At 57.4% G+C, this 55,919-nt stretch carries 54 protein-coding genes and 9 pseudogenes (1 of these 63 running past the window's edge); 27 read left to right on the top strand and 36 right to left on the bottom strand.

Annotation, left to right across the window (positions count from 1 at the left end):
* From ASD03_RS12810 to ASD03_RS12800, 3 genes are all read left to right on the top strand, one after another.
* A protein-coding gene (locus tag ASD03_RS12810; RefSeq protein WP_057214031.1) for an NERD domain-containing protein crosses the window boundary here: on the top strand, positions 1 to 1,404 show its final stretch. The gene continues 1,854 nt to the left of window position 1, outside the view; the window shows 1,404 of its 3,258 coding nt (coding positions 1,855–3,258); its start codon lies beyond the left edge, outside the window; it ends in the stop codon at positions 1,402 to 1,404.
* A 588-nt stretch (positions 1,405 to 1,992) separates the two neighbouring features.
* Positions 1,993 to 2,775, top strand: a complete 783-nt coding sequence (locus ASD03_RS12805; RefSeq protein ID WP_156407960.1) for a hypothetical protein — start codon at positions 1,993 to 1,995, stop codon at positions 2,773 to 2,775.
* 243 nt (positions 2,776 to 3,018) lie between these two features.
* A complete protein-coding gene (locus ASD03_RS12800) occupies positions 3,019 to 6,399 on the top strand; it encodes a VPA1262 family protein (protein ID WP_057214025.1) in 3,381 nt (1,126 codons plus the stop codon).
* A gap of 162 nt (positions 6,400 to 6,561) precedes the next feature.
* On the opposite strand, the gene ASD03_RS12795 is transcribed toward ASD03_RS12800, so the two are convergent.
* The 3 genes from ASD03_RS12795 to ASD03_RS12785 all read right to left on the bottom strand — a co-directional run bounded on the left by ASD03_RS12795 (position 6,562) and on the right by ASD03_RS12785 (position 8,677).
* Positions 6,562 to 7,701, bottom strand: coding sequence for an RHE_PE00001 family protein (locus ASD03_RS12795; protein WP_057214022.1), 1,140 nt, complete (start codon positions 7,699 to 7,701; stop codon positions 6,562 to 6,564).
* A gap of 410 nt (positions 7,702 to 8,111) precedes the next feature.
* Positions 8,112 to 8,429 (bottom strand): type II toxin-antitoxin system RelE/ParE family toxin, encoded by a 318-nt coding sequence (locus ASD03_RS12790; protein ID WP_057214019.1) that lies wholly within the window; start codon positions 8,427 to 8,429, stop codon positions 8,112 to 8,114.
* A 2-nt stretch (positions 8,430 to 8,431) separates the two neighbouring features.
* Positions 8,432 to 8,677, bottom strand: a complete 246-nt coding sequence (locus ASD03_RS12785) for a type II toxin-antitoxin system ParD family antitoxin (protein WP_057214015.1) — start codon at positions 8,675 to 8,677, stop codon at positions 8,432 to 8,434.
* 105 nt (positions 8,678 to 8,782) lie between these two features.
* Here ASD03_RS12785 and ASD03_RS12780 point away from each other — a divergent pair.
* A pseudogene (locus ASD03_RS12780) lies at positions 8,783 to 9,103 on the top strand (recombinase family protein); the annotation flags it as partial.
* Between the two features lie 90 nt (positions 9,104 to 9,193).
* Here the strand turns inward: ASD03_RS12780 and ASD03_RS12775 are convergent.
* The 6 genes and pseudogenes from ASD03_RS12775 to ASD03_RS37685 form a co-directional block, all read right to left on the bottom strand.
* A complete protein-coding gene (locus ASD03_RS12775; RefSeq protein ID WP_057214012.1) occupies positions 9,194 to 9,766 on the bottom strand; it encodes a hypothetical protein in 573 nt (190 codons plus the stop codon).
* A 1-nt stretch (position 9,767) separates the two neighbouring features.
* Positions 9,768 to 10,115 (bottom strand): hypothetical protein, encoded by a 348-nt coding sequence (locus tag ASD03_RS40500; protein WP_244445510.1) that lies wholly within the window; start codon positions 10,113 to 10,115, stop codon positions 9,768 to 9,770.
* A 343-nt stretch (positions 10,116 to 10,458) separates the two neighbouring features.
* On the bottom strand, positions 10,459 to 10,854 hold the full coding sequence (locus ASD03_RS12765) for a hypothetical protein (RefSeq protein WP_057214010.1): 396 nt from the start codon (positions 10,852 to 10,854) through the stop codon (positions 10,459 to 10,461).
* 170 nt (positions 10,855 to 11,024) lie between these two features.
* Positions 11,025 to 11,275 (bottom strand): annotated as a pseudogene (locus tag ASD03_RS37690) (VapC toxin family PIN domain ribonuclease); the annotation flags it as partial.
* A pseudogene (locus ASD03_RS40495) lies at positions 11,272 to 11,376 on the bottom strand (plasmid stabilization protein); the annotation flags it as partial. The pseudogenes ASD03_RS37690 and ASD03_RS40495, both read right to left, overlap by 4 nt.
* Positions 11,377 to 11,389: 13 nt before the next feature.
* Positions 11,390 to 11,620, bottom strand: coding sequence for a helix-turn-helix transcriptional regulator (locus ASD03_RS37685; RefSeq protein ID WP_082557312.1), 231 nt, complete (start codon positions 11,618 to 11,620; stop codon positions 11,390 to 11,392).
* Positions 11,621 to 11,755: 135 nt separating this feature from the next.
* Between ASD03_RS37685 and ASD03_RS40490 the strand changes: the two genes are divergently transcribed.
* The 6 genes and pseudogenes from ASD03_RS40490 to ASD03_RS12750 all read left to right on the top strand — a co-directional run.
* A complete protein-coding gene (locus ASD03_RS40490; protein ID WP_244494636.1) occupies positions 11,756 to 12,379 on the top strand; it encodes a hypothetical protein in 624 nt (207 codons plus the stop codon).
* Between the two features lie 179 nt (positions 12,380 to 12,558).
* Positions 12,559 to 12,717: a hypothetical protein gene (locus tag ASD03_RS39965; protein ID WP_200957329.1), complete on the top strand. Its 159-nt coding sequence runs from the start codon at positions 12,559 to 12,561 to the stop codon at positions 12,715 to 12,717.
* Positions 12,708 to 13,031, top strand: coding sequence for an ABC transporter substrate-binding protein (locus ASD03_RS40485; protein ID WP_244494640.1), 324 nt, complete (start codon positions 12,708 to 12,710; stop codon positions 13,029 to 13,031). Before ASD03_RS39965 ends, ASD03_RS40485 begins: the two co-directional genes overlap by 10 nt.
* Positions 13,032 to 13,219: 188 nt before the next feature.
* Positions 13,220 to 13,642 carry an ABC transporter substrate-binding protein gene (locus ASD03_RS39960; protein WP_200957327.1) on the top strand — a complete coding sequence of 141 codons (423 nt, stop codon included), beginning with the start codon at positions 13,220 to 13,222 and terminating at the stop codon, positions 13,640 to 13,642.
* 284 nt (positions 13,643 to 13,926) lie between these two features.
* Positions 13,927 to 14,082, top strand: a pseudogene (locus tag ASD03_RS37675) (ABC transporter permease subunit); the annotation flags it as partial.
* Positions 14,083 to 14,095: 13 nt separating this feature from the next.
* Positions 14,096 to 14,566 (top strand): annotated as a pseudogene (locus ASD03_RS12750) (ATP-binding cassette domain-containing protein); the annotation flags it as partial.
* A gap of 216 nt (positions 14,567 to 14,782) precedes the next feature.
* Here the strand turns inward: ASD03_RS12750 and repC are convergent.
* From repC to repA (ASD03_RS12735), 3 genes are all read right to left on the bottom strand, one after another.
* The gene (gene repC, locus ASD03_RS12745; RefSeq protein ID WP_057214004.1) at positions 14,783 to 16,015 is read right to left on the bottom strand and encodes a plasmid replication protein RepC; all 1,233 of its coding nucleotides are present in this window, start codon (positions 16,013 to 16,015) and stop codon (positions 14,783 to 14,785) included.
* A gap of 196 nt (positions 16,016 to 16,211) precedes the next feature.
* The gene (gene repB, locus ASD03_RS12740) at positions 16,212 to 17,237 is read right to left on the bottom strand and encodes a plasmid partitioning protein RepB (RefSeq protein WP_057214000.1); all 1,026 of its coding nucleotides are present in this window, start codon (positions 17,235 to 17,237) and stop codon (positions 16,212 to 16,214) included.
* The gene (gene repA / locus ASD03_RS12735) at positions 17,234 to 18,457 is read right to left on the bottom strand and encodes a plasmid partitioning protein RepA (protein ID WP_057213995.1); all 1,224 of its coding nucleotides are present in this window, start codon (positions 18,455 to 18,457) and stop codon (positions 17,234 to 17,236) included. Before repA (ASD03_RS12735) ends, repB (ASD03_RS12740) begins: the two co-directional genes overlap by 4 nt.
* A gap of 324 nt (positions 18,458 to 18,781) precedes the next feature.
* On the opposite strand from repA (ASD03_RS12735), the gene ASD03_RS38910 reads away from it, so the two are divergent.
* Positions 18,782 to 18,955, top strand: coding sequence for a hypothetical protein (locus ASD03_RS38910; protein ID WP_156407959.1), 174 nt, complete (start codon positions 18,782 to 18,784; stop codon positions 18,953 to 18,955).
* 127 nt (positions 18,956 to 19,082) lie between these two features.
* On the opposite strand, the gene ASD03_RS12730 is transcribed toward ASD03_RS38910, so the two are convergent.
* On the bottom strand, positions 19,083 to 19,481 hold the full coding sequence (locus ASD03_RS12730) for a single-stranded DNA-binding protein (RefSeq protein ID WP_057213992.1): 399 nt from the start codon (positions 19,479 to 19,481) through the stop codon (positions 19,083 to 19,085).
* An 818-nt stretch (positions 19,482 to 20,299) separates the two neighbouring features.
* Positions 20,300 to 20,485, bottom strand: a pseudogene (locus ASD03_RS12725) (hypothetical protein); the annotation flags it as partial.
* Between the two features lie 75 nt (positions 20,486 to 20,560).
* Between ASD03_RS12725 and ASD03_RS12720 the strand changes: the two are divergent.
* Entirely contained in the window at positions 20,561 to 21,052 is a 492-nt protein-coding gene (locus tag ASD03_RS12720; protein WP_057213985.1) for a hypothetical protein, read from the top strand.
* A 342-nt stretch (positions 21,053 to 21,394) separates the two neighbouring features.
* On the opposite strand, the gene ASD03_RS12715 is transcribed toward ASD03_RS12720, so the two are convergent.
* Positions 21,395 to 21,625, bottom strand: a complete 231-nt coding sequence (locus ASD03_RS12715; RefSeq protein ID WP_057213982.1) for a hypothetical protein — start codon at positions 21,623 to 21,625, stop codon at positions 21,395 to 21,397.
* Between the two features lie 380 nt (positions 21,626 to 22,005).
* Here ASD03_RS12715 and ASD03_RS38905 point away from each other — a divergent pair, with 380 nt between their 5' ends.
* Positions 22,006 to 22,476, top strand: coding sequence for a hypothetical protein (locus ASD03_RS38905; protein WP_156407958.1), 471 nt, complete (start codon positions 22,006 to 22,008; stop codon positions 22,474 to 22,476).
* A 15-nt stretch (positions 22,477 to 22,491) separates the two neighbouring features.
* On the opposite strand, the gene ASD03_RS12705 is transcribed toward ASD03_RS38905, so the two are convergent.
* The 3 genes from ASD03_RS12705 to ASD03_RS37665 form a co-directional block, all read right to left on the bottom strand.
* Positions 22,492 to 22,812 (bottom strand): DUF1515 family protein, encoded by a 321-nt coding sequence (locus ASD03_RS12705; RefSeq protein WP_244494635.1) that lies wholly within the window; start codon positions 22,810 to 22,812, stop codon positions 22,492 to 22,494.
* Between the two features lie 483 nt (positions 22,813 to 23,295).
* On the bottom strand, positions 23,296 to 24,594 hold the full coding sequence (blh, locus tag ASD03_RS12700; protein WP_057213976.1) for a bifunctional sulfur transferase/dioxygenase Blh: 1,299 nt from the start codon (positions 24,592 to 24,594) through the stop codon (positions 23,296 to 23,298).
* A 181-nt stretch (positions 24,595 to 24,775) separates the two neighbouring features.
* Positions 24,776 to 25,342 carry a CGNR zinc finger domain-containing protein gene (locus ASD03_RS37665; protein ID WP_210177766.1) on the bottom strand — a complete coding sequence of 189 codons (567 nt, stop codon included), beginning with the start codon at positions 25,340 to 25,342 and terminating at the stop codon, positions 24,776 to 24,778.
* A gap of 131 nt (positions 25,343 to 25,473) precedes the next feature.
* On the opposite strand from ASD03_RS37665, the gene ASD03_RS12690 reads away from it, so the two are divergent.
* Positions 25,474 to 26,295: a DMT family transporter gene (locus ASD03_RS12690; protein WP_057213969.1), complete on the top strand. Its 822-nt coding sequence runs from the start codon at positions 25,474 to 25,476 to the stop codon at positions 26,293 to 26,295.
* Between the two features lie 293 nt (positions 26,296 to 26,588).
* On the opposite strand, the gene ASD03_RS12685 is transcribed toward ASD03_RS12690, so the two are convergent.
* The 3 genes from ASD03_RS12685 to ASD03_RS12680 form a co-directional block, all read right to left on the bottom strand.
* Positions 26,589 to 26,855 (bottom strand): hypothetical protein, encoded by a 267-nt coding sequence (locus ASD03_RS12685; protein ID WP_156407957.1) that lies wholly within the window; start codon positions 26,853 to 26,855, stop codon positions 26,589 to 26,591.
* Between the two features lie 536 nt (positions 26,856 to 27,391).
* Entirely contained in the window at positions 27,392 to 27,700 is a 309-nt protein-coding gene (locus tag ASD03_RS37660; protein ID WP_082557310.1) for a DUF982 domain-containing protein, read from the bottom strand.
* 532 nt (positions 27,701 to 28,232) lie between these two features.
* Positions 28,233 to 28,391 carry a hypothetical protein gene (locus tag ASD03_RS12680; protein ID WP_156407956.1) on the bottom strand — a complete coding sequence of 53 codons (159 nt, stop codon included), beginning with the start codon at positions 28,389 to 28,391 and terminating at the stop codon, positions 28,233 to 28,235.
* Positions 28,392 to 29,732: 1,341 nt separating this feature from the next.
* Between ASD03_RS12680 and repA (ASD03_RS12675) the strand changes: the two genes are divergently transcribed.
* Together repA (ASD03_RS12675) and repB (ASD03_RS12670) are read left to right on the top strand one after the other, a co-directional pair.
* Positions 29,733 to 30,929, top strand: coding sequence for a plasmid partitioning protein RepA (repA, locus tag ASD03_RS12675; RefSeq protein WP_057213959.1), 1,197 nt, complete (start codon positions 29,733 to 29,735; stop codon positions 30,927 to 30,929).
* A gap of 3 nt (positions 30,930 to 30,932) precedes the next feature.
* Entirely contained in the window at positions 30,933 to 31,955 is a 1,023-nt protein-coding gene (gene repB, locus ASD03_RS12670; protein ID WP_057213956.1) for a plasmid partitioning protein RepB, read from the top strand.
* 257 nt (positions 31,956 to 32,212) lie between these two features.
* On the opposite strand, the gene ASD03_RS12665 is transcribed toward repB (ASD03_RS12670), so the two are convergent.
* The 3 genes from ASD03_RS12665 to ASD03_RS40480 form a co-directional block, all read right to left on the bottom strand.
* Positions 32,213 to 32,602 (bottom strand): hypothetical protein, encoded by a 390-nt coding sequence (locus tag ASD03_RS12665; protein WP_057214144.1) that lies wholly within the window; start codon positions 32,600 to 32,602, stop codon positions 32,213 to 32,215.
* A gap of 483 nt (positions 32,603 to 33,085) precedes the next feature.
* Positions 33,086 to 33,694 (bottom strand): transposase, encoded by a 609-nt coding sequence (locus ASD03_RS12660; RefSeq protein ID WP_244494634.1) that lies wholly within the window; start codon positions 33,692 to 33,694, stop codon positions 33,086 to 33,088.
* A gap of 19 nt (positions 33,695 to 33,713) precedes the next feature.
* Complete coding sequence (locus tag ASD03_RS40480; RefSeq protein ID WP_063997083.1) at positions 33,714 to 34,001, bottom strand: hypothetical protein; 288 nt, start codon at positions 33,999 to 34,001, stop codon at positions 33,714 to 33,716.
* Positions 34,002 to 34,404: 403 nt separating this feature from the next.
* Between ASD03_RS40480 and ltrA the strand changes: the two genes are divergently transcribed.
* The 5 genes and pseudogenes from ltrA (at position 34,405) to ASD03_RS12640 (ending at position 38,771) form a co-directional block, all read left to right on the top strand.
* On the top strand, positions 34,405 to 35,883 hold the full coding sequence (gene ltrA, locus ASD03_RS12655; protein WP_348523270.1) for a group II intron reverse transcriptase/maturase: 1,479 nt from the start codon (positions 34,405 to 34,407) through the stop codon (positions 35,881 to 35,883).
* Positions 35,884 to 36,039: 156 nt separating this feature from the next.
* On the top strand, positions 36,040 to 36,381 hold the full coding sequence (locus tag ASD03_RS38895) for a hypothetical protein (RefSeq protein WP_162250503.1): 342 nt from the start codon (positions 36,040 to 36,042) through the stop codon (positions 36,379 to 36,381).
* Entirely contained in the window at positions 36,378 to 37,658 is a 1,281-nt protein-coding gene (locus ASD03_RS12650) for a lipoprotein-releasing ABC transporter permease subunit (protein ID WP_057213952.1), read from the top strand. Before ASD03_RS38895 ends, ASD03_RS12650 begins: the two co-directional genes overlap by 4 nt.
* A 505-nt stretch (positions 37,659 to 38,163) precedes the next feature.
* Positions 38,164 to 38,439 carry a type II toxin-antitoxin system ParD family antitoxin gene (locus ASD03_RS12645; RefSeq protein WP_057213948.1) on the top strand — a complete coding sequence of 92 codons (276 nt, stop codon included), beginning with the start codon at positions 38,164 to 38,166 and terminating at the stop codon, positions 38,437 to 38,439.
* Positions 38,420 to 38,771: pseudogene (locus tag ASD03_RS12640) on the top strand (type II toxin-antitoxin system RelE/ParE family toxin). The gene ASD03_RS12645 and the pseudogene ASD03_RS12640 overlap by 20 nt, the downstream one beginning before the upstream one ends.
* An 8-nt stretch (positions 38,772 to 38,779) precedes the next feature.
* Here ASD03_RS12640 and ASD03_RS40475 read toward each other — a convergent pair.
* Together ASD03_RS40475 and ASD03_RS12630 are read right to left on the bottom strand one after the other, a co-directional pair.
* Positions 38,780 to 39,077, bottom strand: a pseudogene (locus ASD03_RS40475) (integrase); the annotation flags it as partial.
* A 115-nt stretch (positions 39,078 to 39,192) separates the two neighbouring features.
* On the bottom strand, positions 39,193 to 39,798 hold the full coding sequence (locus tag ASD03_RS12630) for a chloramphenicol phosphotransferase (RefSeq protein ID WP_057214137.1): 606 nt from the start codon (positions 39,796 to 39,798) through the stop codon (positions 39,193 to 39,195).
* Between the two features lie 564 nt (positions 39,799 to 40,362).
* On the opposite strand from ASD03_RS12630, the gene ASD03_RS12620 reads away from it, so the two are divergent.
* Positions 40,363 to 40,725: a low affinity iron permease family protein gene (locus tag ASD03_RS12620; RefSeq protein ID WP_082557309.1), complete on the top strand. Its 363-nt coding sequence runs from the start codon at positions 40,363 to 40,365 to the stop codon at positions 40,723 to 40,725.
* A 706-nt stretch (positions 40,726 to 41,431) separates the two neighbouring features.
* Here ASD03_RS12620 and ASD03_RS12615 read toward each other — a convergent pair.
* The gene (locus ASD03_RS12615; protein WP_057213939.1) at positions 41,432 to 41,629 is read right to left on the bottom strand and encodes a hypothetical protein; all 198 of its coding nucleotides are present in this window, start codon (positions 41,627 to 41,629) and stop codon (positions 41,432 to 41,434) included.
* Positions 41,630 to 42,659: 1,030 nt separating this feature from the next.
* Here ASD03_RS12615 and ASD03_RS12610 point away from each other — a divergent pair.
* Complete coding sequence (locus ASD03_RS12610) at positions 42,660 to 43,586, top strand: adenylate/guanylate cyclase domain-containing protein (RefSeq protein WP_057213936.1); 927 nt, start codon at positions 42,660 to 42,662, stop codon at positions 43,584 to 43,586.
* Positions 43,587 to 44,027: 441 nt separating this feature from the next.
* On the opposite strand, the gene ASD03_RS37170 is transcribed toward ASD03_RS12610, so the two are convergent.
* From ASD03_RS37170 to ASD03_RS12595, 3 genes are all read right to left on the bottom strand, one after another.
* The gene (locus ASD03_RS37170; protein ID WP_199197009.1) at positions 44,028 to 44,366 is read right to left on the bottom strand and encodes a helix-turn-helix transcriptional regulator; all 339 of its coding nucleotides are present in this window, start codon (positions 44,364 to 44,366) and stop codon (positions 44,028 to 44,030) included.
* Positions 44,367 to 44,732: 366 nt separating this feature from the next.
* Complete coding sequence (locus ASD03_RS12600) at positions 44,733 to 45,005, bottom strand: hypothetical protein (protein WP_057213933.1); 273 nt, start codon at positions 45,003 to 45,005, stop codon at positions 44,733 to 44,735.
* A gap of 122 nt (positions 45,006 to 45,127) precedes the next feature.
* Positions 45,128 to 45,331, bottom strand: coding sequence for a CsbD family protein (locus ASD03_RS12595; protein WP_057205291.1), 204 nt, complete (start codon positions 45,329 to 45,331; stop codon positions 45,128 to 45,130).
* 382 nt (positions 45,332 to 45,713) lie between these two features.
* Here ASD03_RS12595 and ASD03_RS12590 point away from each other — a divergent pair, with 382 nt between their 5' ends.
* Complete coding sequence (locus ASD03_RS12590; protein WP_057213930.1) at positions 45,714 to 46,589, top strand: DUF72 domain-containing protein; 876 nt, start codon at positions 45,714 to 45,716, stop codon at positions 46,587 to 46,589.
* A gap of 141 nt (positions 46,590 to 46,730) precedes the next feature.
* Here the strand turns inward: ASD03_RS12590 and ASD03_RS12585 are convergent, their stop codons facing one another.
* Positions 46,731 to 47,045, bottom strand: a complete 315-nt coding sequence (locus tag ASD03_RS12585; protein WP_057213927.1) for a hypothetical protein — start codon at positions 47,043 to 47,045, stop codon at positions 46,731 to 46,733.
* Positions 47,046 to 47,984: 939 nt separating this feature from the next.
* Positions 47,985 to 48,521 (bottom strand): hypothetical protein, encoded by a 537-nt coding sequence (locus tag ASD03_RS12580; RefSeq protein ID WP_156407954.1) that lies wholly within the window; start codon positions 48,519 to 48,521, stop codon positions 47,985 to 47,987.
* Between the two features lie 546 nt (positions 48,522 to 49,067).
* Here ASD03_RS12580 and ASD03_RS12575 point away from each other — a divergent pair.
* A complete protein-coding gene (locus ASD03_RS12575) occupies positions 49,068 to 49,859 on the top strand; it encodes an IS1595 family transposase (protein WP_057213922.1) in 792 nt (263 codons plus the stop codon).
* Between the two features lie 456 nt (positions 49,860 to 50,315).
* Here the strand turns inward: ASD03_RS12575 and ASD03_RS12565 are convergent, their stop codons facing one another.
* The 4 genes and pseudogenes from ASD03_RS12565 to ASD03_RS12545 form a co-directional block, all read right to left on the bottom strand.
* A complete protein-coding gene (locus ASD03_RS12565; protein WP_057213916.1) occupies positions 50,316 to 50,678 on the bottom strand; it encodes a hypothetical protein in 363 nt (120 codons plus the stop codon).
* Positions 50,679 to 51,091: 413 nt separating this feature from the next.
* Positions 51,092 to 51,277, bottom strand: a complete 186-nt coding sequence (locus tag ASD03_RS12560; RefSeq protein ID WP_057213913.1) for a cold-shock protein — start codon at positions 51,275 to 51,277, stop codon at positions 51,092 to 51,094.
* A gap of 738 nt (positions 51,278 to 52,015) precedes the next feature.
* Positions 52,016 to 52,216 carry a hypothetical protein gene (locus ASD03_RS12550; protein WP_146160888.1) on the bottom strand — a complete coding sequence of 67 codons (201 nt, stop codon included), beginning with the start codon at positions 52,214 to 52,216 and terminating at the stop codon, positions 52,016 to 52,018.
* 475 nt (positions 52,217 to 52,691) lie between these two features.
* Positions 52,692 to 52,979, bottom strand: a pseudogene (locus ASD03_RS12545) (IS110 family transposase); the annotation flags it as partial.
* A 461-nt stretch (positions 52,980 to 53,440) separates the two neighbouring features.
* On the opposite strand from ASD03_RS12545, the gene ASD03_RS12540 reads away from it, so the two are divergent.
* Both ASD03_RS12540 and ASD03_RS12535 read left to right on the top strand, forming a co-directional pair.
* Positions 53,441 to 54,349, top strand: coding sequence for a tyrosine-type recombinase/integrase (locus ASD03_RS12540; RefSeq protein WP_057211165.1), 909 nt, complete (start codon positions 53,441 to 53,443; stop codon positions 54,347 to 54,349).
* A 10-nt stretch (positions 54,350 to 54,359) separates the two neighbouring features.
* Complete coding sequence (locus ASD03_RS12535) at positions 54,360 to 55,568, top strand: IS91 family transposase (protein WP_057211164.1); 1,209 nt, start codon at positions 54,360 to 54,362, stop codon at positions 55,566 to 55,568.
* Positions 55,569 to 55,919: the final 351 nt, after the last annotated feature.

The raw sequence follows: 55,919 nt of genomic DNA, 5'->3' as shown, positions 1-55,919 counted from the left end.
GCGAAATACGGCGCTACGGTCGAGGAGTACCTGAAGCTATGCCGCGTTATGGATGGTCGGCTTCTCTTGGAGCGCAAACGGCTGGACGATGATGCCCGACGATACAATGTTGGGCTTCGAAGCGCGAGCTTCGGACTTGCATATCTCGGCCTATACTCCGGTTGGAAATCGAGTTTCCGGCTGATGGTTGGCGGCGCCCAATCGTTCTGGGAAGACATTGGACAAAGCGATGTAATGCGCTCCAAACACTTGATGGATTTGACATCAGGCGAACTGCATTTCGTCGTAGAGCATCGGCATTCCCTGTATGCTGGAGATGAGTCGTCGTTCTGCGAGCAGCTCGCCGAGGTGATTACGGCGAGGTTCCGGCGCGAGCCATATCATGTGCAGCTCGCCATCCTCCACGCGGCAGGGTTTGTGCGCCGCGCCTCGGACGCGGCGCTTGCCAGACTGACCGAAGCGCTCCAGCAACTCGAGCCGAATGATTTTCACTTATTTATAAGCACCAGCATCATTGAGGCGCTGAAGCTTTTGGGCGCTCTTGACGAGGAGGCGGAGGAGGCGCGGGAAGGGATAGGAGACCAGCTTCGCGCCGCGCTGAACGGCGAAGACGATGAAGATACCTTCGAGCAGGCGTTGTCGATCTACGTTGCCCAGTTCGACCACCCCTTCGACGGCATATATTGCGAGGAGGTCAACGGCCTTTCGGATATCGAGAAGAAGCGGTTGGTCACCCGTGCTTTTCGGGCTGATAGCGTTCGTCACTCCCTGTCGCTCAAATGGCTGGCGACCGCGGTGGCAGATGAAGATGACCCTTCGGATGCGCCACTGTTCGTTCGCTATGCGCGCTATCCGGAAATAAATCCGCACTGGCAGGACGAAATCGCGGTTTTTGTTCTAGCGACGAGGTTTCTAGCGAGACACGGAGTCGAATTGCCTGAAACGCCCACGGATGACGATCGCCAGCAATGTTTCGTACGCCTCCGTGACATCGTAAGGTATGCTGAAATTCGTTCGGAGGCTGCCTTATCTGCTGCAGCTGCTGCCTGGGAAGCGTTGCTGCTTATACCTGCTCCGATCGTTATTAGTTGTCTGCATGACGTCATTCTGGAGGGACTTGAGCAGCGCTCGCCGATGTCTGAGTCAAGAAGCTATGGATCGGTAGAAATTTCTCGTCTTTTTCAGGCGCAATTAGTGAAAATCGCACGGCAGTTCCTGCCTCTGGGCACTCCTGCATTAGACAGTCACGGGGGCAAAGATGAGCGCGCCACAACATGGGCAGTCAGCCTCGTCGGGGAGCTGGGCGACAGGAGCGATTTGGGAATGCTGCGAATTCTTCTCAATCAACCAGACTTCGCGCGATCGGCGACTGCTGCCATTCGCCAGATCGAAATGCGCTGCTAGGTTTCTGACCTTACCACTAGTCGCTATCCCCACACGGCCGAGGTCGTGCAACAATACGATGGGCGGTTTCCTACCGCCGGTTAGGACGCCACTGGCTGCGCGGACACTTGACCAAACTTTGAACGGGCCCGCAGGCCGAAAGCCGCTTTTCTCCGACGCGACAAGCGGCTTGCCGCGCCCGTCCCTTGATCCGAACGGATGGCGATGTCATGGGGCGAGAACAGACAGAAGCGGCCCGGAACGGGCTTCATAATCGGGTGCGTGGGCGCCCGTAGGACAAGCGATCGTAACCGGTATCGGCGGAGACGGCCGAATGGTCGGCTCCGTGCCATCGGCATAAAGCGTGTGAAGGTGATCCGGCGGCCTGGTCCTATTTACAGTCTTGACACCCATCGATCACTTCGGACCAAATCGGTCTACAAAGACACCGAGGCCCAGCGAGAATTAGTGAATAAAACTGGTGAAATTCTTGTCGCAAACCGACCGGTTTGCCTGAAACCTCAATGTTCGCCCACCCAGCTTAACCGCAGTTCAACCCACAACGCATAGCTTGCGCCGACATAGTCGTATTGATTTATCGAGGTTGCAGTGTCTGACAAAGCACAGGGACAATTCCGAAAGAAGATGGCGCACGTCGCCGACTTCATGATCAGTCTGATCGGGCCATCGGTCATTCCATTGCTGCGGGTAGACGATTATCACGCATATCTGGTGGGTACCGGGACGCTACTTACCATCGATCAAAGACTTCACATTATAACGTGTAAACACGTCGCTGATGACGGTGGAGCTGTGTTTGGGTTCCAAAATACCGAAAAGCTCTACAGGTCAGCTTACGACTACATAGAAGCAGACGGCGCATTGGATTGCGCGGTTTTGCCAGTTCAGCAAGAGGCTTGGCTTGATACCATTCATGGGTCTGAGCCAATCGAGTTCGAAACGTTATTTGCGGAGAAACACGACCCTGTGCGGGGAGAAGTGTTTTTCTTGCAGGGGTACAGCCAAGAAAATTCTGCGGCATGGGATGGTATTATCGATACGAAGCCGACCGGATTTTGTACGCAAATCAACGAGAAGTTCATCTCGGAAGACAACTTCTTCTATTTGAACTTTGAAATGAGTGACAGCCATTTTACACCTGGGACGCCGCGGGAAACAAGGGCGAACACCAGGAAGGAGCAAGCCTATGGTCTGAGCGGATCGCTCGTCTGGGACACCGGCATGGTGCGCGCCGAAATGACCGGAAGGGAATGGGATCCCTCCTACGCCCGCGTGACGGGCCTAGCGGAGCGATGGGACATGCCAAATCATCAACTGGTCATCAGACGGATTGAGTTCGTGCGCCGATGGATATGGGATGTCGCAAAATAACAGGATGAGCAAAGGGCGACCGCCCGTTTCCAACTTCCTGCAATCGAAGAAATCAGCATAGCGCCGACCGCTGGCCAGGATTTCGGGAATTCGCCCGCGCGAGGGACGGAAGACGGGCAGCCTCAGGAGCTTCACGGCATGCATATTTCGTGCTGTTCTTAACAACCCAATTCATATCTGGTCGTGTCAGAGGCTTCTATCCGAAGATCGAAAAAATCTCGACCTCGTACTGGTGAAATGAGAATGAGAAAACACGCAAAACTAGAACAAGCGGCTCCAACACTTGACGATCTTGTCAATGACGATCGCTTGGGTCGTTTATTCTCGTCGAGCGAACGCGACTGCGCTTTGCAGCTTTGGGTCATGCGGATAGAGTCCGCGGACACAATCGAGAGCCGGATCATTTACGGGCGTCTTGTCCCTTATACCTTCTCGAACGATTCTTGGTCGGCCAGCGACAATAACGACTCTCACCGAATTGGAGATGCGGACGTAAAGATTGAGAAACTCAGTCTTTACGTCCCGAGCGCTCGATGTTCCGAGCTGCTGCAACACTTCAGTGCCAGCCGGACCATCTCCGAAATCAGCGATGACTTAAAGCTGACCTTCCAGAAAGGAAAATTAAAAGCGCGGTTCGGAACGGCATCGTTGACCGCTGGTCCGCTGGTCTATCGCCCCGTATCTTATCTGATCAACCGAGATGCATATGAGCGATCCGCTCCGTCTAGCCCGCACGGCGGCGCCGGGGCTTACAGCGCGTCCATCGTCCAAACCGACAAGGTAGCACTCTTTCGTCTCGACGGAGAATACAGCGTTCGTCTAGCCAAACTATTGGTTCGCCGCTTGAACGCAGACACTGGCCTGGATTTCGGCGGCGTGGACAGGTCACGTCTCGGCGACATCGAGCTCATGGTGTTTCCGACGCTGGACGATCGCGAGCGTCCATTGTTGGATGTCAGTTGGACCGAAAGCCGGCTGGCACTCACAGCGCAATTTGATCCGCAGCAAGTGCCACTCTACACCAGTTTCCAGTTCCGCCTTGTTATCGAGAATGGTGGCCAAATTGCCTATTCCGCAATCGCTTTTGCGGAGCGGACAAATTCGGAAATTTTTGAGTGCAAATTCGATCTACCCGATCAGTTCCGCAGCAGAATCGACAGCACGGAACTTGAGATTTATGGGTTCAATGACAACCATCTTCGCCAAGGCATACTGTGTTGCCGTTGGCGGATCAGCTATATTCGGGAGATAAGCTTCAGTGGTCACGCGGTAGGCCACAGCCGTACTCCGGTCAAGTTCGACTGGCTCGAAAAAACTACCCGTCCGGCAGCATCGGCCCGAGTGACGGGTGCGCTGACAATTGATCGTAGCAGCCCTGCATTCGAAAGCAGCGTGGGCGGACGCGCGGCGGATCCTTGGGTTCCGGCCAATCGCAATCTCGGGTCGCTTTTTACGCGTCTCCATCCTTCGAAGTCAGATGGACGCTTCTTTTTGCGCTGGAGCGAAGGCGATGGAGACGGGCGTCTTCAATTCGTCGAGTGGTTCAAGCAGCTGCTAAACAAGTATCGACAGCATCAGATTGTGATTTTCGATCCGTATTTCGAAGATGTGGGCCTAAGCCTTCTCGCGCTCGGAGCCTCACCGCAAGGGGACTATATAGTATTCACATCGCTACCAAAGGTAAGGCAAAAAGCGGATGATCCCATAGCAGATGAACCCGAGAGCCCCACGCCGACCCGCATCAGCAACCTGATCGCAATCTGCGAAAACAATCGCAACAGACTAGAACATTTGAAGTTGCGGATATACGGCTTGAAAGAAGGTCGGTTGCATGATCGCTACATCCTCTTCATGGCTCCGGACGGGCTGCCGGCCGCGGGCTTTCATTTTTCGAATTCGCTTCAAAAGGCAGCTGAAAACTATCCGCTACTGATTACCCCGATTCCTGCAGACACCCTGCTCGCAGTGGAGGATTACAAATCAACTCTAATTCAGGAGACAAAAGCCACCCAATCGAATGAAGAGGCCGACAACCCTCCTATGCGCCTTCTCTTCGAAACAAAGACTTCGCGCCCGATGCGGATGAACTATGAGCCGCTGCAGTTCCTGGAGAAGATTCGGGCCGGCGATGTGCTGAGCGCGTGGACCGGCGAAATTTCGCTGGAAGGCCTCAACGGAGCTGAGTTGAAAAAGCAGATGACAGACGTCGGTCTGCTGAAGGGCGAAACGCTGGCATTGCCTGAAACGCCCGGCTTGCGCAATTGCGTTACGAAACACGCAGAGAATTTCGATGAATTCGAAGCTTGGTGGGGCGTGATAGGTGACATTCTTGCACATTCCCACATCGCCGACCGCGTTTATCGTGAGCTTCAATCCGAACACGGCATTCTGCGGCTCCTTGCCCAAGTTATCGAAAGGTCCTTTAGTCGCGTTCATGACGCCGAGGATAAAGAATGGACTATATCGGACTCTAGGCTCTTTCAAAAATCGCTCGATGAGCTCCTGCACAGCCCATATCGTCTCGATCACCTGAACCATATGACAAAATTTACCGGCTTGGCCTGGTCAGAGTTCTTTGCAATCAAGCTTCTATGGTTGCATACCCCGGAAGTGCTTCTTCAGATAGCCGAGGCACAAATGGCCTCTCTTCCTGAAGAGCCAAATGTCGAAGAGGCACTGCGACTATCGCTTTTGAGCCAGATTGCCAGCGAGATCGCGCTGTCTGCCGATTTTAACATCAACCAGATGCAACGGAACTCTCTTATTCACAGCCAAAACAGCCTCATGCATTGGATGGGTCTAAACGTGATCGAGCGGGAGCTTGGAAAACCCGAGGGGCCTTCAGAAGCACTAAGACTAATTGCAGCCTTTCCATACCCGGAACAAATCGACACCCTAGGTTGGTTGATTAGCCGTGCAGCAAAGAATCCTGAAAAATCTGACGTCTACGATGCTTTGCTGGCAGCATTGCGAGAAGCGCTCCCTTCACCAATTCCGGTAGAGGATCTTACACGGCTGGTTGGTTCGATGCGTGGCCATATGCGCGAGTTGGCCTGGGCGGAACCATGGCTTTCAAGAGATGTGATTTTTCCTTTGCTGGAGAGTGAGCGCGCTAGTATTGACGACGCCTGCGGTATTTGGTTCGAGGAACTGAATATATTGCTAGGACCGACGCAAAAAGATTCGAGGCTCTTTGAAAGCTCTCGTGAAGGCCAAACGACCAATATTGCTGCGACCCTGTTTGCCTATAGCAGTAGTGAACAACAAGCGAGCAGCTTGAAGATTGTGAAAGCGATACTGAGGGGTCAGAGGCACTCTATCCAGCAACCACTTGCCAGCACATCCAACTGGTCTCGCTGGAATGACGCTTTGTTGGTTGCTATGTGGATATTCGCCTTTACGAGGTGGGCATTGTACTACGTTCAACGTTGCGGAAAGGATAGCGCAGCTCTTGAGGAGCTTTCGCGAGAAGCTGAATTGCTTGCCACGGCTAGGCCATTGGGGGAATGGCGAGCACAAGGCGCCGGCAATAACAGCGGAATCGCTGCCTTTCTTGACCAAGCAGAGGAGCTTTTAGCTTCAATTGGGAAGGCGGAAGGTGCAAATGACTCACGAGCGAAATGATGCCTTCAATTTGAAGGCAAACGTAAACTAGGTTTTTCCGACAAATCAAGCTGGAATTTTGAGCGTGACTTCTCGCGATCCGCAGCAGCTTCATCTGGGGCAGTGACATTGAAGATGAGGTGGCATCTAAAGAGAAGGGCGGTGAAGTTGGCCGACCTTGTCCTAGAGAATTCCCCACGCCCGAAACCTCCCCCTTCCCGTCATCTCCCTGAGGCCGAGTTCCAAAACGATCCGCCGCGCCGCCTGCGGCGTGACCTCAAGCGTCTTCACGACCATGCCGGCCGAGACGAGCGGTCTCGCCATCACCAGTTCGATCAGCTCCGGCAATCTTGACGAGGTACGCCGTCCGTTGAGCTTTCGCTCCATCATCTGCCGCGCCAGCGCCAGCCTGTCGTGTTCTTTCAGGCCGAGCTCAGCGACCGCGGCAAGGCCTTGGACGATGGCCAGCAACCGTGTTTCGCGGTCGCGATGCCGGCGGCGATCGACGGGGATGGTTTTCTGGCCGAAATTGACGGCGGCGAGATGCGCCGCGGTGGTGAGACCCGCCTGGCGCAGGATCGACGCCGCCAGAAGCCGGCCGAGCCAGGGCGCGTGCTGCAGGACGGCGAGCTCGTTCCAGGCATCCAAGGCAATCATCGTCTGCAGGACCGGGGGCAGATCGCCGGTCAGGGCGAGCACACCGCGCCATTCCTCAAAGCGCGCGTCCTCATCCCAATCGAGATCATAGACCAGCGAATCCCTTTCCCGCCCTTCGGCACGGCCGGGCGTCTTCGCCGCCTCGATCACCGCGTCCGATCGGGCGAGCAGCGCATCGATGGTGGCCAGCTCGGCATCGAAGGGATCGGGCTCGGCAGAGGCCGGCGCCCCCTCCCCCCTTTCGAACGCATGCTCGTCGCCCTCGGCGCTGGCGCTCGCCTTGGCAACTTTGGTCTCCTGTGTTGCTGCGGGCCCCCCCTGCCGTAGGCTGCGCAAGCCGTCGGGGCTCAGCGCCCAGCCGGGCGGCTGCGATGCGATGCGGCGGCGGCTGCGCAGCACGTCGCGGGCAATCGTCAATTCGTGGGTGGGCGTGCGGATGTCATGGCCGGCGTCGTGCAGCACCAGGTCCTCGAGGTGGACGAGCTCGCCGTCGATCCATAGCGAGGCGCAGGCGTCGGCGAAGTGCATGCGTTCTATCCAGCCTTCACCGACCGGCGACCGCGCGATGCGCTCGTCGAGACGGGCGAGCGCGATGCCGGCGTCGAAAGCCGACCGCATCAGGGGTGTCATGCTGATTTTCGTGAGATCGTAAGTCATTGAAATCATGGTAAATGATTTATTAAAAGAACGCTATGTGAAAGTTATAGTTCCTCACTGGGTATGATTGCCAGTTGAGTTATAACCATCGATAGGTTTCAAGTATCGATAGTGAACCATCTGAAGACGTTCTCTTGGCATTTCAGTCGTCATGGCTCACTGAAAATGCCTGGTTTTCCGGGATTCTGGGGCGATTTCGCCCAAGATGGCCGGACTCCCAACACAGACTCTCGAGATCAACTGACCAGACTTTATATCCAAATTTTGGTCAGTAAGTGGATCGTTTCGCCCAGCGTTTCCAGTTGTGCGGAGCCTTGCCCCATTGTCGCAATGGTGAGCCGCAAAGGCGCCGGTGTCTGGTTGCCGAGGGCGATTCACCCCGCAGAGCGCGAGGATATTGGTAGCTGGGTCTCGGGGTGTTACTCGTCCGTGTCGGCCGAGGAAAACAGCTCGTCGATGTCACGGTGTCCCTCGATGATGTTGACCACCTCGAAACGTTCGTCGACATAGCGGAAGAAGATAACATATCCCTTAAACGCCGAGCTGCGGATATCGGCACGTAATTCTGGCCGTGATCGGCCGAGCGTGCCGGGGAGGTCGGCCAGTGTCCGACATTTTTGTCGGAGTTCCCCGATAAAGCGACGGCCCACGACCAAGCTGCCGCTTTGTCGGGTGATGTATTCGAGAATATTGAGCAGGTCAGTGAGTGCCGAAGGCAGCATGCGAAGCTGCGGCACGCTTAGAAGCCTTCCTTGGTCAGCTGGGCGGCCTTTGCCTCCAGCGCAGCATCAATTTCTGCATCCGACGCTTCACCGCCATCGGAAATCGACTTATTGAGCAGGGTAGTCAAAGCCCTCAGCTTCTGTTCCCGTTCCTCGACCAGGCGCAGACCTTCGCGCACAACTTCGCTGGCGGAACCGTAACGACCGTCCTTCACGATGGTGGATACAAAGGCTTCCCAGCGGTCACCAATAGATACGTTCATGTCGCACCTCCTATTGCCTGGTAGGATGCCACAATAACGATCTTTGCGCAATTACTGACATTGCGGCAATACCTCCGATGCAAATGATCAAACCTAGATGCGGGTGACGTGACGGTTAATCTCGTTCATGAGCTTGACGAAAAGGGTGCGTCACTCCGTGTTCTTGAGCCCGAAGTCACGACAGCCGGAAGCATGGGTCGAATGGTCATCACCATCCTCGGCATGGTCGCCGACATGGAACTCAAGTTCATCAAGGACCGGAAAAGAGCTGGTATCGACGCGGCGAAAGCTGGCGGCGTCTACAAGGGGCGGAAGAAGAACGTTGACGATGACGAAATCCGCAAACGGATAGCTGCTGGCGCGAGCAAGACGGCGGTCGCTCGTGATCTGAAGGTTTCCAGGATGACTGTCTACCGAGCCTTGGAAGGTCAAGCCTCGCCGTCAGACTCTATGTGATCACGAGTTCGCTATCTGTTCTTTGAGTTGGCCAAAATCGCAGCTTCGGGCCGCCTGGGCCTAATTGGTGGCTGAACGGTAGAACAGGACCCGGCCATTCGGCATCAGTTGCAGCAGGTAATCGAAATCGCTCACATTGGCCGTCAGAACGGTAAGACCAAGCTTTTGCGCCTGCAGGAACAGGACGCAGTCGTGAAGAGCGCGCAGCCGAGCATCGCGGTGGTAGCCCTGCCGACGACACAGCATGCCGGACAGTAAAGCGGCCCGCCCCAGAACATCGACATCGGGTGCAAACACACGATGGGCCGGCATCGCCTTAACTGTAGTCCTGATTTGTTGAATGGCTGTTTTCGTGCCTTTGTGCACCGGATCGAGCACGCCGACGGTGTGCATCAACTCCTGGATGGCGACGGTGGAGTGATTGCTGTGGCGGATATCAAGCAAGCTCGCCACAACTTCTGGCGCTCGCCCTTGCAAGCCATCGATGTAGACACACGTGTCGAGTAGCAGTTCCAGGCCGGCTTCGGCCGGCTCCTCGAGGAAAGGCAGCTCTCTGTCTTGGCGCCTTGAAAGGGTCCGGCCAGGATCAAATCTTGCCCAGCGAAAGGCGGCATCGAAATCAAAATCGGACAAGTCAGAATCCGAGTTTCAAGTCAGGGTCAACCGTGCCGCGAGTCTTGCGAAAAACAGATCCGAAATCGTCGTCAAGTGCTACCGCCGCCAATGCGAACTCGATCAGATCAGTGTCGGTTTCGATGCCGGTGTGCCTCTTTGCCTGTTCGATGAGAGCGGGACTGATCCTCCCGCCGATCCTTTTGCTCTTTTCGCCCAGGAGACCGGAATGTTCAGCCGCTTTCATGACCGCATCAACACGCGCCTTGCTGCTAGCAGCGAACCTGCCGGCCTTCACTTTGCCCACGACCTTTTCCAGCACCGCCTTTTTTTCCGCCGCCCGCTCTTCGGCACTGCTATGTTTTCCCATGACGAAGCCTCGTGTCTGACAAAATCAAATTTCGTCTAACATAATGCTGTTCATCCTCGATTTCAAGCCGGAGCGGGCCAGCCTTGGGGCGAGCAACTCTGACGGAAACGCGCGGCCACGTGCGACGACATGTTGATAAACAGCAATTCTATCGAACGCATCGGTCCAATATGTGGGTGATTTCTTCGTCGCTGTCTGCGGCAGGAGCTAAATCCGCTTCCCCTCATTCGCCGCGAGGAAGCTTGTAGCCCATATCTCAATCACCTGGGCCGCCCTCGTCGCTTTCCGCTCAAGTTCCCCCATGAACTCAACGAAGGCAGACGCGCTATTCGCAGCTCCATGTTCATCCTACAGGATCGTGGATACTGCGCGATTTTTTCGTCAGCGTTTGCAGAGAATCTCTAATGCCGTCCACGTTTTTTCGTAAGTCTCCCGGAACGGTTTCCTGAAGCCTCTTTACGGCCAATAGGTCGTCTCGAATGGCGTCCAAGCGTAACTCGAAATGGCGCCGCTCTTGGACTTCGTCACTGATGCGCATCTCGCGAAGGGTCCAGTATGCCGCCCCGATCGCGAGCAAACCCGTCAGCAGAGTTTGAAAGTCGAATACAAAATTTCGAAGAAAATCTCCGCCGGAGCCATCAGCGTTTCGAGGTTCACCGAACATCGCCGGCAGCAAAAGCAGCAAAAGGGCGAGCAGTATGAATAGCTTTTCGAGCTTTTTAGTGTGATCGATAGACATGGGATTCTCCCTTCCCGCAGATCTATTTGCCTAAGCTCTCACACGTCCAATTTTCCTTCAAGGCTTCACGACTGTCACCGAGTTTACTACCTCGCATTCAACCAGCTTTCGATGAAATACCCCCCTGGGAGCGCATCAACGCCATCAGCACTGGTCCGAGCGAAAACTTAGATGGGGCGTCCAGCCTTGCGTCGCGCTGGCGAGCGTCGCATAGGCGGCAGCTGCGTCGCTGTCGAAGGGTAGAATTCGGCCGGCCAGGTCTTCGCTGAATATCGGCATGATCGCGGCTTCCAGGCTCTGTTCGGTAACGGCAGTCGTGAAGACAGAAGTCGGCGGTTGGTCGCCTAACCAAGCTTCAACAGCAGGCGAGGGCACGGGGGGCCAGGAGCTCCGACAAAACATTGGTGTCAAGAATAATCACGCACCAAAATCCGGAGCGTCACGAATCGGGTCGCGTGCAGGTACCTTGAGCTCTACGCCCCCGAGGGGTTCGATACGGGCGCGAATGGCACGCGCCAGATTAAGAGCAGTCTTCTTATAGAATCGGCTTTTTGAAACGAATGCCGGGACCACCACCATTTTCTGGAATAAATTCTATTCCCGCCTCTTCAAGCACGCGCTGAACGCGTTCCAGCGTTGCAGGACGAAGCTGATCGCCCCGCTCAAGTCGTGTGATCGTCTGTGTTGAAACACTGGCTGCTTCTGCAAGTTCGAGGACTCCCCAACCCAATGCAACGCGGGCTAATTTGCACTGAATTCCCTTCATATCACCATACCATGGTGATTTTGGTTGCACATGTTGAGATTGCCCTGTATAGGAGTGATGGTCTATCGGCTGTACCCGGTGTTGCGAGCACCTGGCACAGCCTGACCACAACCTAAGCTGTAGGGAGCTCGGATCATGGCTGATTCCGACAATAGCAGAACTTTATCTGCGGTCACGATGGAAGACTTCCCTTCCCTCGGATCGACGGCCCCTTTACCCACATATCAAGAGCTTTCCGCGACCAAGACCCCGACCTTAGGACCGTTCGATGACGATCCCGTACTCGCGGTTTGGCATCAATGGCGCATTGCGTGGCAGCGTCTGGACGAATCACAGTTGCGTCAGCAGCGACTCGAAACGTCACTCCTCTCAGTTGCCTCGGCAATCCGGGACGAATCCCGATCCGCGCCAACTGCAGCTTCGCGGGCTTACGACGAGGCCCTCGAAGCAGAGGACCGTGCGTCTATTGCAGAGGACCGAGCAGCGGAGGACTTGTGGAATACTCCGGCGCAATCTGTTGCCGGTGCAACGGCCAAGCTCCAAGCCGTTGTCACCAGGTCGCAACCATCCGCTACAAGCCAAGAAGATCCATGGCCACAAATCCGCTCCGTCATCGCCGATCTCCTGAAGATCAATAGCGCTTCGGCCGGGAGACCGGCGCATTCAGCTGTTGTCGTCCCAGCGCCTGTCGATGTTTCAGGGCGGCCGAACAGTGATGTCCCAAGTGCGCGTGTGATCCCCGGTTCGCCGTCAGTCTGACCGCGCGACTACGCCTTGCATGCATTTCGCGCTGGAAGCCACGCGTTGGGGAGTACTCCAACGCGGCGTTCCGACTCTATCAAGATCCAAAACAAGGAACCGCACATGAAACTGGGAAGCCCTATTCGCCAACGCCTATTTTCGACACTTGTGATCTCGATCATGCTCGGAAGTGCTCCTTGACGCCGGTCCAGGCACAAGACCTCGGAGAGCTGCGGATCGCCACGTCCTACAAGCTGATGACGCTCGATCCGCAATACGCCAATCTCAACGAGAACACCTCGCTGCTGTCGAACATCTACGAGCGGCTCGTCTATCAGGAGAGAAGCTGGAGCTGAAGCCTGGCCTTGCTAGGCGACCACTGTCTGGCACCCAGTGGGAGTTCAAGCTCCGCGACGACGTCCGCTTTCATGACGGCTCAACCTTCACTTCGGACGATGTCGTCTACACGATCGAGCGCATCCGGGACTTTCTCAAACCGCTAAGCGGCGGCTTTCTCTCCTATGTGAGCGCCATCAAGTCGGTCTCGGCACCGGACCCTCTCACCGTCATCATCGAGACCAATGGCGCCGTTCCCAACCTACCCCTCGTTTTCTCCTCCATGTTCGTGATCAACCGGCCTCCGAGGGTTTTCAGACGACGGAAGACTTGAACGCAGGTCGTAGCCCTGTTGGCACAGGACCGTACAGCTTCGAAAGCTGGGCTCGGGCGAAACGTTGCAACTCATGCGAATCGACAGCTACTGGGGCGGCAAGCCTGACTGGGCGAAGGTAGCGTGGCGGCGCTCAGCACTGGTGAAGTCGATGTAGCCGATCCCATCCGGCTCGCGATGTTGCTTCCGTGAAACAGCGCAACGCGAAGGTTGCGAGTGTGGAAGCTGCCCGCGTCAACTTCGTGCAGTTCGATGTCGCACGAGAGGTGCTTCTCGGTGTGACCCCTAAGTCGGGCGAGCAGATCCCCAATCCATTCAAGAACCCCTTGGTCCGGCCGGCGCTTGCGCTGGCTGTCGACCGGGGCATTCTGATCGACAAGATCCTGGCGGGCTATGGTACGGCGGCAGCACAAGTGTTCCCACAGGCCTGCCGGGCACGTCGGCGAAACTGCAGCCGCAGGAGCCGAACTACGACGAGGCAAGGGCCGCTTCTGGCCAAGGCCGGCTTCCCTGATGGCTCAATCTTATCCTCGCCGGACCCGCCGGCCGCTATCCCGGCGACGCCGAAAGCCTTCAGGCTGTCGCACAAAGCTGGGCCGGGATTGGCGTGATCGCCCAGCCGGCAGCAGCACCCTTCTCGGTGTTCAACACGAAACGGGCGCCCGGCGACTATGCCGCCTGATACGACGGCACCTCCCGCGAGGCGGCCGACTTCATTCTGCACGCGCTTCTGGCGTCGCCGAGTCCGACGAGCGGGACCGGTGCCTTGAACTTCGGAAAGTATCGCAACGACACTTTCGACCTGATGCTCGCAAAGGCGGAGGGCATTGAGGTGGGGCCGGAGCGAAACGCGGCGCGGAGCAACCGAACTGGTGATGGCCGACCAGGTGAGACGAACAAGTCCTACATGGATGCGGCCAGATTGCTGCGGCTACCGACCTTCCGGATCATCTTCCGGCATTTGCTGCCCAACAGCATCGCGCCGCCGGTCACCCTGATCCCGATCGAGGTCGGTCACGCTGTAGCGCTTGAGGCAACGCTCTCCTTCCTTCGATGGAATCGAGTTTGATGTATCGAAGAGCGGCCGCCGCGGCCGCCTGTTTGGTCGCGTGCAGATGATCTTCCAGGATCCCTCCGTATCCTTGAACCCCAGGATGAGCATCGACGAGACGCTTGGCGAGAGAATTCGGTTCGGCGCAAGGAAAGGCCCCAGGGGAGCGCTCCCCAACCTTTTGACCATGGTGGATCGGCTGGGTCTTGCCGAAGCCTGCTCAACCGCCATCCGCATCAGCTCTCCGGCGGACAAAAGCAGCGCGTTTGTATCGCCCGTTCCTGGCTACCTCAGATCATTGTCGCGGATGAGCGACATCAGCGCTCGATGTGTCCGTTCGGGCCGAATTCGTCGCGCTTCGAAAGACACGATCGCCGAGCGGGACATGACGATGATCGTCATCTCCCATCATCTGGCGGTCGTCCAGGAGGTCTGCAGCACCGTCTACATCTTCAAGGATGGTCGGGTGGAAGACTTCGGGCCCGCCGCGAAAAGTCTCTGGGTGTCGCCTTTGAGGTTTGGTCTACTAGCAGCGGCCAACCCACCGCCCCCTGGCGACAGGGGCAGGTTCTCGACACCGCTGGCGCCGGCCCCCCTTGCTTGCTGACACTAAATGCTCGCCGGTTCGACAGCTCTGGCGGGGCGGGTCAGAGATCCCATGCTCTAGAAACCCTGACAGCTGTCAGGGTTTTCTGTGAGGTCATGGCAACGCTCCGTGATCATGAACGCTGCGAGCGCTAATACCTTTCGCCCTCAACAACGACATCAAAACTGGCCCCAGCGAAAATTGCCCTCGTTTTGATTTCGAAGTTAGAGCCCGCATGTATCCGCCTGCCGAGTTTATGTGCCCTGCCCGCTCGAGGATGCAGGCGATCATGACAGCCGCATTTTGCGGTCCGATCGCATCGCACGCTTCCTGATAAGCCGATGGAGTAACACCAAGCATCGACCTGACGATGACGGATGCCGACGTCAGATCCCGCCAGTTGGTTACCCGCCCATTCGGGCCGTATGCAACGATTTCAGGGCATGCCCGCAACACCATGTCCAACGGAAACACCTTCAGCGCTACGTTAGCCGGTTCCCTGTTTTGGCAAGGCATAGCTCGCTCTTCGACATCAGAGCCCGGTTCAAGTTCATAGAGGGATTCGGTATTTGAACTCTGTTTGTGGTGCTCATTCTGATCATCATTGGCGCTCAAAAATTTCGCGTTTTGCTTTATTTCCAATGCGTTGAGGACTTCTTCATGCAACATCTCCATTTCCTCGAGAAGGCCATGAAGATCGGACAAGAGGGGTGCACGTGGGATTCGGCGCACGAGATCGAGGTAAACGGCCTCCAGCTTCTGCCAGTGGCCGTCGGCCCCCTCTCCGATTGCGGCGGAGATGAGCTTGCGGACGTCACGCCGGCATATCGTGAGATCTTCCTTGGCCCTGCGGTATGCGATCCTGTCCGCGCAAACCCGCTGTGCCATCTGGGCGAGCTCCTCCGCGCGCATAAGCAGCGGCGATAGATCGAATCCAAAGGCACTCTCGACCGAGCCGCTCTTGTTTTTGCGTGCATAGCGCTTGCCGTTGGCACTGTCCTTTCGAACAATCAGTCCAGCTTCGACGAGCAGCGCTAAGTGCCGACGAAGCGTCGCGCCCGCAATACCGTGGGCTCTGAGGGTCAGTTGAGCGTTCGATGGAAAAACGACAAGTTGGGAACCCTGCCTTAATTCACTCTCGGGATAGAAACTGAGGAGCGCTTCCAGGACCGCCAAGCTGCGATCCTGGACGCCGAGGAATTTCCGCGCCTCGGATGCATCCCGGAAGACCTTCCACTTGTCTGTCGTTTTGTCGGATCTGATTTCTTTCGCTGCTATCTGCCGGCTCACCAAGGCAAGCGTTATCGGCCGCCGCCCAAAGGGCGTCGTCACATGTCTGCTCTCCATTTTCTTTCACCTTTCAAGAGGCAAAAGAAATCCGCTCACCAAATTAACGGTGCCAAGACTCTTGACTGGGATTCGGGGAAATGCGATTCTCGAGTTGTCACACTTTGAGAGAGGCTTCCACGACGGCAACGTTTAGGGGGCCTTTTTCTTTTGCAGCGCTTCCTTTCCTGTTACGTCTCGAAAACCCTGACAGGTGTCAGGGTTTCTCCTGTTCATGTTCACTGGCAAAGCGCTCAGCAAGGCTGGGCAACTCCGCCTGTAGAAACTTCAGAAACTCAGTCCCTACCGATCCCTCGGCTGCAATTCGGACCTCTTTTGGAGAGGCCACCAAAGTGGCAAGCAGCCTACCGCGTTTATCCGATATCACCGGCGCAACCCTCCTTGGAGGGACGGGCTTGACGGTGTTCAGAAGACGCTGGAAACGCTGATCGGAGGTTTCAGTCGCGTCTAATTTCTCCACCAGCGCAGCCCGGAGTGTTTCGATGGCCGTCGGGACGTCGCTAACCGTCTTGGCAAGTTCGAGCCAACGTGGCCGTCCGATCTTTGGAGCACGGCCGATAGCCTCGATGATATCGGCAGGAACGACCCTGTATACGTTCCGCATTCGCGCCAATTCGGCATCTTCTATAGCCAGAGCAGCGTAGATATAGCGCGGTTTGATCCCTGCCTGGTCCATCCGCGATGCAAACAACGCCCGCTCGATCCAGGTGAGATCCTGGCGGTTCGCATTTTCGATGCCTTGTGCGAGGAAAAGGTCGAGATCCGAAATTTCGACTTCGAGGGCCAGCAGGGGCCTGCCAAGCTGTCGAGCAGCAAGCCAACGGCGATGGCCGTAGACAATCTGAAAACGATCGGGACTGGAGGGATGCTTGCGGACCTGAACCGGAACCTTCTGTCCCTCTGTTTCGATCGAGCGCTTAAATGCCTCGAAGGTCGCCCCATCATCATCAGGCAGTCTGTCCGGGTAAGGGGAGGGATCAACGAGTGAGGGATCCAAGTGCCGAACAGCGGCTGCACCCGACTCAATGAGGGCTCTCAGCCGATCTCGTTCTGATCGGATGTCGTCGATTGCACGGTGCGCGGCGGCGACGACACCGGCTCCGACACGATTGCCGCCTGACGGCACCGGGGTAGCCGGCTTTTGCTCGACCAATTCGGTTTCCAGCTCCGATGATAGCAGCCCAAAACTGGCGACGATTGATTTGCGAGGAGATTTGCTCATGTCCGTCCCCAGCTGTCATTGATCAAGCGAACGATTGCCTCATTAACTGCGTCAACAGCTTCGCGGGCACGCTTTTGCGTATCGCGTCCAATCTGTCCCATCTCGAGCTCATAGAGGGAGCGCTTTGCAAGCCCGGCGGCCTCGACCGCAGTACTCTCAATGGCAGTCGGCAACAGTACGTCGGAGCCGAACAGGTGCCTCAGCATCGCGACGACCTGGGATTGCGGGGCGTCATTGGGGTCGTGCCGTGTTATCAGGTATCGAATGAAATCCTGATCCAGCTGGGCTCCGCTCTCGTTCAGAACGCTGATGAGATCGCCCATCATTAGGAGGAACTGGTTCATCGATGCGACATCGAGCATTGCTGGATGGACAGTTATGATCATGCTGGTCGCGGCGTATATCGCGCTCAGCGTGAGAAACCCGAGCGACGGCGGCGTATCCAGAATAACGACGTCGTAATCGGCCTCGACCTCGGAGAGTGCAAGCTTCAATCGCTCGAAGAAGATAGCGCCAGAACCCGATTTGTTTGCCAGAACACGGGGTGTCTCATGCTCATACTCCATGACTTCCAGATTTCCCGGAATCAGGTCGATGCCATCGAAGTATGACTTGCGGATAATATCGCGGATAGGTCGACGTTCCGCCTCATCATAGCGAAGCGCGGCGTAAATTGTTTCGTTTGGCCCAACATCGACCTCCGGCTGCGCGCCAAACATGGCGGACAGGGACGCCTGAGGGTCCAAGTCGAGCGCGAGGACGCGATAGCCGTGGAGAGCGAGATAATGACATAGGTGGACGCAGGTCGTCGTCTTTGCGCTGCCGCCTTTGAAGTTGGCAATCGCAACAACTTGGAGATGCTCCCCGGCACGGCGGCGTGGGAGGAACCGCAAGGCCTCTGCGGGTTTCTGCTTGGCGAACAATTCCCGCAGCTCATTGATCTGGGACAGAGTGTAGACGCGATGATTGTTCTCGAGCCGATTGGGCACGGGTCCACGTCCTTCGGTGGACAGGAGCTTGAGGGTGGAATCCGGTATGGATGTCAGTTTCGACACTTCATTGGTCAGGAACGAACGCAGGGCCTTTTCCGACTTTGGCGGATACATGCGAGTTCTGAGCTGCTGCAATTGCCCAGACAGAATCCCGGCATGCCGCATGATTTTGTCGCCGGCATCTTCCTTGGTGCTCACGACGGGTTCTACTCGGTTTGCTATCGCCATTTTTACCTCTTGGCGGCCTTCGGTCGGTTTGAAGGCCGTTACCCGCCAAGGATAGACATGTTTCTCCGAGGCGGTCCAGAAGTTTAGGGTTAACAAAAGGTTAACGACACCGGCCTTCTGGCACAGGACTGCAGGTGGACTTTCTGGTCTTTTCCTAATCTTTTCCGTTTGTTAGCGCGAATACGCTGCCAATTGTTCTACTGTGAATCATGCACGAGCGAAGGTCATCATCGAGCAGCGACAGAGATCTCTTCGCACCGCATTGGGACCCGAACACCTGTTTGGAGCCTGTATAATCCAACCACAGCGCAGCGATTCTATTTCGTGCTCATCTCCACCGCGATTTCCGTAGTCCAGAAAGGCATGCGGGTCATCGCGATTTCGGAAGAGCAGGGCACCAACAACTCCTCGACCCCATCAGCGGACATGATCAACAGCATCGGGGAGAACCGGTTCCATTCACCGGCCAGCGGCGATCGGCACGCCGTCTTTCGCTGAAGGAACTTCAGCAGAGCACGGAGCTAGCGAGGGAAGTCTATGGAGGCCGCAAGCTTGATCTTTCCATAGCCTTGGGCTGACAAAGAGAGTACCCGGCGGTTTTGGTCACCGAGTTCTCAGCTGCGGCTCAGAAGGGAATGCCATCGCCGTCAATGGAGCGGTCGTGGCTTTCGTACTTGTCGGCACGGCTGAGGAAGTCCACCGTCTCTGCGATAATCTCGCAGCCATAGCGCTCGTTGCCCTGCTGGTCGGTCCATTTGGTGTAGTGGATGCGGCCGCGAACCAGGACCTTCATGCCCTTCTCGCAGTATTTCTGGATTGTCTTGCCGAGGCCGTTGAAGGCGGTGATGCGATGCCATTCGGTATCCTGAACCCGATAGCCGTTCTCGTCTCTGACGGCCTGCCCTTCAATGTGGCGGAAGCGCGAGGTGGCAAGCGTGAAGTGGGTGATGCTGTTGCCGCCTTGGCTGGTGCGGGTTTCGGGCTCCTGACCGATGTTGCCGGCGAGAATGACGATATTCTGCATTTGATGTCTCCGTTGCTTCTGTCCGAGGGACCGTCCCTCCGACGAGACCCGACCAAGTCCCGTCGGATGGCGCCTGCACCGACGCAGTAGTTAGCGGAGGCCGACCCCCAGGAGCCCGGAGTGGTGCGGGCAGGCGCTTGCGCCAACTCGGTCCGAAGCCTGGGGGTTGCGGGCGGAAGCCGAACGGGCTTAGGGGATCAGTCAGGTTGGAGGGATTGTCCTTCGGCAGAGTCAATCCGGACGTTCAGCGGAATCTTCGTTCTTGCCGGCATCCGCCGCGACATGCTGGAAAAGGCTCACCCTACCGCAGCGGAGATCACTGCCCTTACGATCCGCGCTCCGGTTCTTGCTAAAGGCGGAGTGATGTGGGGTGAAGCTTTCAGGGTAGTCAGAGCCATTTCTATCGGGCGACGGAATTGGACGCGGGCCTTTCTCGCGAAGCGATATTGCAGAATGCGCCAAATAGTCGAGGCAACCGAATTGCTGGTGTCAGCCGACTTTGAGGATGAATTTAGATCAGATCCGGCTTCCGCGCCTTGACGATTTCCCAAGCGTCAGACGTTGGTCTCGTCGGCGGCTCGAAGCCGGTCGAGTCAGGCCCACGAATGCGCATTGAGGCAACAGTTGCTGCGGATTTCTGCAGGCCACGTGCGCAATGGCAACCTGGTGGTGGTCGGGCGCGTTGTCAGCGCGAAACTATGATTGGTTGCGACGGGGCGGGGAGGGCGGCGCGCAAGTGCCGGTAGAACCGTTTGTCAGCTCGCCCGGCCGAAGTCGAAGCAGGCCGAGCCGAGGCAAATTGAAACTTCGTCTCAGCCGCCGCGCTTTGCATAGGGCGTCGGCCTATCGAACACCCGATCCATCTCGCGCTGCACTTCGAGCCGACCACCCTTGGCCGTTTCGTTCAGCGTCAGCATGATGGCATAAGGCAACTGCTTGCGCTCGATATCGCGCAACGACCGCTCAAAGCGGGAGAGATCGAACTGGATTTGACCTTCGATCACAGGTAGTCCCAACGGGCGAATTGCAAAAGTTTTCAACCCAGAGAATGCTGAGCTTCACTCTCAGGAGGCAAGCTGGTGGGTTGGACAGGCTTTATCACATCGATTTGCGTCATCGCCGTGCTGTGGGCCAGCCTGCTTACAACGACGTCCATCTCTCGAAACGACCAATTTTTGCTGGGAACCGCTTTGTTGGTCGCCACGTGGGTGTGGGTCTATTGGCACCGCAAGTTCAGCTTTCCCTTTTTTCGATGGGTCAGCGGAGGCACCTGTTTAGCTGCAATGGCGGTCGGCGCTTTCGCGCTCCTGTATAAAGACGGCGACCTCGGCTGGATTGCTGGTTACTTGTTCATCGTAAGCTTGGTATCAGCGGTCATCACCAAGGTCGCTGACGACACACCCTCCCCACCAAAAGAAGATAAAGCCGGTGGTGCGCCCCAGCCCAGGACGCGCGTGCAGAGGCAAGTATTGGTCACTTGCACCACCTGTGCGGGCAGTGTTCTTTACGGTGACTGCCCTACCTGCAACAATGTCCGGTGGTGGTACGAACTCCGCTACGTGGACGAATAGCGCAGCGCCGGGATTCGAAGACAAGTGCGATAGACGCTCACATGAAACGGATACCGCCGCGCATGCAGCGTCAAAGCCATTGCGCGGAACCAATCGCGAATTGCACGGCTTGCACGTGCAAAAATCCGTGCAGTACGTCCGCTTTGTTCTCATTTTTCAGAGTGGGAAGGCCCCCTTTCGCCCGCGTCGTTCGCAGCCGGAAAGGCGCCATTCTCCCATGCCGAAGCGCCGGAAGCGCTATGGGACAAGGTAGTAGATGCCGGGATGGCTCAGGCGCTAGGCACTCGCCCCGATTGAGTGCGCCTCCATCGTCGTCGATACCCGGTGTCGCCTGAGCAGCCGCTATTCAGGGCTAGATGCCATCAGCTCGGCCACCTGAATATCGCGCGCCAAAGACATAGAATCCCGCTCTCCATTGCAGTTTCTCCGGCTCACGTTCTCCTTTGCAAAATTTTCCATCTCCTCGATTGCGAGTTTCATCAGTTGCGTGTGGCCTTTGACGCGATCCACAAAGAGCTGGCGCGATCCGGCATGCGATCCGCCGTTGGCCCAGGAGGCGGTTTCTTTCTCCATGTTTTGGCCATTCCGCACTAGCGCATGAAAGGCGGAAAACGTCTAAGCTGCAAAGGTCCCAAGCTGAGCGCCCTAAGGAACCAATTTCCTCACTCAAGGTTATTTAACCAATACCTAATTTAGTGAGGTCGAAATGAATGTGGTACGTGAACTTCTAATAACCACCGGTCTGGCCGTGGTGTCGGCAGGTTTCTTAGCAATAGCCGTCCCGGCGCAAGGGCAAATCACTGAGCGCTCTATTTTCCCGGGTCAGTGTAGCCCGCGTGGAGCGGCCAACATCATCAATGATGGCGGAGGAGAAAAATGTCAGCCGATCCCGGCGATAAACGCAATCGCAACAGGTAACACGGGTCGGACCCGCACCAGTCGGGGCGGCGGCGGTGGCGGCGATCCTGGTAGTGGCGGCGGTGGTTCCGGCTCCGGCGGCGGCGGCGATGATGGCAATGGCGGCGGTGATTCCGGCTTCGGCGGTGGCGGCGATCCTGGTACTCGCGGCGGTGATTCCGGCCACGGCGGTGGTGGAGATCCTGGTACTCGCGGCGGTGATTCCGGCCACGGCGGCGGTGGAGATCCTGGTACTCGCGGCGGTGATTCCGGCCACGGCGGCGGTGGAGATCCTGGTACCCGCGGCGGCGATTCCGGCTTCGGCGGTGGCGGCGATCATGGCAGTGGCGGCGGTGATTCCGGCTTCGGCGGCGGTGGCGATCCTGGGTACTGGCGGCGGTGATTCCGGCTTCGGCGGCGCCGGCGATCCTGGCAATGGACGGGTGAACCCGCGCCGCGGGCGACGGGTTGGTCCGCTGAAGGCGCATCCCTTACCTATCACTAAACTACAAAAAGAATGCGCCTGATTGCCTCGGCGAAACTCACGCCGAGAGCCATCGCCGCAATACCTGTGATCCTGGGCGCACCGACCCCATCAGCTTCCAACGCTTCACGTCATCGGTGACCGGTTTCATCTCCGCCGCGTCGGCAACAATTGTTGCGCTTGACGTTTCGAGATGACCAACGCGACCGACAAGCTCATCCATGCGGCGATGCACGCCTGCGCGACTTTCGGCCGCCTTATTCTCCGCGCGGTCGGCGCCCTCTTCGATCCGGCGCAATGTGTCCTGCAAGGCGCGCATTCCTGCCGTCGGTTCGCGAAGGTGGCGACCGACCGTCGCTGCTGTTTCTGTGGCTGCCATCTACTGCCCTTCCCGTGCCTTACACATCCGGCATTCGCCCAGACGCCGCCGGCGCAAAGGCCGACCCATTCGAGAGGGCAGGCCGAACCTTGCCCGAAGCCGAGAAATGCTCGCCAGCGCGAAATGTGCTGAAAAAACGGCCTCTTCAAAAAGATGAAAAGGCCAGTTTTCAGAAGCATGATGGAGTGCCACTAAACCACTGAACATGTCCGATGTTCCGAAGACGCACCATTTGGGTTGGGGAGAGACCTCCAATTGAGCGGCGCTACGGCGCCATCGCAAGCGCAACTAACCATGCGGCCAGAGCCACCAGGAGCCAAAGCCTTGCCTGTCTGAATCGCCGGCGGCGCGCACCTTCCCAATCGTAGGACATGATGTTCTCCTGTAACGCGGCGGGAGAATGCCTCAATCTAAACGAGAAAAAAAGATCAGAAGCCATGCTGCGTGTGGATTGTTGTCTCGTTAAACGTAAAAGACGCTTTCTTATCGCCAGGCCGCTTTGTCGAAAGCGCCAATTGGGATTTTCAGATGCGGCCTGCCGTCGCTTCCTGGCTCGGGAAGGCGGCCCGCGCGAAGATTGACCTGAAGGGCGTGAAGGATGAGCTTCGGCAAAGGTAGCTGGGCGTCCTTTTCGACGCGAAGTTTAACGAAGTCTTCAAGCGAAAGACCTTCGAGATGAATGTTGGTCTGTTTTTGCTCCGCCACCGTGCTTTCCCACCGGGGAGCGCGGCCGTGGGCCTGGTAATCGTGCCCGGTAAACACCCGCGTAGTGTCTGGAAGAGCTAGGATTCTTTGGATCGACTGCCAAAGCGAGCTCGCATCTCCACCTGGAAAATCGGTGCGAGCCGTGCCGCTATCGGGCATCAGAATGGTGTCGTGAACAAAAACGGCATCACCAATGATATAGGTGACGGAGGCTGGGGTGTGACCTGGCGAATAAAGGACCCTCGCATCGATCGAGCCGACATTGAAGGTGTCGCCGTCCGCAAACAACCGGTTCCAATGCGCTCCGTCGGCAGACAGGTCCGGCCAATCGTAAATAGTTCTCCAGATTTTCTGAACCTCGACGATCCGATCGCCGATGGCGATTGGGGCGCCGGTCTGCCCCGCGAGATAATAGGCGGCCGAGAAATGATCTGCGTGGGGATGAGTGTCGAGGATCCACTCGACCGAGAGCGCGTTTTCCTTGACGTATTGGAGGATCGCGCTGGCATTCATCGCGCCGATTGCGCCTGCCTTTTCATCATAGTCGAGTACGGGGTCGATAATGGCGCAGCTGCCCGTTTCAGGGTCGGACACAACGTACTGGATGCTGCAGGTGCGCTCATCGAAGAAGCCCCTGACGTTCGGTCGCTGCGCGAAATGGTTCTCCAACCAGGCGATGGCTTCGGTCAGGTCAAAACCGTGCAGGTGGCCGAATTCCTGGACCTCGGAGCGACGCATGCGGCCAGCAAGGACCTCGCCGATCGCGTACAGATGGAGGGCACGCCTTCCTGACTTGCAGTGCGCCACGACCGGTCCCTCGGCTTCATCAAGAGCTTCTTGAAATGCGGCAACCTCGGATTCTGTTACCGTGGGGAGGGTCACGGGGATGAATGTGTAGGACATCCGAGCTTTCTTCGCCGCGGCAGCTTCCTGCTCGCTGCCCGGCTGCTCCTCGTCCTCTCCATCGGGCCGCACATTGATCAGCCCGGTAAAGCCCTGATCTGCAAACGACTGGAACTCGTCCGTCGCGGGCTGAGCCATGATGCTGAGCTTTTCATTGACCTTGGTTATGATCATGAAGTCCTCCTGGAATCCGATACAAGCTGAACGCCGCCAGCGCTTGTGTGTTCCTCGGCCGCTCCAGGATTGCCATCCATGGCCAGCTCCCACCCTGGGCCAAGGTCCGGAGGCCCAGAAATAAGGCCCAACGTCTGAAACTCGTGTCCGCAGCGTTGAAAAACACGTCGGGCGGACTGACCTAGCTCGATCCTTTTGCGCGGTATCGTTTCACTCGGGCATATGTCCCGCAGATGTCGTCCGAGCACCAATGTCTTCGTCCGGATCGCGAGTGATCGAGAAACAGCCAGCCACAATTGTGACCGGGGCACTGCTTGATCGCGCGACGGGTGTCGCGGGTTGTAAACAGGTCAACGGCCAAGCAAGCAATCTTGGAAGCGATGTCTTGGAGGTCTTGCACGGATTCGCTCCAGGCGATCTGTCCATCCTGTCGTATCAGGATGGTTCGGCCGGCAAGCCATCGTTTCGCCATGCGACCGATCAAGTGCAGATCCTTTTTCGGCGGTGCTTGGCACCGGACCTCGGCTAGCGCGATTTTGTAAATAGCCTCTCGTAGGGCTCGCGCCTCTTCAAGTGCTTTTTCCGCGATTTGTGGATGCGCCGCGGCTTTTGAACCGAGCCGAGCTTCGTCGGCGGTGCCTATGAGGCCAAGCCGAGTCGCCCACTCGATCAAATGATTGAACGAGACAAGAGCATCGGGCCCGAGGCGATCCTTGCGGCTGTCCACGGTGTTGACGTAGTCGAGCACGGGATGTCCACCAAGGAGGCGAAGTTCGGCGATCGGTTTGGGTTGCATCCATCAATTATCGAACTTGGGAACAAAATTGGCAAGATGAAGTTGTAACGGTATAAGCTACTTTTAACCGTTACAGTGCTGATATGACCTCGCAGCGAAACCTCATCGGTTTTCTTATCCTGTGCCTCATTTGGGGATCCACTTGGATCGGCATATCCGCTGGCGTGCGTACCGTGCCGCCGGTGATCTTCGCAGGCACGCGATTCGCAGCGGCAGGTGTTTTGCTGCTAGCAATCGCCACCTTCAGGCACGGCTTCATCGTTCCCGCTCCTGGCGAACGCTTGCGGTTGCTTGCGGCCAGTGTGCTGTCGATCACGCTTTGCTACGCTCCCCTGTTCTGGGGCATGAAGTATGTGGCTTCTGGCACCGCGGCGGTGCTCGAGATGTCGCTGACGCCGCTTGCCTTGCTCGGCTTTGCCATTTGTCTGCGCGAAGAAAGCTGGAACCGCACACGAGGCGTGGCGATTGCGGTCGGAACAGTTGGTTTGGCGATCTTGTTTCTACCGGATGCGTCGCTCGACCCGGATCAAAGTTCAGACAATGCAATGAAAGTCCTGGGCGCCGCAGCGGTGGCTTGGGCTGCGATCTCGTCGGCCTGGGGGTCTATTCTCTCGCGCGCTCTTCTATCTCAACACCATCCGATCTTGATAGCAGGATGGACAACGCTTGTCGGGGGGCTCCTGCTCATCACCACATCGATCGCTTTCGAGCCAGGTGGCGCGGCCGCCTTGACGAGAGGATGGGAGAAGGAAGCGATGGCAGGCTGGATTTTCCTGGTGATTTTTGGCTCGGTCGTCGGATACACGATCTACATGCGGCTTATCCGGTATCGGATCACGTGCCGGGAACTTTGCTTTCGTGTCCCCGGTAATCGCCATCATGACTGGAATAGGGTTCAATGGTGAAATTATCGGAGTTCTTGATCTTTTCGGCATGACATTGATGCTTGGGGCCGCCTATCTATCATTGCGTTCTCAAGCGGCGGACCGATCTATCGAGGGCAAGAACCGGCAAGAGTTGGAATGCACTGGCGATCCATATGGGGCTGGTTATCGGCCGCCATCGTGAGAACCGCCCATGGATTGGGTCGCGCTTAGGAATTTGCTGGCGCGAGGCCGAGGATGCAATCCCTTCCGACCGAAACCAGACACCGAGCCGGCTTTTCGGGAAAGCGCTCTCGAACCGGGTCGCGAATTGATCAGGGTATGTCCATGAGGCGCAGCAGCCAGCGTTTCCTGTCGCGTTTTGCTCGACCTGCTTCTGTTTCGGCAATGGCGACTTTGAGTGCGCGCGCCACAAGCTCATCAGCCTCGTCTGCATCCGGGAAATGGATGCGCGCTGAGGCCCGCAACGTGGCGAGTAGGGCGCTGTCTTCGTCTGAAGTGATCTTCATCTTATCAGAACGTGAAGAAGCGGCGCGAGTTCCGAGCGACGTCCATTCGCTAGCGCGCAAAGTCTCCGGCATCGGGCTGGAGGGCAAATCCCGTATCGCGTGGAAGCCGGCAGGAAGGTTTGCCTGCGGAGGTCACCGGGCTGCCTCCCCATCATCGTACATTAGACGTAAGGGGAGGCCGAAACATACGAAGATATGGTTCAATGCTGTTTTCGAGCTCACGACAAATACGTTCGTATTTGCCAATCAGGAGCAGATCAGGGCAGCCGCAGAAGCGGAGTGTATCCAGCTGCATCGATGCCTCTGCGTAAGCGATGCAGATTTCGGTTAAGGCCGGGCTTTTCAGCTCCGACAACACCGGTACGATGGCAAGCGCAGCTTCAACCTTGCTTTGCCAACCTTCTCCAATTTCATAGCCAACTCCCTACCGGCCCGCCCGAAACGCAAGCCGAGAGACGAACCCGGTTGGCTTAAGAAGGTTCCGCAAGCTCGATGCCGGCACCCCATCCGATGAACTGCATATCAGCCATCAAAGAAAGGGCCCCACGCAGGGGGCCAGGAGTGGATGAAGACTTTACCTGGCTTCATTGGACGCATTTTTGGCAACACTAGGCCGCTCTTTGCGGACTGTTGTCATTGCGTTTCGATGTTCGCAGATGCTCGAACGTTCCTGTGGCCGGCATACCAGCTTCCAGGCATGCAGCGATAAACGCTTCTCGGGCCACCGCTATCGGTGCCGATCTGTTGAGCGCGCCACGGCAGGTCCTAATCGCTCGTTCGTAGCGTTGTCCACGTCGAAGTGGCCATTCATTCTCGAGAAAATCAAGAGCATCGTAGACCGAGGAGAAAACTCGGCTTGTACCGTTTTGCAGCCGCACCAACAGCGGCACCGACCATGGCATCTCCGGAATGTGCATTGGTTCCTCCTTGACATTCTACCGGATGAAAAGAAGACGAAATCGATATTGGAAACACACATCGCCACTTCAAGGGTATGAAAAGAAGACGTCGAAAAAATTTTATTGCCGCTTGGCCGCCCCCTTTCGGCTCGGGCGGCTTCATCTCCCCGGCCGTGGCGTTCGCCCGTCGCCTGAGTTTTTCCCGCGTCGCTTATGATCTTTGCGAGCCTGTGAGTTGCCTGAGCTTGCAAGGGTGTTGCGCAGCTGTGCGTTGCCGATCGCGGTCTGACGCGGTGTTGGAAGCAAATCCGCACGTACATTGCCTCCACCCAGCCTCGACATCCAGCATTCGCACTGGCCCCAGGCGCCTACTGAGTGCTAACGATAGTGCCGTAGATGACGATGAAGGCGTAAATAGCGAAAGCACTGATCGCAACCCCGACAATGAATAGCGCAAGCCGGCTACCCGCCAACACTTTTTGCCTTTTCTGCCAGGGCAAGTCTGCGGAGGGAGGAAGGTCTGTGGGTGTGTCGCTCGGATCCATCGCTCCTACTTGCTCTGATCAATCGCGCGAGGCGCTGGCTGACCATCTGGCTCAGCTGGCGTCCAGAACATCAAGTATGATCCGACGATAATGAGCGCGATGGCGAATATTGCCGCAACGAACGTCATCATGCCGGTCTTTGCTCGCTCTTCGGTGCTCTTCATGAGGCTACCAACCTCGTTCACTGAAGAATGTTCCGAAGCCAAGGTCTCGCACATCCCTACTGCCCTCAGCGCAATCTTCTAATTTTCGCCTCGTCGATGGCCGCGATGAATGTGGATCGAGCCTGCTTCACGGGCATGTGCCAAACTTAGCGTCAGGGCAGAGATTAACCGCCGTTCCATAGCGAAATCCGGACTGAACTGGCCAGCAACCGGTAAGGAGACGAACCGGGTGTGCCGGGTCCCACGCGATCTGCTTACCGTGTGGCTGCTGCAGCTCACAATGACGCATTCTACCCAGGTTTCGCGCATGTTCGGCCTCCGGAAATCGTCGCCTACCACACGTCAACGACTACAGTCAGTTCCGGAGTGAAGGGGATGCTGAGTGTAGCTTCTGGTCCTCGTGAGGCTCCCGATTGTCAACCTTGGGAACGATAAATGATGCCGGCAAGTTATTAGCGTTCTGGGCAATCCGAACGGGGAACGGACGGTTCCAAGCATATCGAGCGCGAACGCGGTTGAACGGCCATCCGCCTTCATGACCTGCGCTCCTGCCCCTGGCCTGTTAACACCGCCTCAATCCCGGAGTTGTACATGTACAACCAACCGGGAATGACTTTTGCCCTGATAACACTGGCGTAAACTGAGTTACGGGACAAAACCGCGCGCAAATGCTGCAAATGCGCAGTTCTTGGGCCAACTATAGCAGCCCTAACTCCTTGATATAGTTGATATTTATACGCATACGGAAACTAATGGCAAGTTACGTTCCGTCAGTCGGACGTCACGGCGGCTTTCGATCCATCCATTTTTTGGCGCATCGAACGCTAGGACTCACTTTCTAGCATACAACAGGTGGCGACGCCACCCGTGAGCGGGTTTGCCTGCAACGACGAAACAAGCCTGCGAGCAATGTTGCCTGCGCTCAAAGGAAGGCTTCCTGGCAAAGGCGGATCGCGCAAACTCGCAGAACTGTCGGTAACGTAGGCTAGCCGCGCATGTTCCTTGGACAACTTCGGTTGGATTTTGCTCCAGCTACTGGACAGAATATTCGGCATCTGCCGCGGCAAAAAATCAGGCAACGGGCGCGTCGAAGAAGTATTCGGCTCCAAACACCGACCCGCCTGACGAACGCAACCTCGTGCGAAGCGAGCGGGCGCTGTCCACTCTTCTGCCGTCTGTTGTACACGTACAACTGCCCAGCACCAAAGGAGATTGAGATAAGTTGTACATGCACAACGCAACCGAGAGGGTTGCAGCCCATGTTGGAATCGGGTTACTCCTGATCAGCGCATATTGCCGTCAAAACCGCAAATAAGCGCGGATAGGACAAAAGAGAAACCGATGCTCAACAAACCTCTGAAAGCCGCTGGTGGACTACGCTCCCTAATCGCTTCTGACGCAGAGGAATTGTCGCGTCAATTGCAGGCGCATCAGCAACGCACCTTCCCACCGACCGCACGCAAGACGATACGCAGCTTCACACCCGCCGAAGCCGCCGACTTCATCGGAATTCATCAAGGCTACCTCAGGCAGATTGTTTCGGAAGGGCATGGCCCAGAGCCGCTCCCCAATGGCAGACGGTTGTACAGCGTCGAAGATATTCAGGAGCTGCGCCGTCTGCTGGACGAGGGCGGGAAGGGACCTCGCCGCTATATCCGTCATCGCCAGGATGGCGAAAAGCTTCAGGTCATTTCCGTCATGAACTTCAAGGGCGGCTCGGGTAAGACGACCTCGTCTGCCCATCTCGCTCAATTCCTTGCCCTTCGCGGCTACCGCGTACTTGCAATCGATCTCGATCCGCAGGCATCGTTGTCCGCGCTCTTCGGCCATCAGCCAGAGCTCGACGTGGGCGAAAACGAGACGCTTTATGGCGCAATCCGCTACGACGAAGAGCGAAGAGACATAACCGAAATCGTTCGAGCGACATATACGCCCAATTTGCACATCATTCCGGGGAACCTGGAATTGATGGAATTCGAACACGAGACCCCCAAGGCTTTGATCGCTCGTGGTCGCAGCGATTCCATGTTCTTTGCCCGCATCGGCGAATGCCTGGCCGAAATCGAAAGCGCCTACGACATCGTCGTTATCGACTGCCCTCCCCAGCTTGGATTTCTAACACTGTCGGCGCTCTGCGCGGCGACCTCGGTTCTCATCACGGTTCACCCGCAGATGCTCGACGTCATGTCCATGAGCCAGTTCCTGCACATGACAGGCGACCTTCTCGAGGTCGTCGAGAACGCCGGCGGAACAATGGACTACGACTGGCTGCGCTACCTCGTGACGCGCTACGAGCCGAATGATGGCCCTCAGTCGCAAATGGCGGGCTTCATGCGTTCGATCTTCGGAAATCGCGTTCTCGAAAATGCGATGGTCAAGTCGACAGCGGTGTCGGATGCCGGCCTTACCAAGCAGACGTTGTACGAAGTCGATCGGAGCCAGTTTACCCGCGGCACATACGATCGTGCACTCGAGTCACTGACGGCGGTAAACGCCGAAATCGAGGACCTCGTGAAGCAGACCTGGGGAAGGAAATAAGCGATGGCGCGCAAAAATGTCTTCGGAATAGAACAGGGGGACCTCCCCTCATCGCTCGATGTGCAACATGAGCGCCCGCTCGCCGAATTGCGCCCTTTGGCCGGCTTTGAAAAGCCGTTGAAGCGTGCTTCACCGGTTGGCGCCATCTCGCAATCTCTCGGCGGCATCAACGAACGCGCGCAACGCGTCGAGGATCTTGAGAAGCAGTTGGCAAAGGGCCAGGCCGTCGTAGAACTGGACCCGGAGCTGATCGATGTCTCCTTCGTTTCGGATCGATTGGGCGTTAGCCAAGATGATCAGGATCTCCTGGAGGCTCAGATTCGCGAGCATGGCCAGCAGGTCCCCATCCTAGTCAGGCCGCATCCGACAAGCGATGGCCGTTATCAGGTTGCATACGGCCACAGGCGCCTGGCGGCCGTTCGTCAGATCGGCGGCACGATCAAAGCCGTGGTCAGGGAGCTGAGCGACGAGCAACTGGTCGTCAGCCAGGGACAAGAGAACAACGCGCGCACCGATCTTTCCTTCATCGAGCGGTCCTTCTTCGCCTCGCGCCTTGAGCAACGCGAGTTCAGCAGGGACGTCATCATGTCGGCCCTGGGCGTCGACAAGGCAGCGCTCTCACGTATGATTGCCCTCGTTACACGGCTACCGGGCGCCCTCATCGAGGCGGTAGGGCCGGCTCCAGGCTTCGGCCGAACCCGTTGGGCCGATATTGCGGATCTGATGGAAGATAAGCCAAAGCACCAGGTAGCGTTGAAGCTGATCGAAGAGCCGGCTTTCAAAAATTTCTCGTCAGACGACCGCTTTCTTGCCGTGTACAACTGCCTGAAGCAGGTGCCAGAGCCGGCTAGAAAATCGGTGTGGAAAGACGGTTCGGGCGAAAAGGCCGTGCGGGTTTCGGAAAATGGCGAGCGCCTTAGCATCGTATTCGATAAGCGCGTAGCAGCCGACTTCGGTTCCTTCGTCGAGCATAAGCTCGATGAGTTGTACGCAGAGTTCCAGCAAAGGCAGGCTTCAGGAGGCTGATGAATAAAGAAAAAGGCCCCAAACGTTTCCGTCGTGGAGCCCTTCTCGATCTGTAGCAAGGTGAGATTCGCATTTCCACGAGATTCAGTCAAGAGTCTTCAGCATCCCTTTGATGCCTGGATTCGTTGAATCGTGCTCTGTCGCCTCACAAAAATGCGGCTTTCGCATCGATTGGTCGCGCCTTCACGTTCTTGACGGGCACCCCGGCAATGGTCAGCAGGGGTGTCCGCTCACGGTCGTTGCCAATGTTCAACGCTCTAAAGCAGCAGTGATCTGACAGTTCGAGCAGCGGTCGCTCCACTGATAGTTGTGCCGAAATGGCAGTAGCAGATCACCTCGTGCAATTGCTCGGCACTCACTTCGAAAAAGCGCCTTGCTTCGCCGAAGGTATCGTTTTTCAATCCGGCCGCGCGCAATACCGGGTCTTCGGACGCAACCGAGATCGGCGAGTTATCGCTACGCATCTTGTCACGCAGACGAGCCGGCTGATACTCGATTTCGAAAAGCGTGGAGAGTAGCCGCTGCGGCTTCTGCTCAAGACGTCCCGCCCAGCGCTCCCAGCGGTCGTTGCGAGAAAGGGTCATTTGCTGCAGGCCCTGTTCGACCTGCGCTACTGCCGATAGTTGCTCGCGTGTTTGGTGCCTCATGTTCGCCTCCATTCAGACGATCAAACCGGCGCCAGCCATTTCCGTCCTCAAAGCGGTACGCTTGTCTTGGCGAATGTCCAATCACGATTGTAATCGCGCCGCGACGTTAGGCTCTCCTTTCAAAGGGACGTATGCGGCTTGTGCTAAGCGATCGAGCCACTATCGCCGATGGCCGGAGTAAACGCATGCGCGTATGTGTGACGACGGCACCGTTGGATCTTCAGAAGAGCTGAGAGGCGGGTTGGTAGTGTCTGGTTTCGATAAAAACAATCGGGACGAGAGCGCAGGCGCTTAGAACAACGACGCGGCCGATGCGTGCTGTCCAACGGAAATAGTCCATTTCAGTTCGTTTCCGATCAAAAGTGAGACGGCAATGGTGAGGCAAGTAAAGAGTTGCGCATGAATGAGGGAACCTTACTGGCAATTAACTTCCGTTTGGGGAATTTGCGGTGTTACTTCAGTGGGTTTGTGCCTCTTCCGATTTCAATTGAAGCGCCATGCTGAGGTAACCGGGGCAGATTGGTTGGCCGTGCCGCATTGATGGGCGAAGCGCGTCGCGATGTGGATCATACCGTGGGCTGAGGAAGTGCGGGACGCCCGATCGTAGGGGAGGGGTGGAGCGGCTAGGCTCTGGTCGCGACAAGTGTGGCCAGCGGCGGAATGGCTTGGCCTTCCAGACCGATCCGATCGCCGAGATAGTGCCAGAACGACAGGCAGCTTTCGGCAGGTCTTCATCAGCCCAAGCATGGTGTCGCGCGCGACACGACCATCCCGGCTCATCGTGCCGCCGGAGATTTTTCGTTTGGTGACGAAGCTGTGCAGATCGTTCTCCGAGGCATTGGTGTGCAGCGGGATCCCCGGCCGGTCCAACACCTTGAGCAGTTCATCCTTTCGGCGACAAAGACGAGCCAGAAGCTTATCGAGCTCTTGATAGCCGGTGCGCAGCGAGAAGATCCGCGCGAAGCGTTTGTGGAATGCGGCGGCAAGGCCGGGCGGGGCCTTTCGCCTGACGCTCTTGAGTGTCCGGTAGAACCGCCAGACGAGATCCCGCACCGTCTCGACCTTGCGGGCCTGCCGCGGTGTTGCCGGCATCAGTTTTTGCAGCAGCCGTTCAGCGTGGGCCCAACACAGAGCATTTGCCGACCCGCAACTGGCCGGCATCGTCGGAGACGATCACCGTCTCGGCGAGAAGACCGTGATGGCGAATGGATCCCCAGATGCCGGCTTCCGCGAGCACGCGGACCGTCAGCCTGTCGAAGATGTCGATACCCTTGCCGGCCAGGTATTCGAGGAACGGCACCTGGTTGCAAAAGCGCCGCGGTTCATGGCTGTGGAGTTTCGCCGCGAGTGCCGGATCGGCGCGACGGTTGTCCAGATAGTTGAAGGCGGCATCGTTCAAGACACAGTCGTGATAGCTGCCTCTGAGCAGCGACAGGAAGTTCAGCCGGGACTTTGAAGCGGTGGTAGATGGTGCAAGTCCATTACGATGAAAGAGTGGCGATCCACATCGGCCCCGAGTCATGCGCGGGCAGTCGTGAGGCTGTACGTGAAGTGTTGACAGGGGAGCATGCAGGTCAGCCATTGAGCCGCGAAAGACTGGACATTTCGGGTGCCGACGCATTCCACCTACGCGGAAGGCAATACGAACAAGCACATTATCGCAAGTGTCTGTTCGACCCGGCGTGGTCGCAGACCCTGGCATGCATGGACGCTCCTTGCACGGGAACCGGGGGGCCTCGTGATTGGCCAGCGTGGCGTAGCCCCATGTTGGTCCGCATCGGGAAGGTGAGGAACCGTAGCCGATGATGCACGATCATGAGGAGTCTGATTCCGCCATAGTAGCGAAGAACCCTGCGAACAAAGTCGGTCTGCCGGCGGCGGAGCAGGAGGAGCGAAGGGCGGGAACCGAGGGGAATCCGGATCAGCACAGCACGCGCCGGGCACAGGACCGGGAAAGTGTGTCCCATGCGCTGGACCGCATACGGCAAGCCGCAAAGCAAAGGAAGAAGGAGAAGTTCACCGCGCTCTTCCACCACATCAATCCAGAGATGCTGAGGACGGCGTTCTACGCACTCAAGCGTAACGCGGCCCCCGGCGTGGACGGACAAACGTGGCGAACCTACGAAGCAGACCTCGATCAAAGGATCGCGGACCTGCATTGCCGGGTTCAACGGGAAGCGTATCGCGCCCTACCGTCAAGGCGGACGTATATACCGAAGCCAGACGGACGGCAGAGGCCGCTTGCGATTTCTGCCCTTGAAGACAAGATTGTCCAGAGGGCGACGGCGGCTGTGCTGAACCAAATCTACGAGGAGGACTTCCTCGGGTTCAGCTATGGGTTCCGACCGGGGCGCGGCCAGCATGATGCGCTGGACGCCTTGTTTGTCGGGATCGAAACGCGAAAGGTGAGCTACATTCTCGACGCCGACATTGCGGGCTTTTTCGACGGCGTCAGCCAGGACTGGCTGGTCCGCTTCGTAGAGCACCGCATCGGCGATAGGCGCATCATCCGCCTGATCCGCAAATGGCTCAGGGCGGGTATTCTGGAAAACGGGATCGTTGCGGCTAGTGAAAGGGGAACCGGGCAGGGATCGGTGATTTCGCCACTGCTTGCCAATATCTACCTGCACTACGTCTTCGATCTTTGGGCGGATCGTTGGCGACGACGTGAGGCCACCGGCGATGTGATCATCGTGCGCTACGCGGACGATATCGTGGTTGGCTTCCAATACGAAGCCGATGCCCGGCGTTTCTGGGACATGATGCGAGAACGGTTGCAGGAGTTTGCGTTGCAGCTTCATCCGGACAAGACCCGACTGATAGCGTTTGGCCGCTTTGCGGCTACCACCCGCAAGAAGAAAGGTCTTGGCAAACCGGAGACGTTCGACTTCCTAGGCTTTACACATATCTGCGCAAGGGATCGGCATGGCCGGTTTCAAATCCGACGTAAGAGTCGGCGAGACCGCAGACGAGCAAAGCTGAAGGAGATCAAGAGCGAACTGCAACGACGCTTGCATCACCCGATCCCGGAACAGGGAAAGTGGTTGAGGCAGGTGATCACCGGATACTTCGCCTATCATGCCGTACCGACCAATCATTGGTCGCTCTGGGCGTTCCGGGAACATGTCAAACGGCTATGGCTGCGAGCGCTGCGGCGACGCAGCCAGAAACATGTCCTGACATGGAACCGGATGTCGAAGATGGCCGATGAATGGCTTCCGCTACCACGTATCCTTCATCCTTGGCCGAATGCGCGTTTTGCCGTCAAACACTCAAGGTAGGAGCCGGATGCGGGAATTCCGCACGTCCGGATCTGTGCGGGGGCGGCGCTCAGCAATGAGCGTCCCTACCGCGAACAGGCTTTTGGCCGACCCACTGAGGGAAGTGTGCATAAGTGAGAGCGAGCCGTTTTTGGTGGCGCCAGGGGGATTCCGCGCTTGGGGCAAATCATGATGCCTTCGGCCATGGCCAAAAAACGACTTGCCTCGCCCGAACATGCTGACACGCTTTCGCTGAAGGCGTTGCGCAACCTTGTGACGGTTCTGGTCGATCAGGTCAGCAAGCTTTCAGCGCAAGTCACTACCCTTCTGTTGCCGGTACCGTCCCGGCCGGGGACCGGGCCTTCAAATGTGCTGCACCCGAGTCCGCCGCAATGTTCACGCAATGCTTGGTTGATAGCCTTTTCCAACGATACATCTTATCGCCTTCCCGATCACCATCATGCAACTCGCAAGGCCACACGGATTGTGGTGGTCGGAGCTCCGGGAGCCACCGCATGAGGGAAGTCGTCTCAAAAATGGGCGCGGGGCCGTTTTCGGCCTTCGAGCGCATGGTCGCGTGGCGCTATCTGCGCTCCAAGCGCAAGGAAACGGTGGTTTCTGCCATCTCGATCATCTCGTTCATCGGCATCATGCTGGGTGTGGCAACGCTGATCACCGTCATGGCGGTTATGAACGGCTTTCGCGCCGAACTCCTCGCCCGCCTCCTCGGCATCAACGGTCATCTGATCGTGCAGCCGCTCGAAAGCGGTCTCGACGACTATGAGGAGATCGTCGCGCGCTTCAACGGCATTACCGGCGTGCGCTATGCAATGCCGCTGGCCCAGGGGCAGGTGCTCGCAAGCGGCCGGATCGGTTCGGGAACCGGCGCGCTGGTGCGCGGCGTGCGCGAGGAGGACATCGGCAAGCTGGACCTGGTCTCGAACAATATTCGCCAGGGCACGCTCGACGGCTTCGACGCATCGGAAGGTGTGGCCATCGGCAAGCGGATGGCCGAAAGCCTAGGTCTATCGGTCGGCGACGGCATCCAGCTTGTCGCGCCCGAAGGCGACGTAACCCCGCTCGGCGTCACCCCGCGCCAGAAGATCTATACAGTGGCTGCGATCTTCGAGGTCGGCATCTCGGAATATGACAGTTCGATCATCTATCTGCCGCTCAGCGAAGCCCAGCTCTTCTTCAATTCTGAAGGCGTCGTGCAATCTATCGAGGTCTTCGTCGACGACCCGGATGAGGTGGACCAGTTACGCCCGGCCGTCGGGGGCGCGGCATTGCGGCCCGTGTTTCTGACGGACTGGCGCCAGCGCAACCACACCTTTTTCTCGGCCCTTCAGGTCCAGCGCAACGTCATGTTCATGATCCTGACGCTGATTGTGCTGGTCGCCGCGCTCAACATCATTTCGGGATTGTCCATGCTGGTCAAGGACAAGGGTCCCGACATCGCGATTCTGCGCACGATGGGCGCGACGAGCGGCGCGGTCATGCGCATCTTCTTCATGACAGGGGCGGCAATCGGCGTCGTCGGCACGATCGGGGGCGTCGTGCTCGGCGTCATCGTGTGCATGAATATCGAACTGATCCGCCAGTTCTTTTCGTGGCTGTCGGGGACGACGCTGTTCAATCCCGAGATTTATCTCCTTAGCCAGTTGCCCGCACGCATGGACATCGCGGAAACCCTATCGGTCGTCCTGATGGCGCTGGTCCTCTCTTTCCTCGCCACGCTCTTCCCGGCCTGGCGGGCAGCCAGGCTCGATCCCGTCGATGCGCTCAGGTACGAATGACGATGGCGAAGAGGTTCTGCAACTCAAGCCCCTCTCCTCTCCTCACCGCCGATGTCCCGCACTTGCTCACCCTACGGCCCACAAATCTGCCCCGGTTACATGCTGAAAACCCACACCTGAATTTTGACCTAACGTCTCACGCCGGGAGCAGGGGAGGGCTCTCAAAGCCCCGACGCCTTCGTGAGATTGGTGTGGCAGCGGTCGCGTCGGCGCGATATTTGCTGCGTCCTTTTTCAGCGTGCCGCCGATGCTTTGCACATATCGCTCGTCAACCCGTCGAAACGCTAGACCCGCGGGCAGCCAATGGCCAAAGAATTCAAGTCCTCGCTCAGCCTCGGCGGCGTCGCCACCCGCGACGTCGGCAATCGCGGTTCCTTCGACTAGGTGCGCGTCACCTCCTTGCCATTGAGGCGATCCGACCTGACATCCCTGACTTTGTCGTCCTATCGGATCATCTCGTCAGATTGACGAATGTGCTAGTTTTAAGCTCAAAGGAGTTGAACCTATGAGTGTCAAATCGTCGATCTCGCTGACCGACCAGCAGGATGCGTTTGCCCGTTCGCTGGTTGAGAGCGGCCGGTATTCCAGCATGAGTTCCGTTCTTCAGCAGGGCCTCGAACTGCTTTGGCAAAAGACGGAAACTGAGGCCGTTGAAACGGCAGCGCTTCGGGAATTGGTCCAGCGGCGATTGAACGGACCGATGATTTCTGCCACGGAAATGGAAAGCCGCGTCGCGGCAATGATCGAGCGGAAGCGACGGGTTGTTCGTGTGGGCTCTTGAATATTCTAAAGATGCCGAACGCGATTTCGAGTTGATCTTCGATCATCTGTTCGACGCCTATGTCGAACTCGGGGACCCGCCTGGCGAGGCTGTGAAGCGTACCAGCTGAACGGATCCGCAAATTGCGTGTCGAAATCGATCGCCTCGTCGAGACGCCCTATATCGGGACTCTGCGGCCCGATATTCATCCCGAGATGCGGTTTCTTCCGCGGGACAACACGGCTGTTTGGTTTCTACCGGTTGAACATAGCCGCACAATTATTATCGCGGCCATCTTCTACGGTGCGCAGGACCACATCAGAAATATGCTCGCACATATGCTGGCGGGATAAGGTCCCCACAGCCCCGCGGCCTTCGTCAGATTGAACCTAAATCCGTCGCGTCGGCGCTGGGATTTGCGGATCATATCCGCGCTCGCATGGCCGATCTTCTTTTGCACATGACGCTCATCGACCTCGCCCGAGGGGGGCCAGGCCGCGCGCAGCGAATGACCGGAGAATTTGGCCGCAGGCTCGTTCCCACTGAGGTCGCCATGCAGGCCGGCGGCCAGGGCCGCGGACTTGACAAGGCGGGCGACCGCCTTGTCATCGAGGCGCTCCAGCCCAACGTCTTTGCCGCTTGGTGACGCGGCGGAATAACTTAGCCATCGCCGCGGCTATCGAAGCCTCCGTGGCTTCAGGTGGTCCAAAGCAGAGACTTATGCACACATGTCGGGACTGGTCGTGGACAATACCGGGAGAACCAATCCTAATTCTAGGTAACGAAACCTGTCGTTCGAGGTGGGCCAAAATCACCGGCAATCACTCGGATAACATGTTGCTGGATAGCAGCTGCACTGGCCCTCGCTGATTTCGAAGTGACGTCCAAATCCGAGGCAAACGGGTGTTGGGGATCGAAGACCCGAGCTTTTCTGCTTCTCTGTCTGGAGGCTCTTGTGTCAATCGACTTTAGTCGCTCACGACGTGTGGGAGTAGAAACACGGCGCGCCAACTCGTCCTCATCGCAAAGCAATCTTATGGGAATGAGCGACGCTGCACTTTGCTGCGCCGCGCCGGCTATCTGTTCAAACGTGCGAATACTGCCTTGATTGCCTTCGACAAGGGCCTGCGTGAAGATGAAGCTTGCCGAAGTGGGGCTGTAGGCCACAATCGCGTCCAGAACTACCTGTCGGATTCTTCCAGTGTATTCCGATATCCCGTTCGGGAGGGGCGTAATCCCGTCATCGTCCAGGAGGCGGAATATCGGATTGTTGAACCAATGGTTATCGATGACTTTTGCAGAAACGAGGGTGCTTAGTTCATTAGCAATTGTCAGCTTCCCGACGCCAGGGAAGCCCATTAGCAGAACGAAAACGCGCATATCAGCATTAGCCTCGTAACGGTGTTCCACGACAACAATAGGTAATTTCAAGAGCACCGCAATCTCGTCCGCGCCATCAAACATGCCCAGTTACAATTTTTAGGCCGCAGCTAGATTGGAAGCAGCAGGATCGTAGCGGTGCGGCGGCGCTTCACCAAACAACAGACCCAGAGCGGCCTGAATTCCTGGTCGCACCGGATCACCCTTATTAACGTTCTGGCTACCTCGACCAATCGCTATCTGGCGCGATCGCCCCTAGCTCGGTTGCTGCAATCCAGTATGACTTGACCACATGCTCGTTGAATTCGAAGAGCTTTGATCGTCGCGCGCAGCGTCGCCAATCCAGCCGGTCAGGGAATATTTGGCGCTGATTGAGAGTGTGCGCGGATCGCAAAGTTCCAACTAGCGTCTTGGAAAGATCGAAGAGCAATTGCGACGCATGAAGCACCAACATTTCGCCAACAGAGTAACTTTCTCAGCGCCCTGCGAGGCAGCATCTCGGTCGGAACAAAGATCTATCTAAGCCGTTGAAATGACGGAAGCTACAACAACGGATAGGCAGCAATGGAAAACTTGTTCACGCGCTTCGCCAACACGATTGCCCATTGGGCTGGGAAGCCTGTTATCTTCGTCGCGGCCGTGCTTTTAATTGCTGCGTGGGCTGTAAGCGGGCCCTTTTTCGGGTTCTCCGAAAACTGGCAGCTTGTTATCAATACGGGCACTACCATCATCACGTTTCTGATGGTCTTCGTGTTGCAGAACACGCAAAATCGCGACAATGAAGCAATTCAAGCGAAGCTAGATGAACTCATTCTCACGAGCCAAAATGCTGAGAACCGGTTCATAGGCATCGAGAAAAAAGCAGAGCGGGAAATCAGCGACGTAATTGCCGAGGTCGAAAGTGCAGCTTGCCGATCCGCCTCCTAAAGATGGCGGAAGGGAAGGGCCGGGGTAGCCGGCCAATGGTTCAGGCAATCGTCATTTGCAGGCTGGTCTCTGATAACGCGGCGGCCGATGCGTCGACCATCTGACTAGAACCAGCGGCGCAAGTTAAACGTCCGCTCCCCCACCCTCGTCTGCCGATTTGCGCGGCGATTCGGCGACTTCGCCCACGCGCAGTTTCGGCACCATCTTAGCAGATGCCCCCTACTGAAGATCGACCAGGGGTGCTGGTCGCGGAATCCCTCATCGCTGATTTTATAGAAATGCCGGAAGAGACGGGCGTTCACTGCAGGGACCGGTTCCGCGCATGATGAACTCAACGGTAAGACATCTCTTACCGTTGACGAGGCATGACCAAATGGACGTGCCATTCGTGGTCTGGGGTGGACTTGGACTTACGCGCCTTCGAGGATTGGAGCGGGTTACCTCGAGTGGACAAGCGTGCCCACGCTCGACGCGCGCCTGTTCAACGAGGCGAACACGCGTAAATAAGAGAGCTTGTTCGTCTCCGCCCGAAACGAGCTGGCTCTTTACCAACTCACGCTTTGCACGCGATTGTTCTCGCCAATCGTCAGATTTAGCTGTATATTTAGGCATTGCTGATATTGCTGCGGCCTTCTTACGCCACAGAACTTCCAAAGAAGGCCGCTCTTTTCCTGGTGTCCCGGCGTGAAGGCGGCTACGCTCTCAGTTAGCTCGCCAGCTTCAGCGCAGCCTGATCGTGAATGCCGCTTTGAAAATGGCTGATCAGCCGCGCTGCGAGCGCGATTGCTTCTTCGCTATCAAAAGCGAGGTGCCTTTCCTGAACCATTTCCCGGAAGACGCCGTCTATTTTCTCGACATCGTCAGGCGTTATCATCTCTGTGCGAGATCCAACCGATTCGCTCATAGCCCTAATCCCAGCCGGCCCAGGGCTGAATAGGCCGACGTTAGCCCGCTTCGAGTATGCGCCGGCGCAGGCGGGATTCAATTGTGAAATTGCGGGGAGATCCAGACGGTCTTTGGGGTAGAGGGTAGCCAGACCGTCCGGACTCCGCGTTGGGTTGCCTCCACATTTCGCCAACGCTTATGCAATTTAAACGCGGGTCAGAGGGCATTGTTCCGTTTGCTAATGTATGGTGACTATCGTGGGCGAAGCGTCCCCTTATGGGTTGTGGTTAAAGTATCCGCCCACGGTGTGTTGCGAGGCCAGCCGCACAAGCTGTGCACCCCGATCAGCCTCGTATGCCATTTGAGCCCATCCCCGAGCGTGTCGAGCCATGCCTCGCTGTGTCTGCCAAAAGGGTTCCGTACGCTGGCGATTAGGCATTCGAAATCAAGTGGAATGGATACCACCTGGGCGACACATATCGAAGCGAACCGCGCATCCCTACGCGTGCGGCCATGACTGACGAGAGACGGCGGCGAAGGTACTCGGCCCCACGACCATGATCCTCGACGGCGAGGCCGTTGTACTCGAATGGGACCGGCCGCTCGAACTTCGGGATGCTACAGGGGCGCTGCGCGGCCGTGGAACTGGCTGGGCTAGACATTCTCGAGGCGTGGATACGGAGCCTGCCCCCTATCATCCGCTGCCATGGCGGCAGGCTGATTTAGACACTGTCGGCCCTGCAGCGCTCGGTAACATCAGCCGGTGACGCAATAGGGTGCAATTTCTCATTTCGCCTCACACAGGATCGTCGTCCCGAAAAAATAGGCCCCCGGGGCAGGGCCTTGGAGAGATGTACATTCGTGGGTGCCAGGCATGCGCAGCCAATTAGAGTGTCGTTTGAATAAGCGGTAATCGAAAGATGCGATGTCTGGATATGGTTACACAGCCTTGGTTTACGCCCCGCTCAAAGAGGGAACAAACGCACATTCTCATCAGTTGAAGGACAATAGACGCATAGGAAAAAAAGGCGTTGGATCGGACCGCTCGCATGGAAGCACCGCCACTTGAGAGAAAGCTCGCAGCCATTCTGGCGGCCGATGTTGAGGGATATTCCCGGCTGATGAACGCCGATGAAGAACAGACGCTGGCGACGCTGACGTCGCATCGCGCTGTCGTTGATGGGCTCATTGAAAAAGCTCACGGTCAAATATTCGGAACGGCTGGCGACAGTGTATTGGCTGAGTTTCCCTCGATCCTCCATGCCTTCAATTGTGCTGTAGCCATTCAGCAAGCGATGTGGCGCGCCAACCAAGATCTCGCAGAGGATCGAAAGATGAATTTTCGCATCGGAATAAACATAGGCGACGTTCTGGTGAAAGACGGCGACATCTTCGGCGACGGCGTCAATATCGCCGCCCGCCTGGAGAGCCTCGCGGACGTGGGCGGTATCTGCGTTACAAGGGGTGTACGCGATCACCTGCGCGATCGCGTCGATGCTACCTTCGAGGATATGGGAGAACACCGGATCAAAAACATTGCCCGCCCTCTCCGCATCTTTCGCGTTATATTCGACCGGCAAGGAGAGCCAAGTTTTAATTGGGAGCCGCTTCCCCCAGAGACGCCGGAGGGCTTCTCTTCCGTTGAACAAGCATTCTCCCAGGACAATGATAGCAATGATGAGGCGCGCAGCGTAGAGATCGCCTTTTGGGCATCGGTGCAGGAGAGTGATGATCCAGCCGAGTATCTTCTTTATCTGCAGCGGTTCCCGAACGGCCAGTTCGCTGAACTGGCAAGCGCTCGCGTCGAACAGGGTGGATCTGGGGAACCCGACCCCGGTATCGAAGTCTCCTTCTGGGAAACCGTGCGCGACAGTGGCAATGCGGAAATGATCAAAGCTTATTTGACCAAATATCCGCGTGGCCAATTCATCGATCTCGCCAAGATTATGCTGGCTGAAACGCAGCGAAATTCATAGCGCCCCAGAACTTCAACCGCGAGGCGGCAAATGCGTCTTGTCCTCGAGGTTGCCGAATGCTGCAAGGCGGGCATCGACCACGTCGCGTCCAGTTCGAATAACGACGGTGGCGGCCGCTGGCCGGCTCAGGAACGGGAACGGGAACGGGAACGGGAACGGGAACGGGAACGGGAACGGGAACGGGAACGAAGACACGTCCGACGCGTTAAATCCAGGGGAGTTTGCATCCTCGATTATTGTGATCGATGGCGACAGGCCACTCCCAGGAGGTTTCAAATGGATATCACCACCTTGCTCATCATTGTTCTCATTGTTCTCGTCCTAACCGGTGGCTTTTACGGACGCGGGCGCTGGTATTAAGGCTTTGCGACGAAGGTTGTTGAAACCTTGTGCAGCGAGGCGGCATGCGGAAGAAATGGCTGAGCGGGGTAGGCCTTTGTTTCAGTTCCGTTCAGCCAGGATCTTCTGCATTCGGGCTAATTTGCTTTCCGCAATCTCAAGTCGCTGAAGCAAAACGTTCGGTCGTGCCACGCCATCGTCTTGAGGAAAGTCCCCGATGATTTCCATTGGGTGAGCATCCAATACTGTGCAGACTTGAATGAGAGTTGGCACCGAGATGCGGTTCGTGCCGCGCTCATACTTCTGAAGCTGCTGGAACGTCAGGCCAACAGCAGAAGCGACCCTCTGCTGGGAAAGCCCCCGTGTTTGACGAACTGCTCTGAGCCGCTCACCGATCTGCTGGGACAACCCCATTGACGTTTCGGTCGATATCTTACCCACGTGCGCGCCCTCCCTTGAGACCCGGCCCATATGATAGCATACATCTTGGCCCGCAACTCATAGTTCTGCAGGAATGCCATCGAGGCTGGCAATGATCGGCAACGGGGCGGCCATATCTTTGAGTTGAACTACGCCTGCCATTTCCGGTCGAGGTTTGCTGTAATCAGCTCTGTCGTTCAAAGGTAGTTGAGGGTATCCGCCTTGGCCAACCCGATCAACCACTCGTGGAAGTCGACCGGAGAGCACCGTGCTCAAAAAACGAGAGAATCCGAGCGCTGTCGCTGCCGGCAAGGAAATCGGCGGCGGTTGACCCGGATTCAGGGATCCCATGCCTTCGCGTTTCGTACTCGCTCTATGCGCTTCAAATTATGCACGACGGTCCGCTAACGGATCATGCCTGGCCACATCAGCCAGAACCTTAAGACTATCGACTTCCAGCTGTTGGCACAGCGTTTCGTAATCCTCTAACATCTTTAGATCTGGCTTGCGCTGCCCGCGCACCTCATCGCGGCTCAATACCGCGATACCGTAGGCTTCCATCAGATCATTAAAAGCTGGAAAGTTGGCGTCGGAAATCTGCTTGCTATGTTGCGGCCACCGGATCATCAGGCGGGCTCGCCCAACGTTCTGGAAATCCATCATCTACTCCCTAATGGAAACGCAAGAGACCGTCGCGTTGCTTGGCCAGGGCCTGGTGCGTTCGACATCGTGTGGCCGAACTAGACATAGGAATGCCTCGCCAAGGCGGGGCAGGTCAAGGATCACCAATCCTGACGTCCATACCAATTGTCTATGTCTTGGCGGACCCGGTCTTTTTCGAGACCGTAGCGTTCTTGAATCTTGCCCTCAAGCTGGTCGCGCTTGCCGGCGATTTGATCAAGGTCGTCATCGGTCAACTTGCCCCACTGTTCTTTTACCTTTCCCTTAAATTGTTTCCAATTCCCCTCGACGCGATCCCAGTCCATTTGTGGTTCCTCCAGTTGCTGCACGATTGGAAAACGCTTGCTTTCGGTTTTTGTTCGAACGGGTCGGCAAATAAACATCAGGACTGTGCGACGGATGCATTCGTTCATGGAACGACGGCGCCCGATCTTGCCCAGCAATCGCGGCAGCCTTGTTCGACGCCCGGCCAAAATTTGAGTTGGTTCTCGAAGTCGTTGCTCGATGCCATTGAATGTCGGAAGCGGCGTGACACGGCAGGGGCGCTCGGCTGCGCTCATCGTGTGTCAACCGCAACGACGCCGATGCGCGCAGCTGCGTCGCTCTGCCAAGAAGCAACTCTGCGAACTGGCCAGAGGAACAAACACCGCACTGGAGAATTGCCATCTGAAAACGTGGAGTTATTCGGTGGCGGAACGCTCTCCTGAAGAAATTGAGAAACGGCGAACACGGCGTGCGGAGCGTAGGCAAAAGCAGCGGATTGCCAATATCGAGCGCGCGAAGAAAATGCATTCGGCCCGTCTTGCCAGGGAGGGTAATGCCGGCTCTGATTCCGTTCAGCCCCCATTGAACGGCGTCCATATCGGTTGCTCCGGCTGGTATTACTGGCACTGGAAAGGGAAGCTTTATCCGGCGGATGCACCTTCGAAAGAATGGTTCTCCATTTACGCTCAGGAATTCGACACGGTCGAGCTCAACGCGCCGTTCTATTCCTGGCCCACACTTGCGACAGTCAGGACCTGGCTGCGCCAAGCGAATCCCAAGTTCGTTTACACGGTAAAGGTCTGCGAGCTCATCACCCACGTAAAGCGGTTTGATGATACCCGCATCTTAATTGCGGACTTCGCTTACATTGCCGATCTGCTCGGCCCAAAGATGGGCTGCTTTCTTTTTCAACTGCCTCCCAGCATTCGCTACTCCCCCGAGATGTTACGCACCATTATTGATCAGCTCGATCCTCGGCAGAGAAACGTTCTGGAATTCCGCCACAAGAGCTGGTGGAACGCCGAGGTTTTCAGCGCTTTCCGAAACGCGGGGATTATCTTTTGCTCCTGCAGCGGCCCTCGATTGCCCGAGGAACTCGTGCAAACCACCAATGATATTTATATACGCTTTCATGGAGTCAAGCAGTGGTACCGGCATGACTATAGTGACGCTGAATTGGCGGTATGGGCTGAACGCATCCGACAAAGCAACGCGAAAACTGTTTGGGCCTATTTCAACAACGATCGCGATGGCCACGCTATCAAGAATGCAAAGCGGCTATTGGAACTGCTGCAGTGATAGACGATACCCGGTTTGGCGGGTGGCGCCCGCTGTGCATTGGAATAGAGATATCTCAATGGAAATCGGCGGGGCACGCAGGCTAGGCGTGCCACGCTAATTCTCATCGAGCGCCAGCAGTTTCTTCATCGCTCGAGTTGCTCAGTGATGGGTATGCTGCTCGTTGCGCTTGCGGGTCGCAGCCGCTTTTTTAGCGGACGCTGAACGCGCTTCCTTTGATCTTGCAGCCGAGGCTTGGCCGCCTTTTCTACCGCCCTTTTCTGACGAGGCATGACTTTCCTCGTGACCGCGACCAGAACCGGACTTGTTGCCGCCGCCACTTTCCTTGTTGACAGTAGCCCAGGCCCGCCGTTCCGCTTCGTCCTTCGAAACACCGCGGTCCTCATAGCCTTCTTCGATATGCTCAGCCTTGCGCTTTTGCTTGTCGGTATAAGCGGATTTGTCGCCGCGAGGCATCAGATTTCTCCTTCTCCGGTTTCGTTCTTTTCCTCGAACTGCGAACGGCAGTTAAGGTTCCCTCTCGCCGTCCTCGGAAGGGTCATGTTGCCTATTGGCCGGGTTGGGGAAGCGCAGTTAGCTACGATTTCCAGTTTTTGGACTGGCTTATTACGAGCATCAATGTGTCGAGTCTTGATCGCATTGGCCCGAACCGCTCGTAAAGTTCGTGCGCACGCCCATCGCCAAGATCATAGACGGCAGCGAACTCGTGGAGGGTATAGATGTCGCGAGCCTGCGGCAAAGCTGATGTATCTGTCTGAGCTACCGTTCTCATCCCCGAAGAACACCGAAAACGGATGGAAGTTCCACTGGTTCGGCTCGTAGAAATATACCCGGTGGGATCGCTTATTTTCAGCCGCCGCGTCGATCCCGTTCTTGCCTGCGGATCGCGCTTGGGTTATCGGCGGCGGTGTTTAATAAGCTTGCTGTCCGCGCAAGAACCGATTTAAGTGTGCTTTCCCCAAAGAGCAACCAGAGGAGGCGGCCCAATGCTTAAATCAAACAAAACAACAGCGCTCGCTGGTTCCGAGCTAGGCTCTTTGCACTAGGCTTCTCAAAGCGAGCACATCATCTGCACCGCGTAAATGGGCCGCTCGTGTAGAAGGGTATCGTCCTCCTGAGCCTTGTCCGCCCGCAAGCGGGATGTTGGTGCCGCTGTTTCGAACAGCGACCGTATATAAGTTGGATTTGGCTTGGCAACGAGCCGCGTCGCGCAATCGGGCTCAGACCGTGGATGCCGCAATAACCGACGGAGTGCAAAAATGTCACCCTGACGACAGTTCCGTATTGACCCTCCTCATATAAGCAAAGACCACCGAGAACGACTTATGCACTTGAATTATAAAGGAACTTTCAGCCAAGCTTTCTGGTCATCACGCTAGCGACAACGCCTGGTCATCACTTGCGGAACATTGGTTCTAAATTGGCCTTGAGAGAGATGCCAGGTTCGCGATCAGTCGGAAAAATTGCCAGAAGTGCACAATGCTTATCAATAACGGTGGCTGTAAATTCTCCAGTTTCCGTAATGCGACCTCGCAAAGGGATCAAAACCGGAGAATCCCAGATGTTGGCTTTAGGAACACTCGAGGTGAACGGGCGAAGATCGGCCGTCCACCGTTCCTTTTCGAAGCCTATTAGCGTCTTGATCGTCTCCAAGTCCAGAAACGCAATGTTGTTCTGCGGATCAGTCCGATACCCCACCACTCGTGCTTCAATCACGACGTCCGCAAAGATAAAATCCGCCGCTCCGAAATTCTGTTGCCTCTGGCAGGCATAGGATTGCCCAGCGTAGAGAACATACGCCACAATCAGTGTAAGCAGTCGAAACGTGTGCAAACTCCAACCCTCACGACTGTGAATCTCAAGCTCCAATAGTCCCGTCTTAACAGGAGCAGAGAGTGCATCCAAGGTCCTTTCCGGGCCGAATGTGGCCATCGGCATAGCCCAGGCATGCGTTTGACGCGGCAATTAACCATTAAGACTTCCTCCGATCGGCTCCTGTATGAAGTCCAGGTAAGAACCTGGGTCATGTTCAGGATGATACGCACACAGCTCTGACTAACTCGGGGCCTTCTCGGCCGCCGATCCGCTGTGCCTGCCGTTGACTTCTGGAGCCTGAACATGACCTTCAACGCCATCGCTATTGCCGCCATTGCCCTCCATGCACACGCTTCGGTGTTGGCTGTCAGCACCCTTGGGCGGGGGCTTAGAAATACGTCTGGCGTCTCTCCGGCTGGCGGAGGGGTTGAGCCATCGCGAACCCCGAAGACACGCCCAAAGGCCAACACTTTCTGCTCTCGCCCGAGTGCCGAACGCTGACGGTTCTCGATCTCGCCAAGATGCGGGATACGACCGCCTACAACTGGTTTAAGCGCCTGCGCTGGCACGAGACGGAGGGCGAGCCGTATTGCCCCAAGTGCGGAACGCTGCGGTGCCACACGATGAGCCGCAACCGCTTCAAGTGAGAAAACCTGCAAGGCCGTGTTCAGCGTCACCTCAGGCACGGTGTTCCATGCACGCAAGCTGAGCTTCAAGAAGATGCTCATCGCCATCTGGTTCTCGGCGAACTCGGTGAAAGGCAAGGCCGCGCTCCAGCTCTCGCGCGAGATCGGCGTCCAATACAAGACCGCCTGGGTCCTCCTGATGAAGCTGCGCGAGGCCATCGCCTGGCGCAGGGAGGAGATGGTGCTCGATGGCGAGGTCGAGATTGACGGCAAGTACGCTGGCGGCCACATCCGTCCTGAAAACAAGGCCGAGGATCGCATCGATCATCGCCTCAAGAAATTCCAGAAGATGAAGCGTCTGTGCGCTCTTGCGATCCGCCAGCGCGGACTGGGAGGGCAGACGTTCACCCGGATCATCCGAGACGAAGACAGCAATGCGGCCTGGGCGGCCGTCCGAGATCACGTGTCGCGGGAGGCAACGGTCTTTGCGGACGAGCACGGCAGCTATAACGACCTGGCTGGCCTGAACGAGCTGCAGCGCGTCAACCACTCAAAGGCCTATCAGACCGACGATGGCACAAACACCAACCAGGTCGAGAGCTTCTTCTCGCGGGTCCAACGGGCCTACGTCGGCATCCATCATCGGTTTTCGTTAAAGTACTTCGACTGGTACGTAGCAGAGCTCGCATGGCGTGAGGATTGTCGGCAAGTGAGTAACCGCGGCCATACTTTCCAGGTGCTGGGCAAGGCACTGTCTCGCCCGACGTCTCGCTATCTGTGCGGATACTGGCAGGGCAACAAGCCGCCGGACCTGATCTGGGAAGGCTAAGCGGCGACCGCACGCGTCCTGCAGTCGTCAGTTGGGTCAGGACCGCCGACAGGCGGTGTGCGCCTCCCACAACACCTTTCGGCCGTCGAACTGACCCGATTGCCGATGTCGGAAAGATTGGCTGGCTCGCTCGGGATGGCAAATACACAATGAGGCATATTTCGTTGCCGACGCTTCTATGTTGTGGACTGGACGGCCCGACGCCAACCTCGTCATCATGCTATTTGCGGCCATCCGGTCCTCCGGGTTTTACGCTTTCCCAGGCTTCTTCAATTCCGACCCGCGCTGCGCGAGAGAGGCCAGCAACCACGAGATCAGCGGCTATCAACGGATGTTCACGAACCAGCTTTTTGACAATTTTAACCGCCGCGGCAGCTTTGGCCTGCTTGACCAACCCCTTGCCCGTGCGGCTTCTAGCGAACCGTTCCAACCGGCTGGAATGGGGCGGCGCTGTCGCTAGTGGACGACGACGCCCTTGCGAGGGTTTTCGCGCTTCGCCTTTCGGTATTTTTTTGGGATCGCTGCCATTGCGGTTTCCCGCACAACATCTAGCGCGGCATCTGATCCCTGCTGGAATGCCCGACCAAGCAGCCCGAGAGCCCTTCGACCCTTCCGTTTTCCGGATTTGGCCGCGTCCGAAATCTCATCCTTTTCCTCAACCATGATGGCTGCAGCTGCACCCGCGCCCGCTATCAACGCCTTTGCAAGTACATCTCGCCCCGCCTTGCTCGCCAACAGGGTTTTCAAAAGAGCGTTCTTGCGAATAGTCCTTGGCACTTTGTAGCCCGCGACCTTCTTGGGGATTTTCATCTTCGCCATGTCATCCTCCTTGCTCAATTCCAAACGCCAATCGTGACCTCTGGTTCCCTACTCAAACGGGCCGAGCACGGATATCATTGAAGGCGGCCAGTTCACGCCGAGACGAATAACCTCGCCCCGACGACGCCAACGCGATCAAACTGATGGAAGCAGAAGGCGATTCACTCGCTGGCGAACAATCATCCCGAGAATCGCGACGCCGACCGCTCCCAGGTCGGTCCAGATGATGTAAGCCGTTGCTACTGGCAGGCCTCGCCCTGGCCACCATGTTCAGGAAGCGCTGCGTTACGGCAGGACAGCGGTAATCGAGCTCGCGAGGCTTAGCGCAGAACGGAATCGCGATCTCGCCGAGCTCTTACTGGGGTCACACGCTTAAGAAAGCGTCGCTAGCTACAATATGGTTCAAAGCGGGCTTACGTTCTCGACTTTCCGGTCTTTCTGTCCTGACCCAATTCATAGCTGACCTTCTGGCCCTCGCGCAGCAGGTCCCCCGTTGAAAGCGCCGAAACATGCACGAAAACATCCGTGCCGCCATTGTCAGGCGAGATGAAACCAAATCCTTTGTCTTGATTGAAAAATTTAACAGTACCGGTCGGCATGAAATGGTCCTTTTGAATGGCTAAACTTCTCGATCACGATCTTACCGCTGAAGGAGCAAGGCGGCAATCCTCCCTCATCCTACTATCCTGGCGCAGCAATCACGGGCGGGAGTGCAACTGCATTTGATTCCCATAGCAGTGCGATCCGATCTCTCTGGAGAAGGGTTGCTCGGAGTCGAATAGCGTTTGCCAAGCTGTCGCCGTCCGAAGAGAGGCGCATTTTCATAAAATTGCCGTTCCCGTTTTCACCGGATTGGAGGATCGGAGGGCTAGGAAAGGTCACTGACACTATCTTGGGAAAGAACCAACTATGCAACCGACCCATGATGTGGCTGTCTGCGTAGACGAAGCCATGGGGTGGCTCGCTCAAAGGCTGACAACACTGCTCCACTCGAATTACGGCGGTAAAACGATCTTCGACATGCTGGTCATTGAAGCGACCCCCTGTTTCCCTGCGCTGAAGCAAGCCGATATACGTTGTGTGGTCCACTACCTTATCGAGGACCGCCTCGACCGCCTTATCGCGTCAAATCGCTGTTCGCCGCTCAAGTTCGGGGCCAGAATCATTCCGTTCCCGCCCACACGTGAGCGAAATCACCGGAGTACAGGCTAAAATCTGAGCGTAGGGCAGGTCATCTTCTGGTGCGTACGCACCACCGCCTGGGCTTCCTGTGGGACCTGCCTCAACATAACTCCAACACTCACATGGCGATTGTTCGTATGTTCTAAGCGCGTTGGCTAGTGGCCCGAGTTGGTGGGGACTCCAAGTTCCTTCATTTTCCGGTCGAGTTCAGCTTTTTGGGGACCGAATTTGACGAAGATCTCACGGGCGGCGAGCGGTGTCAGGTGATAGGCAGCGATGAACTCTTCCAGATCGTAGCGATCGGACCAGGGACCGACGAGCTTGCTATTTTGATGGCTGGTATTATCACCTCGCATCATGGGTCTCCCAATTCGGGCGCACTCGGAATCGGCAGACAATCCGCTCTTCATCCTAAGCGCGGTTAGCCTTCAATCACGGTGAGAAAACGTCCCAGCAAAGGCTGAGACCAGAGTGCGCGATTTGATTACCTTCGTTAACACAGATAATCGTACATAGTTCCGGTATCGCTAATATAAACGCCCAGTGCGCTGCTGTCCTGTGCCCAGACAATGGGGCGCTCCAGGCCCTGGTGGATTGATCCGACCTCCTTTTGGGACTTCCCACGTTGCCGACGTGCGGGTCTTCAGGATGCTGACTGCCTCATCGGACCACTTGAACCTGGCCGACGCAAGCCCGGATCGGGTTGGCCAACGGCCGACACGGTGGGCACAGCAACCAGTGGCTCAATACCTTCGATGGCCTTTGCATGCTCACCAAACCCTGCGACGGGTCCTTCCACGACCGGGTGAGGTTTTTGCGGCTAAGAAACACTCAGGCGGGCGTTGACGCGGGCTGTAGTGTGTAGCCAAGCGACTTTGCCCTTCGATCGAGATTGTTGAGGGCGCGTCGGCGGTAACTCTCCTCGTAATAGGAGGCTCCCGGATCGCTGTATTCAATGCCGTGCCGCAGCGTATTGTAGAACAAGACGGCGATTTTGCGGGCGGTTGCGGTGACCGCCTTGGCCTTGCCAACACGTGCGGACAAACGCCGATAGAATGCGCCCAGCCCGGTCTCAGTGCGCCCGACCGCAACCGCGGCAAGCCGCAGTAGCGCCGCGGCTGCCGCAATGAATCACGGAGTGCCAGATGTCACCCTGAAGAAAGTTCTGTGTTGACCCTCCTCATATAAGCAAATGCCACCAACCGAAAGCGCTGCGGCGCTGACAGCTTTGGGCCCAAGCGCAGCTAGTGGTCATCGTCCGCAATGCGCCACAGAACGAACCCGCTCGCGCGGGAGGGAAGGCGCGGGCCTTGAGACGTGTGCCTCGTTGACGGCATCGGTGAGGCTTTGATCGATCAGAGGTGACGGGCGGACGAAGACCTCCGAGCATGAAGGGGTCAACCTACCGTGCTGAGCGATTTCCGTCANGAACGAACCCGCTCGCGCGGGAGGGAAGGCGCGGGCCTTGAGACGTGTGCCTCGTTGACGGCATCGGTGAGGCTTTGATCGATCAGAGGTGACGGGCGGACGAAGACCTCCGAGCATGAAGGGGTCAACCTTCAGCTTGAGAGGAGCATCCGATGACCGTCCCCCATTCACATCCGTCCGGCAGCGCGCTTCGTGAGCGCATGATCGAAGACATGTCCATGCGCGGCTTCACCGAGGACACGCGCCGTGACTATATCCGTTGCGTGAAGGCACTTGCCACCTTCATCGGCCGTTCCCCGGACACGGCGACGGCTGAAGATCTGCGCCGGTTCCAGTTGCACCAAACCCAGATGGGCATGCATCCGCCGAGCATCAACAGTTCGGTCTCGGCGCTGCGCTTCTTCTTCACCGTGACGATCGACCGGCCCGATCTGTCTCGCCGCCTGACCCTGATCCATCAGCCGCGCAAGCTGCCGCTGGTGCTGAGCATCGAGGAAGTGGCGCGGCTGCTCGAAGCCGCACCGGGGCCGAAGTACAAGGCTGCTCTCAGCACGGCCTATGGCGCCGGATTGCGGGTGTCGGAGATCGTGGCGCTCAAGGTGAGCGATATCGACTCGACGCGCATGTTGATCCGCGTCGAGCAAGGCAAGGGGCGCAAGGATCGCCACGCCATGCTGTCGCCGCAACTGCTCGAGTTGCTGCGCGCTTGGTGGCGCGAGGGCAAGCGCCGCGGCGTCATGCTGCCACAGGGCTGGCTGTTTCCGGGCCGCAGCCCGATCACGCCACTCTCCACGCGGCAGATGAACCGCGCCGTCCATACGGCCGCGGAAACCGCCAAGATCAAGAAGCGGGTGACGCCGCACACGCTGCGCCACAGCTTCGCCACACATCTGCTGGAGCAGGACGTCGACATCCGCGTCATCCAGGTCCTGCTCGGCCATGCCAAACTTGATACGACCGCGCTCTATGCCCGCGTCGCCACCAAGACCATCCGCGCCGTGATGAGCCCGCTCGACCGGATCAGCCTTCTGGCAAAGGACGAGACCAGACCGGGCGCGTGACGCGGCGGCGATGAGCCGTCCGCTCCTAGAGGTCGCCGATATCTTCCATCGTCATGGCGCCGCCTGGCGCACGGCCCATGCCGGTCACTTGAGCCTCGGCCAGTTGAAGGTGATGGCGGCGATCGAGAACTGCCGCACCGCAGCCCTCGGCGGTCACGTCGAGGCATGCGAGGACTGCGGCCATAGCCGCATCGCCTACAACAGTTGCCGCAATCGGCACTGCCCCAAGTGCCAGGATGCGGCGGCAAGGGAATGGCTCGCCGCGCGCCAGGCCGATCTGCTGCCCGTCGGCTACTTCCATGTCGTCTTCACACTGCCGGTCGAGATCGCCGACATCGCCTTTCACAACAAGGCGGTCATTTATGGTCTCCTGTTCCATGCCGCCGCGCAGGCCATGCTCACCATCGCGGCCGATCCCAAGCACCTGGGCGCCCACATCGGCATCACCGCCGTGCTGCATACGTGGGGCTCGGCGATGACCCATCATCCGCATGTCCACATGATCGTGCCCGGCGGCGGCATCGCGCTCGATGGTGAGCGATGGGTGTCCTGCCGGCCCGGCTTCCTCCTGCCCGTGCGCGTGCTCTCAAGGCTGTTCCGGCGGCTCTTCCTGGCGAAGCTGACTGAGGCCCATGCCGCCGGCCGGCTGACGTTCTTCGGCGATCATGCTCGCTTCAGCGAGCGCAGCACCTTTGTTAAATTCCTGGTGCCGCTCAGAAGGAAGAATTGGTTCGTCTACGCCAAGTCACCCTTCGCCGGACCCGAGGCCGTTCTGGCGTATCTGTCGCGCTACACCCATCGCGTCGCCATCTCCAATAGCCGGCTGATCGCGCTTGACGAGACCGGCGTGACGTTCCGCGTCAAGGACTACCGCCGCGACGGGCATGAGCGCTACCGGACCATGACGCTCGATCCAGATGAGTTCATCCGCCGCTTTCTGCTCCACGTATTGCCCAAAGGCTTCCACCGCATCCGCCACTATGGACTACTTGCCAGCGCCGGCTGCGCGGAAAATATCGCGCGCGCCCGCATGCTTCTCGCCGCGCTCCAGCCTGAAGTCCGCCGATCCGATGATGCCGACGCCGCTGCCCAGGCCGACTGGCGGCCATCTTGTCCCTGCTGCGGCGGGCGCATGATCATCATCGAGACCATCGAGCGCGGCAACGACGCCCGAGCACCGCCATCCGCCGCCTCAACAAGCGGGGCGCAAACGCCATGACCGCGACTCGCCCGCCACGCACCATTCCTACCCAGGGACCTCATCGTCCCCGGAAGCCTGACTTCGTGCGCCCGCATCAAACGGCGCAACCAAACACACCAGAATCGACCGCCCTGCAACGACCATGCCACAGCATGCGCGGCGGCGACGAGGATGGCACAAACGCCAATAGGATCGTTGCCACCTGTCAGCCGCATCAGATCGGCCGACCAGCACCCAACGCAAACCACAAATCCCCATAGACCGGAAAACTGCCCTCTCCATCCCGCGGGTTCTTTCTCTGGAGGCTTTCGGACGCCGGCCCGGCGCCAGGCCAACACGTGGATAGCCGGCATCCGAAACCCTTCACAC

Source organism: Ensifer sp. Root127 (assembly GCF_001425225.1).
Lineage (GTDB): Bacteria > Pseudomonadota > Alphaproteobacteria > Rhizobiales > Rhizobiaceae > Ensifer > Ensifer canadensis.
This window is presented reverse-complemented; position numbering and strand designations above follow the sequence as displayed.

Excerpts from the sequence above, each read along its gene's own strand:
- ASD03_RS12800 (WP_057214025.1), top strand. The coding sequence starts at position 3,019 with ATGAGAAAACACGCAAAACTAGAACAAGCGGCTCCAACACTTGACGAT.
- ASD03_RS12795 (WP_057214022.1), bottom strand. The coding sequence starts at position 7,701 with ATGATTTCAATGACTTACGATCTCACGAAAATCAGCATGACACCCCTG.
- ASD03_RS12785 (WP_057214015.1), bottom strand. The coding sequence starts at position 8,677 with ATGAACGTATCTATTGGTGACCGCTGGGAAGCCTTTGTATCCACCATC.
- ASD03_RS40500 (WP_244445510.1), bottom strand. The coding sequence starts at position 10,115 with ATGGGAAAACATAGCAGTGCCGAAGAGCGGGCGGCGGAAAAAAAGGCG.
- ASD03_RS12765 (WP_057214010.1), bottom strand. The coding sequence starts at position 10,854 with ATGTCTATCGATCACACTAAAAAGCTCGAAAAGCTATTCATACTGCTC.
- ASD03_RS37685 (WP_082557312.1), bottom strand. The coding sequence starts at position 11,620 with ATGAAGGGAATTCAGTGCAAATTAGCCCGCGTTGCATTGGGTTGGGGA.
- ASD03_RS40490 (WP_244494636.1), top strand. The coding sequence starts at position 11,756 with ATGGCTGATTCCGACAATAGCAGAACTTTATCTGCGGTCACGATGGAA.
- repC (WP_057214004.1), bottom strand. The coding sequence starts at position 16,015 with ATGGAGAGCAGACATGTGACGACGCCCTTTGGGCGGCGGCCGATAACG.
- repB (WP_057214000.1), bottom strand. The coding sequence starts at position 17,237 with ATGAGCAAATCTCCTCGCAAATCAATCGTCGCCAGTTTTGGGCTGCTA.
- repA (WP_057213995.1), bottom strand. The coding sequence starts at position 18,457 with ATGGCGATAGCAAACCGAGTAGAACCCGTCGTGAGCACCAAGGAAGAT.
- ASD03_RS12730 (WP_057213992.1), bottom strand. The coding sequence starts at position 19,481 with ATGCAGAATATCGTCATTCTCGCCGGCAACATCGGTCAGGAGCCCGAA.
- ASD03_RS12715 (WP_057213982.1), bottom strand. The coding sequence starts at position 21,625 with ATGGAGAAAGAAACCGCCTCCTGGGCCAACGGCGGATCGCATGCCGGA.
- ASD03_RS12705 (WP_244494635.1), bottom strand. The coding sequence starts at position 22,812 with ATGGCAGCCACAGAAACAGCAGCGACGGTCGGTCGCCACCTTCGCGAA.
- blh (WP_057213976.1), bottom strand. The coding sequence starts at position 24,594 with ATGATCATAACCAAGGTCAATGAAAAGCTCAGCATCATGGCTCAGCCC.
- ASD03_RS12690 (WP_057213969.1), top strand. The coding sequence starts at position 25,474 with ATGACCTCGCAGCGAAACCTCATCGGTTTTCTTATCCTGTGCCTCATT.
- ASD03_RS12685 (WP_156407957.1), bottom strand. The coding sequence starts at position 26,855 with ATGCCGGAGACTTTGCGCGCTAGCGAATGGACGTCGCTCGGAACTCGC.
- ASD03_RS37660 (WP_082557310.1), bottom strand. The coding sequence starts at position 27,700 with ATGCACATTCCGGAGATGCCATGGTCGGTGCCGCTGTTGGTGCGGCTG.
- ASD03_RS12680 (WP_156407956.1), bottom strand. The coding sequence starts at position 28,391 with ATGAAGAGCACCGAAGAGCGAGCAAAGACCGGCATGATGACGTTCGTT.
- repA (WP_057213959.1), top strand. The coding sequence starts at position 29,733 with ATGCTCAACAAACCTCTGAAAGCCGCTGGTGGACTACGCTCCCTAATC.
- repB (WP_057213956.1), top strand. The coding sequence starts at position 30,933 with ATGGCGCGCAAAAATGTCTTCGGAATAGAACAGGGGGACCTCCCCTCA.
- ASD03_RS12665 (WP_057214144.1), bottom strand. The coding sequence starts at position 32,602 with ATGAGGCACCAAACACGCGAGCAACTATCGGCAGTAGCGCAGGTCGAA.
- ASD03_RS12660 (WP_244494634.1), bottom strand. The coding sequence starts at position 33,694 with ATGCCGGCAACACCGCGGCAGGCCCGCAAGGTCGAGACGGTGCGGGAT.
- ltrA (WP_348523270.1), top strand. The coding sequence starts at position 34,405 with ATGATGCACGATCATGAGGAGTCTGATTCCGCCATAGTAGCGAAGAAC.
- ASD03_RS12650 (WP_057213952.1), top strand. The coding sequence starts at position 36,378 with ATGAGGGAAGTCGTCTCAAAAATGGGCGCGGGGCCGTTTTCGGCCTTC.
- ASD03_RS12645 (WP_057213948.1), top strand. The coding sequence starts at position 38,164 with ATGAGTGTCAAATCGTCGATCTCGCTGACCGACCAGCAGGATGCGTTT.
- ASD03_RS12630 (WP_057214137.1), bottom strand. The coding sequence starts at position 39,798 with ATGCGCGTTTTCGTTCTGCTAATGGGCTTCCCTGGCGTCGGGAAGCTG.
- ASD03_RS12620 (WP_082557309.1), top strand. The coding sequence starts at position 40,363 with ATGGAAAACTTGTTCACGCGCTTCGCCAACACGATTGCCCATTGGGCT.
- ASD03_RS12615 (WP_057213939.1), bottom strand. The coding sequence starts at position 41,629 with ATGAGCGAATCGGTTGGATCTCGCACAGAGATGATAACGCCTGACGAT.
- ASD03_RS12610 (WP_057213936.1), top strand. The coding sequence starts at position 42,660 with ATGGAAGCACCGCCACTTGAGAGAAAGCTCGCAGCCATTCTGGCGGCC.
- ASD03_RS12600 (WP_057213933.1), bottom strand. The coding sequence starts at position 45,005 with ATGGATTTCCAGAACGTTGGGCGAGCCCGCCTGATGATCCGGTGGCCG.
- ASD03_RS12595 (WP_057205291.1), bottom strand. The coding sequence starts at position 45,331 with ATGGACTGGGATCGCGTCGAGGGGAATTGGAAACAATTTAAGGGAAAG.
- ASD03_RS12585 (WP_057213927.1), bottom strand. The coding sequence starts at position 47,045 with ATGCCTCGCGGCGACAAATCCGCTTATACCGACAAGCAAAAGCGCAAG.
- ASD03_RS12580 (WP_156407954.1), bottom strand. The coding sequence starts at position 48,521 with ATGGCCACATTCGGCCCGGAAAGGACCTTGGATGCACTCTCTGCTCCT.
- ASD03_RS12565 (WP_057213916.1), bottom strand. The coding sequence starts at position 50,678 with ATGGCGAAGATGAAAATCCCCAAGAAGGTCGCGGGCTACAAAGTGCCA.
- ASD03_RS12560 (WP_057213913.1), bottom strand. The coding sequence starts at position 51,277 with ATGCCGACCGGTACTGTTAAATTTTTCAATCAAGACAAAGGATTTGGT.
- ASD03_RS12550 (WP_146160888.1), bottom strand. The coding sequence starts at position 52,216 with ATGCGAGGTGATAATACCAGCCATCAAAATAGCAAGCTCGTCGGTCCC.
- ASD03_RS12540 (WP_057211165.1), top strand. The coding sequence starts at position 53,441 with ATGACCGTCCCCCATTCACATCCGTCCGGCAGCGCGCTTCGTGAGCGC.
- ASD03_RS12535 (WP_057211164.1), top strand. The coding sequence starts at position 54,360 with ATGAGCCGTCCGCTCCTAGAGGTCGCCGATATCTTCCATCGTCATGGC.